Here is a 49,799-nt window from a genome sequence, read left to right as displayed (position 1 = left end):
CTTTGGAACCAGATCATCATAGCTGGGGGGAATAAGACTTAACTGATTTTGATGATAAGTCTTAAAAACTACTTTTCTGCTCATAACCTAAAAATAAGCAGCTATAACTTTTTATACAAAAAAAGGCTGCCTTTTCAGACAGCCTCTTTTTGTTGGATTAGTTTTTGACATCTACTCAGTAAAGAAACTTTAAAGAAAAAAACAGGTAGTAGGTTTTGCCTGGACAGTTAAGTTTCTTACCTGGACTTGTTACCCTCCAATTTTATCACCTCTTTTTAAAGTTATTTCAAACACTGTGCCCTCTCCAGGGACGCTGGAAACTGAAATTCTTCCGCCCATGGTTTCTACCTGATTTTTTGTAATAAAAAGGCCTATGCCTCTTGCGTCCTCATTTCCGTGAAAGGTTTTGTACATCCCAAAAATTTTATCGCCGAATTTATTCATGTCTATTCCTACACCATTGTCTTCAACTTTTATAACCACTTTTTCAGGATCCTGTAAGGCAGAAAAATTGATATAAGATTTTCTTCCGGTTTCTCTGTACTTAATGGCATTTGTAGTCAGGTTGAGAATTATACTGTCGAGATAAGCAGGTAAAGCCATTACTTCAAGATCTTTGGGGATGTTATTGAAAACAACTGTTTCTGTATCGGCAAGAAGTGGATGAACAGATTTTATAGCTTTTTCAACTGCATTATTGAGATTGAGACACTCCAGATCTTCATGCGTGGACTTATTTGAAGTAACTATCTTCTCTAGATCATAAATCGTATCTTCTAATTGACCAGATGCCATTAGCAGCATCTGTACAATCTCATTTTCGCCATGTTGCGGAATTTCTTCAAGATATAAGTTCAGCAAATTTTTAAAGTTTGCTGAATGGTTCCTCAGGTTGTGAGAAACAATATTGGCGAAATTTTTTAATCGGCTATTCTGTTCTTGCGTAATATGAAGAATGGAAGAGATTTCTTTTTGAGCTCTTTTTAGCTCCTTAATATCTGTGGCAACAGAAAGGTAGCCGGTTATTTGATGATTTTTTTCTACAGGAGTAATAGTCACCTGTACTGGCATTTCTTTTCCGCCCTTAGCCTTAAAACTCCACTCTCTCGTGTGAGGTAGCCCATGATCTGCGAGGAACTTCAGGATATCTGTAAGTCCGGGATTTTCATCAGGGAAATTTAGCAGTTCATTTCTCCTTTCCTGAATTTCCTGCTCAAGGTGTAATGCGGCATAAGGTAATTTCCCTATTACCTCTTCTCTTGTAAACTTTAATAAATTTTCTGCGCCCTTGTTGAAGGAAGATATAATACCGTTTCTGTCAAATCCAATAATACTTACCTGTGAACTTGCTTCCAGTATATTCTCTAAGTCACTTAAGGCTTTTCCCAATTCTTTTTGGGTTTCTTTTAGCGCTGTGGCGTCGGTTATTTGTGAAATAAAGTATAGTGGTTGTCCCGTGGAATCACGTACAAGAGAAACAGAAAGGATGATATAAACGAGATTGCCATTTTTATGGAAGTACCTTTTTTCCATCTGGTAAAATTCCCGTTTTCCTTCTACAAGCTCGTTTAGAAGAGACAGGTCAGCTTCTAGATCATCGGGATGGGTAATATCCTGGAAAGTTAGCTGTTGAAGCTCTTCAGGACTATAACCTACTATCTGGCAAAGCCTTTCGTTGACCTCAATCCACCGTCCTGTGGGATCTAGTAAGGCCATTCCAATAGCAGCATTTTTGAAACTACCTTCAAAAACCTGCCTGTTTATTCGATCATTTTCACCTCTTTCTTTTATCAGCTGTAATTCGGAAATTTCTTCGGAAGAAAAATTCTTTCTGCGGAATGCAACTAAAACTAAGTCTTCACCTTTTTCATCTTTGGTTAGATAAGAAAAAAAGTCCATTGTTAGAATGTACCCCTTGAAGTGTCTCAATCTTAAGACTCCTTTAAATTCACCCTTTGCGTAATTCTGAAGATCCTGAAGTTCACTAAAGATATTCAAATCTTCAGGGGCAATAGTTTTATTCCATTTAAGGATCTCATCTGGTTTGTCGCGCAGATCTAATGTTTGCAATAATTTGGGGCTAATCCATTTTTCTTCTGGAGCAGAGGGGTGAAAAAGAATATAACCTTGTAGGGCGTTATTTTGAACGGCATCAAACAAGTCTTCGTTCTGTAGAAGAATCTTGTAGACATTCCATTTTTCTTTTTTTAGTGGGGGTGTAGGGTTCAAGGGCAACTTTTAATATCCGGGGTCTTTCTTACTAATTATTCAAATTCCAGATTTGCTTTATCTCTCATTTTTTTATGAATTCATCCTCTTTATCAATTTGGAGCTTTTTATATCATACAGATATGTACTACAAAAATAAGTTAAAAACTTACAATAGAGGGATGTCATCGGGTTTATAGTACCTGATATCGATTTTTCATGTACTGGTTAGGGGTTTAAATTGTTGGTTTACAGGTTGATGAATTTATTTGTAAAAGTTATACTGATTAAGATTATTTCTGTATAAAATGATTCCTTCAATGTTCTTCAGACTTAACAAATTCCTACACTTCCAAAAAAGGGTTTTGTCTCTGGGTTTCTAATTATTGTTTAAACAGAACATTAAGATCTTAAGCCGAAATTTTTACTACATTTAGTCAAAACATTTTATTTGATGCTGGTAAAGGTTTACGGTAGTGCAGTTTTTGGCGTTGAAGCCACGACCATCACGGTCGAGGTAAATGTTGATACCGGCATTGGATATCACCTCGTAGGCCTTCCCGATATTGCTGTAAAAGAAAGCAGTTTCAGGATTGCAGCCGCTCTAAAAAATGTAGGGTACAGCCTTCCGGGGAAAAAGATAACCGTAAACATGGCACCTGCCGATCTTCGGAAAGAAGGTTCGGCTTATGACCTCACCTTCGCGATGGGGATACTTATGGCTTCAGGCCAAATTAAAGCCACCAACATAGGAGATTATGTCATCATGGGAGAACTTTCTCTCGACGGAAGTCTGCAGCCTATAAAAGGTGCTTTGCCTATAGCTATAAAGGCTAAGGAAGAAGGTTTTAAAGGCTTTATTCTTCCGAAGCAAAACGTGAAGGAAGCGGCTATTGTAAGTGGACTGGAAGTGTATGGTATTGAAAATATTGATGAAATAATCCGCTTCTTTGATAAAGGCCAGGCTTTAGAAAGAACCGAAATCGACACCAGGAAAGAATTCTTCCAGGAATTGGAAAATCCGGAGCACGATTTCGCCGATGTTAAGGGGCAGGAATCCATAAAACGCTGCATGGAGATTGCTGCGGCTGGCGGTCACAATATTATTCTAATCGGTCCGCCGGGAGCGGGTAAAACCATGCTCGCAAAACGCCTGCCGAGTATCTTGCCGCCCATGACCTTACACGAAGCTTTAGAAACTACAAAGATTCACAGCGTTGTGGGGCGCGTAAAGGAAAATGTGGGGCTTATGTCTCACCGGCCTTTTAGGAGTCCGCACCACACGATTAGCGACGTCGCTTTAGTCGGCGGCGGGGCATATCCGCAGCCGGGGGAGATCTCCATGTCTCATAATGGGGTTTTGTTCCTCGATGAACTTCCTGAGTTTAAAAGAAGTGTTCTGGAGGTGATGCGACAACCGCTGGAAGACCGGGAAGTGACTATTTCCCGGGCAAAATTTACTGTCACTTATCCATCGAGCTTTATGCTTGTGGCCAGTATGAATCCGAGTCCCAGCGGGTTCTTCAATGATCCCGGTTCTCCTGCTACATCTTCTCCCGCCGAGATGCAAAGGTATATGAGCAAGATAAGCGGACCTTTACTCGACAGGATTGACATACATATTGAAGTAACTCCCGTTCCTTTTGAGAAGCTAAGTGACGACAGGCGGGGAGAAAGCAGCCTGGAAATAAGAAAAAGAGTAACTGCTGCCAGACAAAAACAAACGGATAGGTTTGCAGATAATGACAAGGTGCATTACAATGCGCAAATGAATGTAAAACAAATTAGGGAGCACTGCGCGCTCGACCCAGATTCCATGAACCTGCTTAAGGTGGCCATGGAGCGGCTTAACTTATCTGCCCGGGCTTATGATCGCATTCTAAAGGTTTCCCGTACTATTGCAGATTTAGAAGATTCAGATAAAATAAAAGGAGCTCACATAAGTGAAGCTATACAATACCGCAGCCTCGACAGGGAAGGCTGGTTAGGATAATTTAAACTATGAAAAAGAAATTTTTAGTGATCGCTGCGCTTGCAGTAATAGCCTGTAAAGGCAATGATGAAGCGCCGGTAACCGAAGGTATGGAAACAGATTCTACCCTCGTAGATGAAGCTGTAGCTATGTTAGAACCCACACAAGCTGTTGTGCTTACTGTAGAGGAAGCTAATAAACTGGCCGAACTGCCTCTTAATTGTATCAATGTTGAATATCCCAATAAGCTCAATCAAACCCTCTCGGGTGCCGGAGATATTGGCGAACCCAAAGAGTTGCACCCCGCATTTTACGGCTGTTTTGACTGGCATTCTTCGGTACATGCCCATTGGTCTCTCGTAAGTTTGCTCAAGAAATTCCCTGAAATGAAAAAAGCCGATGAGATTCGGGAGACTCTAAAGAATTCTCTTACTACCGAAAATATCCGGCAGGAGGTGAAATATTTCAGCCGGGAGCAGGAGGGTAGTTTTGAACGCACCTACGGCTGGGCGTGGATTTTAAAACTGGCCGAAGAGCTGCACACCTGGGAAGATCCCTTAGCAGTAGAGCTGCGTGAGAATCTGCAGCCTCTTACAGATCTTATGGTGCAGAAGTTTAAGGAATTTCTTCCGAAGCTTAATTACTCCATAAGAGTTGGCGAGCACACCAATACAGCCTTTGCTCTTACACTGGCACATGATTATGCCGCTACCACGGAAGCAGAAGATTTGCGGTTGTTGATCGAGAAAAGAGCAAAAGATTACTATTTGAACGATGACAATTGCCCTATTGAATGGGAACCGGGAGGATTCGATTTCTTGTCGCCCTGCCTGGCCGAGGTCGATATTATGCGCCGTGTTCTTCCTAAAAAAACCTTCAATTTGTGGATGAAGGATTTTCTTCCGCAGTTGCAGAGCAAAGATTTTGCCATGGAAGTAGCCGAAGTGAGTGACAGGACCGACGGAAAATTGGTTCACCTTGACGGACTCAATTTTATCCGGGCCTGGGTGTTTTACGGCCTTGCCAATCAATATCCCGAACAATACGGGCATCTTCGCACGCTGGCCAATGAGCACGTGGCGTATTCATTTCCCAACCTCGTGGGCGATAGCTATGAAGGAGGGCACTGGCTTGGGAGTTTCGCTTTGTATGCTATACAGGAAAGTAATAAAAAGATGTAAAAGCCTTGATCGAGAATTCTGCTCCCGGAAGATCTTAACCCATTATTCCGGGTGAGAAGCTATTACTAAAAATTGGAGAGCTACAACTATGAAAAAAATACATATCAATTGCGATCTTGGAGAAGGAGGGGAGCATGACGGGCAGCTTATGCCCCTTATTTCGGCGTGTAATATTGCCTGTGGCGGGCATGCAGGCACGTTAGAAACCATGCAGCACACCGTAGATCTCGCTATGGAAAACGGGGTAGAGATAGGAGCTCATCCGTCGTATCCCGATAAAGAAAACTTCGGAAGGATCTCCATTCCTATGGAAAGTGAGGAGCTTAAAACAAGCCTGGTTGCGCAAATTATGAGCTTAAAGCAAATTGCAGAAGCTGAAGGGGCGGTGCTCACTCATGTAAAGCCTCATGGCGCTCTTTATAATGATGCTTTTAATAATGCTGAAGTTGCCAAACTTATTATCGATTCTGTTCTTGAATTCGGAAATGACCTGGTGCTTTATGTGGCCGAAGGTTCTGTAATAAGTGAGTTGGCGAAAGGTAAATTAGAGATGAGATATGAAGCCTTTGCCGATAGAAATTACAACCCAAATGGCACCCTTGTAAACCGGAAGGAAACGGGTGCCGTGATCACCAAAAAAGAAGAGGTTTTTAACCATCTTTTATCCATGATTTCTGAGCAAAAAATTACCCCTCAAAAAGGCCAGAAATTTGACACTTTTGCCACCACTTTTTGCCTGCATGGAGACACACCAAATTCGGTAGAAATTCTTGAATATTTACACCGGGAATTACCTGCTAAAAATATCGAAATCTTTAAAGCTTAATGGAAGTATTTCCGAAGATAAAACGGATGGGCGAGGGGGCAATCCTTGTCGAATTTGAACCTGGAATAACTCCTGAAACTCTTGCAAAGGTTTTAAAACTGAAGAAATTCCTTCAGAAAAAATTAGCTAAACAAAAGGTTGAAGTAATAAACACATATAACTCATTATTAATTAATTACATTGCGAATATAGAGAGTGCTTATAGTGAGGTTTATGACCTTTTGGGTGAGTTTTTAGGTGCTAATATAGATGAAATTATTGAATCTAAATTATTTCACATTCCTGTGTGTTACGATGATGTTTTTGGCCTTGATCTCGAGGAGATTTCACGGGTGAAAAAGTTGCCTAAAGAGGAAATGATCCGGTTGCATTCTTCGGTAGATTACCTGGTGTATTTCACCGGATTTTTACCCGGATTTTTATACCTGGGTGGGCTGCCTCAAAAACTACATTTTTCACGTCGTTCTCATCCGCGACAAAAGGTCCCAAAAGGGGCTGTGGGGATTGGTGAAAAACAGACCGGAATTTACCCTCAATCGAGCCCCGGTGGATGGAATATAATTGGCAATTCTCCGGTAAAATTATTTGATCCGGCAGCAGATAAACCATGCCCAATTTCGGCTGGTGACAGGTTGAGGTTTTATCAGGTAGATTTAGAAGAGCACCAAAGAATTTCTGAGCTGGTGGAAAGAGGGGAATTCAGAATAAAATCTGAAAAACTATGATGGCGCAGGCGGAAATTCTACAGCCGGGATTGTACAGCAGCATACAGGATCTGGGTCGGTACGGCTATCGTGAATTTGGCGTACCCACATCTGGGGCGATGGACAGGCAGGCGGCGAAGGTGGCTAATCTTCTCCTGAAGAATGAGCCTGATGCCGCAGTGATGGAAATAACGCTACAGGGGCCAAAAATGGCATTTTCGGGGGCTGTTCAAATTGTGATCACGGGGGCGCAACTGTCTCCGGAACTTGACGGCGAGGCGTTGCAGAACAATCAGGTGGTACAGGTCGCTGCGGGGCAGGTGCTTAGCTTCGGGAGAAGAAAATACGGCTATAGAGCCTATCTGGCCATTAAAGGTGGCTTCCAGACCGATGCTGTTTTGGATAGCAGAAGCTGGTGTGATGGGGTGACACCTCACAGCCGACTGGAAAGAGGTATGAAATTACCCTTTTTGGAGAGTAAGCGCGAACCTGTTTCAAAATTTTCTTCGGTTAAGGTAGATGAGCATATCACTTCAGAAGTAGTGGAGGCTTTTCGGGGGCCGGAGTTTGATCTTCTGCAGCCTTCAGAAAAAGAAGCGCTTCAAAAATGGCATTTTTCAGCAGCAAAAGAAAGCAATCGCATGGGAATTCAACTTCAGGAAAAACTGGAGAATAATCTAAAGCCAATCCTTACAGGTCCGGTGCTTCCCGGTACGGTGCAGCTCACGCCATCGGGAACTTTGATCGCTTTAATGAGAGATGGTCAAACTACGGGTGGATATCCCAGTATTCTTCAGTTCACCGAAACAGGTATAAATACTTTGGTTCAAAAATTGCCGGGAGAAAAGCTGCGAATAAAGCTGGTGGACTATAGCTAATTCAGAAAAAAAGAAGGTGCCATTTTCATGAAACTGCTTAAATCCCCTACTATTTAAGCATTCCGAAAAATGACACCATTTCTTATTTTAAGTGCTATAAATTTAATCAAAGTTGACGTAAAAAGGGTAAAATCCTACAATGATTTACTGTTTTGAATTAAGAATTTTACTAATTGTGTTAGAGACTGCTAAGTATTTGAGGCTTAATAAATTTCTCTGTTGCCTAATATTTTCAAAGCAGCCGTGAAAGGAATATCTTTGTAAAAAAATTGTAAGTGATAGATTCTGCTAAAATTGAGTTACGAAACCTGAGTGTTAAGGATTATAAGGAGTTAAAGATCTCTATGATTGAGAGCTATGATGCCATGCCAAATGAGTATTGGAGCGAAAAGGAGATCAAAAACCTGATTAAGAAATTTCCCGACGGGCAATTTTGTATAGTGATCAATGAGAAAATTGCAGGTTGTGCCCTGTCAATCATGGTAGACTATAACAAGTTTGACGACAGTCATACCTATGAGGAGATTACCGGGGGAGAAAATTTTTCCACCCACACAAAGTCTGGCGATGTGCTTTACGGTATTGATGTTTTCATTCATCCGGAATATCGCGGGATGCGCCTTGGGCGAAGACTTTACGAGGCAAGGAAGGAGCTATGTGAACAATTGAACCTAAAATCTATCATTTTTGGAGGGCGAATCCCCAACTATGCCGAATACGCCGAAGAGTTTACCCCAAAACAGTATATAGAAAAAGTAAAGGTTAAGGAGATACACGATCCTGTGCTGTCTTTTCAGCTCTCTAACGATTTTCACGTAAAAAAGGTGATCAAGGGTTATTTGCCCGGGGATCATGAGAGCAAGGAATTTGCCACCCTCATGGAGTGGAATAATATTTACTACACCAAGCCCGACAAGCTCATCAATACTGCCAAAACCGTGGTGCGACTGGGATTGGTGCAGTGGCAAATGCGCCTTTTTAAAGATTTTGATGCCCTTGTATCTCAGATAGAATTTTTTGTGGATGCTGTAAGTGATTATCAAAGTGACTTTATCCTTTTTCCGGAGCTCTTCAATGCGCCTTTAATGGCCGAGTACAATCACCTTAATGAAGCTGAAGCTATACGTTCCCTGGCCTCTTATACCGATAAGTTGCTGGAGACGTTTGTAGATTTTGCCATCACCTACAACATCAATATCATTACTGGCAGCATGCCCCAAATTATTGGGGAGCACATGTATAACGTGGGCTATTTGTGCCGTCGCGACGGTAGTTATGAGCGGTACGAGAAACTGCATATCACGCCGGCCGAAGGTTCTGCCTGGGGTATGAAAGGTGGCAGCCAGTTAAAAACCCTTGATACCGATTGTGGAAAGATTGGCGTGCTTATTTGTTATGATGTGGAATTTCCGGAGTTAGGAAGATTACTGGCCGAGCAGGGCATGAACATATTATTTGTGCCTTTTATGACCGATACCCAAAACGGGTATTCGAGGGTTAGGTTATGTGCAATGAGCCGGGCTATAGAAAATGAATGTTACGTGGCAATTGCGGGTTCTGTGGGTAACCTTCCAAAGGTGAACAATATGGATATACAGTACGCGCAGAGTGCAGTGTTCACGCCGTCTGACTTCTCATTTCCTGTAAACGGAATTAAGGCTGAAGCCACTCCAAACACAGAGAGTACCCTGCTTGTAGATGTAGATCTTGACCTGCTTAAGGAGCTGCACACTTTTGGAAGCGTTAGAAACCTGAAAGACCGCCGTAAAGATTTATATTCCCTTAAGCTGAAGAAGTAATTACAAGCGTTTCATTACTTTCTTTATAAGCGGAAGTTTGCCTGCATAGGGAGCATATCGCAGAGGGATATCTATCCAGGTAGCCCTCTTGCTGATGCTTTTTTTATGGGTAAAAGTATCAAAGGAAAATTTGCCGTGGTAGCCGCCATAGCCGCTGCTGCCCACTCCGCCAAACGGCAGGTTCTTATTTGCAATATGTATTACAACGTCATTGGTAGCCCCCCCTCCAAAATGGTATTTTTGAAGGATCTTTTCTGAAAAATCCTTGTCTTCAGCAAAGACGTAAAGCGCAAGAGGATCTGGATAATGGCTGATGATCTTTTCGATTTCCGTTTCATCGGAATAAGTGAGAACCGGAAGGATTGGACCAAAGATCTCATCCTGCATCACTGCAGATTCTAGCGAAGGTTCGTTTAGTAGGGTAGGCGCGATATAATTATCGCCTGGAGCGGTTTCGCCTCCTGTGATAATGGTTTGGCCCTCAAGCATCGCCTGCAGCCTTTCAAAATTTTTCTTATTGATGATCCTGGCATAATCTGGCGACTTTTTTATTTCCTCGCCAAAGGCAGCTTTTATTTCCTTTTTTAATGCCTCGGTAAATTCAGTTTTTTTTCGTTTGTCGATCAGGATGTAATCGGGAGAAATACAGGTTTGTCCGGCATTTATGAATTTTCCCCAAACAATTCTTTTCGCTGCCAAACTAATTTTAGCCGAATCATGGATGATACATGGATTTTTTCCGCCGAGTTCGAGAGTTGAGGGAGTAAGATTGGGGGCTATGGCTTTAGCTACAATTCTTCCTACCGGAACGCTTCCGGTAAAAAAGACGTAATCCCATTTCTGTTTCAGGAGTTCTTCTGAAGTTTCCACGCCACCCAGGATCAAGGCACAATGTTCTTCAGGATAAACTTCAGCAAATATTTCTTTGGTGAGTTGAGAAGTTGCGGGAGCGTATTCGCTGGGTTTGATCACAACAGTGTTTCCCGCTGCCAATGCGCCTATTGCCGGGGAAACACTTAACTGAAAAGGATAATTCCACGGTGCCAGTACCAGGACTTTTCCGTAGGGCTGGGAATAGATATAATCTTTTGATGGGAAATTGAGAAAAGTGCTTTTTACCTTTTGAGGTTTTGCCCACTTTTTTAGCTTCCTGATGGTGTACTTGAGCTCACTGAGGATAAGCGCTGTTTCGGTGGCATAGGTTTCAAATTCGGGCTTTCTGAAATCGGCAAAAAGGGCGGCAGCTATTTCTTTCTCTCTGCTTTCAATGACTTTTTTAAGGGTTTTTAATTTAGATATCCTTTCGGCAACATCAAGAGTTTTACCGGTCTCAAAAAAGGCATTTTGAGAGCTTAGTAGTTGAGGGATGTCTACTGCTGCTATATTTTCGATTTCTTCAGCCATAATTTTTCATTGTAATTTACAAAAATTATGACTGAAGCTAAAGCCGGATTATTTTACGAAGCTCATAGGTAATCTGAACCTTGTAGATACCGGTTCTCCAAAGCGCTGGGCGAGTTCCCATCTTGGCATGTTGCTCAATACCTGCACGGCTACCGCGTTGTACCAGCGTGGAGCACCTTCAACTACCTGTACTTCGCTAATTATTCCTTCTTCATTGATGGTGAAAATAAGTAGGACCTTAACCGTAGTGCCTTTCTTTTGTTTTTCAGGCACCGGCAGGGTATTTTTTAAGTATTTTTGGAGGGCATCATTTCCGCCGGGATAGGAAGTTGAGACCCAATAAGGGAAATGCTCAATTTTTTCACCTTTTTCATTCCATACCGTTCCCGATTTGAATTTGTCTTTTTTAAAGAAATCGTGCCGCTTTTTATTACCGTTTGGCCACCAGGCGACGAGCTCTCCATGTCGGTCTCCATTTTTGTAATCAATTTCGTACCATGGCTCTCCTGTTTTGTACCAGAATTTATGTCGGCCTTCATTCACCTGTTTTCCATCTTTAATAGACAGATACTGTTCTGCAGAAAGATCACCGTTTATTCTATAGGTTAACCTATGAAATTCAGCATCTCCTTCATCAGTTTTTTCCTCTATCTTATAAAAAGTAGCTTCGGCAGGATTGGTCACTACTTCATACTTTTCATTCATGTAGATTTTTTCCTGGGCAGAAAGTATTGCGGTAAACAGGAGGAGGAGGGTGAGAATTGTGTTTTTCATTATTATAAGTCTTGATCAGTAGAAGACTGAATTAGAGAATAGTTTTATGCAGATTAAAATTTTGGGGAAAATACTTTAAATTATCAAAAGGTGAAAAAGGAAAACCGTAAAAGAATAAGCTGAAAACGGGCGTGCAGCGCCTGAATACACATAGCTGTTGATTGATGGTGCATATTTTTTGTTTAATTGTTTTGGTTTTTAAAAAATAAACTTACTTTTACGGTGTGATTTTAGAGTCTCAAATAATAATAAGGCCCATGTTGCGCCGCCGGATGTAGTCCATCTGTCAGCGCACCTCTCTTTTTGTCTTAATTTTTATTTAGTTTTTTTATTTTGAATCACATTTTTCCACAATACATTTCCCATTTACTTTTTAGGCTTTCTCCTGAGAATTCTTTCAGGCGCCGCCGTAGTTTCCGCCGCACGTTTGTGCGTGCTTAATTATTATGGAACCCAGGTGAGTCCGGTTCTTTCCCCGAAAACCCTTTCTTGATTTTTTAACCTTTAATTCTTTAGCATATGAAAATTGTCATTGCTAATGCTTCTCATGAAAAGTATGCACAGGTAATTTGTGATACTATTGAAGAATCTGCCAAAATTCGCGGCACAGGTATAGCCCGCCGTACACCCGAGTATATTCTTACCAAGATGCAGAATGGAAACGCCGTAATTGCCCTGGAGGGCGATAGATTTGCCGGTTTTTGTTATATCGAAGTGTGGAGTCACGAGAAGTTTGTAGCCAATTCAGGACTTATAGTTCATCCCGATTTCAGGAATCGAGGCCTGGCAAAGGATATCAAAAAAGCCATTTTTGAGCTCTCCCGTAAAAAATATCCTCAAGCCAAGATCTTTGGGATCACCACAGGACTTGCCGTTATGAAGATCAATTACGAATTGGGCTACCAGCCTGTGACCTTTAGTGAACTCACAGATGATGAGAGTTTCTGGAAAGGCTGTCAAACCTGCAAAAATTACGATATTCTTACCCGTACCGAAAGAAAGATGTGTCTTTGCACAGGGATGTTGTATGATCCTGTTAAAAAGGAGAAATCTAAAGAAAAATCAAGACTGAACGACAAGGCGTTCACCCGATTAAAAAGTATTAAACAAACCCTTTTCTATAAAAAAGAGAAAGTGGTTGAAAATATTGAAAATAAAACAAAATGAAAAAAGTAGTAATTGCTTATAGTGGAGGATTAGATACCTCTTATTGCGCGAAATATTTATCAAAAGAAGAAAACTTTGAAGTTCATGCAGTGAGCGTGAATACAGGAGGATTTAGTCAGGAAGAGATTGAGCGCATTGGTAACACTGCCAAAGCCATTGGTGCCACTACCTATACCAACCTTGATGCTGTTTCTTCCTTTTACCAAAAGGTAGTAAAATATCTCATTTTTGGAAACGTACTAAAGAACAATACTTATCCACTTTCTGTAAGTGCAGAACGTATTATTCAGGCAATCGAAATTGTAAACCACGCCAGGAAAATAGGGGCAGGTTATATTGCCCACGGTAGTACAGGCGCAGGAAATGATCAGGTGAGGTTTGATATGATCTTCCAGATCCTGGCTCCCGAAATTGAAATTATTACGCCAATCCGCGATAAGAAATTAACCCGGCAGGAAGAGATCGACTACCTGCAATCTCAGGGAGTAGATATGAACTGGGAAAAAGCAAAATACTCTATAAATAAAGGTTTGTGGGGAACCAGCGTTGGTGGTGCTGAGACCCTGACTTCAGGGAAACCTTTGCCAGAGGCAGCTTTCCCTTCCCAGCTTCAGGAAAAGGAAGCTTCACGGGTAACGCTTACCTTTGAAAAAGGGGAACTTACAGCCGTGAATGGAGAAGAAAATTCTCCCGAGAAGAATATAGAAAAACTGGAAGAACTGGCTTCAGCATATGCTATTGGCCGTGATATCCACGTAGGGGACACGATTATTGGAATTAAAGGAAGGGTTGGTTTTGAAGCAGCTGCGGCCTTAATAACCATTAAGGCACACCACCTTTTGGAAAAACACACCCTGAGTAAGTGGCAGTTACAACATAAAGAAAATGTTGCAAGTTGGTACGGAATGCACCTTCATGAAGGCCAATACCTGGATCCTGTGATGCGTGATTTTGAAGCTTTTTTACAGAACTCCCAGCAACAGGTAAGCGGGGAAGTATATATTAGCCTGCACCCATATAGATTTGTTCTGGAAGGGATCTCTTCTCCTTTTGATCTTATGAACAGCGGCTTCGGAAAGTATGGAGAAGAAAACAATGCCTGGACAGCACAGGATGCCAAAGGTTTTATTAAGATCCTTAGTAATTCAGGAAAGATCTATAACCAGGTAAAACAGAAATCATGATCAAAGCAGGAATAATCGGGGGAGCCGGATATACGGCCGGGGAATTAACCCGGATTCTGGTAAACCATCCGCAGGTAGAGCTGGATTTTATTTACAGCACCTCAAGTGCAGGAAAACCTGTATATGCCATTCACCAGGACCTTGTTGGGGAAACCGAAATTACTTTCAGCAGTAAAGTAAACACTAATGTAGATGTGGTTTTTCTCTGCCTTGGCCATGGAAATTCAAAAAAGTTTCTGGAAGAGACAGAATTTTCAAAAAGCACCAAAATCATTGATCTAAGTACCGATTTCAGGAAAACAGAACCTTCACATTCATTTATTTACGGCCTGCCTGAATTAGACAGGAGAAAGATTGAAAGTGCAGAATTTATTGCAAATCCCGGTTGTTTTGCAACGGCAATCAACCTGGCACTTTTACCTCTTGCATATGCAGGATTACTAAAAGAAGATGTGCATGTGAATGCCGTCACCGGTGCTACCGGCGCCGGAACCTCTTTTTCGGGCTCTACACATTTCGCCTGGAGAGATAATAACTTTTCTTCTTACAAGGCTTTTGAACATCAACATCTTTCAGAAATTGGGCAGAGTGTGCTGCAGCTCCAGGAAAATTTTGATCACAAGATCAATTTTATTCCCAACCGGGGCAATTTCTCCCGCGGTATTCACTGTACAACATATACCTCTTTTGAAGGGGAACTGGAAGACGCTGTTGGAATATATAAGATGTTCTATGCAAATGCGGCTTTTACACACGTGGTAGAAGAAGAACTGCATCTAAAACAGGTAGTCAATACCAATAAATGCCTGGTAAGAGTGCAAAAGTTTGATGATAAGATATTGATCACCACTGTTCTTGACAACTTGCTAAAAGGTGCCAGTGGGCAGGCGGTTCAAAATATGAACCTTATGTTTGGCCTTGAAGAAAGCACGGGGCTGAAATTGAAAGCGAATTACTTCTAACTAAATAAGATCTCACAGGTTTTAAAAACCTGTGAGATCTCTAAACCTACCTGATATGAAAATCGCAATTCTTGGAGCGGGAAACCTGGGGCTCTCAATCGCCAAAGGACTCCTTGTGAGCAATGCTTACAACACACTTTATCTCACTAAAAGAAAAACAGAGGCTATACAGGAATATTCTGAATATGAGAACGTGGTGGTTACAAAGAGTAACCGCGAAGCTGTTCAAAATTCTGATATTCTCATTCTGGCAGTGCAACCCAAACAGATTGAAACCGTACTGGAGGAAATTAAAAACGACTTGCACGAGAGACATGTGATTATTTCGACCATTACGGGAGTTAGTATAAGCAGGATCGAAGATTTGGTGGGAGATCATATCATTATTCGGGCAATGCCTAACACTGCCATTGCCGTCAAGAAATCAATGACTTGTCTTTGCTGTAATGAGAAAGGACAAAAACAGCTTCAAGTAGCCGAGGCTATTTTCGATAAAATGGGAACAACAATGGTAATTCCCGAAAACAAAATGCAGGCCGCAACAGTAATATGTGCCAGCGGAATAGCTTTTTGGATGCGATTAATAAGAGCCACTACTCAAAGTGCAGTTCAGTTAGGTTTTGACGCTAAAGAGGCTCAGCAACTATCAATGCAAACCTGTCTTGGTGCAGCGAGTTTATTGATAGAATCGGGTAAACATCCCGAAGAAGAAATAGACAAAGTAACCACACCTATGGGCTGTACCATTGAAGGTCTTAACGAAATGGAACACCACGGCCTCAGTTCTTCACTAATACGGGGAATGCAGGCTTCATTCAAAAAAATCAATAATATTTCTAATTAGCCCCCATGAATTTATTTGACGTTTATCCACTATATGATATTACTCCTGTAAAAGGAGAAGGCTGTCATGTCTTTGATGACAATGGTAAAAAGTATCTCGATTTGTATGGCGGTCATGCCGTAATTTCGATAGGCCATTCGCATCCTTCTTATGTGAAAGCCGTACAGGAGCAGGTTCAAAAACTTGGATTTTACTCCAACTCCATAAAAAATCCGTTACAGGATGAACTTGCCGAAAAGCTTTTGCAGGCTTCGGGACTTGAAAACTATAAACTCTTCCTTTGTAATTCGGGTGCCGAGGCTAACGAAAATGCCCTTAAACTTGCTTCATTTCACACCGGCAAAAGCAGGGTGATCTACTTTAAAAATGCTTTCCACGGAAGAACTTCGGGTGCTGTGGCAGTGACCGATAATGAAGGTATAAAAGCTCCTTTTAACAAAGTTCATGAAACTACCTGCCTTGCTTTTGAAGATGTTGCAGGTCTGGAAAAAGAACTTTCTAAAGGGGATGTTGCCGGGGTCATTGTTGAAATTATCCAGGGAGTGGGAGGCCTTGATGAAGCATCTTCCGAATTTTATCAGGCTACGGCTAACCTTTGTTCAAAATATAACGCTGTTCTCATTGCCGATGAAGTGCAATCGGGCTATGGCAGGACCGGAGATTTCTTTGCCTTCCAAAAACATCAAATTTCACCCGATATTATTTCAGTAGCAAAAGGAATGGGCAACGGTTTTCCCATTGGTGGCATTCTCATTTCTGACAGGATAAAATCCAGCTACGGTTTATTGGGTACTACGTTTGGCGGCAATCACCTTGCGTGTGCAGCTGGTATCGCAGTACTGGACGTGTTAGAAAATGAGAACCTGACCCAAAACGTCACTGAACTCTATGATTATATCAAAGAAAAATCTGCGGAAATTCCGGAGATAAAGAAAGTGAAAGGAAGAGGCTTAATGCTGGGGCTGGAATTTGACTTTGAAGTAGCCGGCCGTCGAAAAGATCTCCTGTTTAAACATCAGATTTTTACAGGTGCAGCTTCCAATAAAAAGTTACTGCGAATACTACCGCCTCTAAGTATCCAAAAAGGGCATTTTGAGCAGTTCTTTTCGGCGTTGAAGTCAGAACTTAAAAATCAATAATATCTCGCAGATTAAATAAGGCTTCACAGTTCCCGATAACTATCGTGACTGTGAGGTCTCAATAAACATATTTTAAAAATGAAGAATTATATCAGTTTATCAGATATAGAAAATTTAGATCTGGCTATAGCAGAAGGGCTTCAGCTTAAGAACAATAATACGGCAGCAAACCTGGGAAAGGGAAAAACTCTTGGAATGTTGTTCTTTAATCCAAGTCTACGCACGCGCCTTAGTACCGAAAAAGCTGCAAAGCTCCTCGGGATGGAGGTGATGGTGATGAATGCCGATAAAGATGGCTGGGCTTTGGAGTTTGAAGATGGAGCAATAATGAATTCCAATAAAGCAGAACATATCAAGGAAGCGGCTGCCGTGCTCTCACAGTATTGTGATATTATTGCGGTGCGGGCATTTCCCGGTCTTGAAGATAAAGTAAAAGATGAAGAAGACCTGGTGATAAAAAGCTTTGAAAAATATGCTACAGTGCCGGTGGTAAATCTTGAGAGTGCTACAGGGCATCCGCTTCAGGCCCTAACTGATGCCATGACGATTACAGAGCTGCAAAAGACAAAAAAGCCAAAGGTTGTACTCACCTGGGCACCGCACCCACGGGCCCTGCCTCAAAGTGTCCCCAACTCTTTCGTTGAGGTGATGCAGCGTATGGATGTTAAATTTGTAATTGCAAATCCTCCGGGTTACGATTTGAACCCTCAGGTAAAAAAAGACACACAGGTGTTTCACAACCAGGATGAGGCACTCAAAGATGCCGATTTTGTTTACGTGAAGAACTGGAGCAGCTATGAGAGCTACGGAAAGATCTTAACTGAAGACAGTTCCTGGACCTTTAGTGAACAAAAAGTACAGTTTACAAACGATGCAAAAGTGATGCATTGTCTGCCAGTAAGGCGAAATGTGGTTATTGACGATGCCGTACTGGATAGTCCTAATTCCGTAGTAATTCAACAAGCGGGAAACAGGACCTATGCCGCCCAGGTGGTGCTGAAGAGGTTGCTCGAAAACCTGGAAAAAGGCTAAGAAAATCAGCCATAAGGCACAGCTGAAGGAAATAGTTCAATAAATCTGGCTTGGTTCAAAAAAGCCTGTAAAATGTCAACATGAGAAAACAAGATCTTACTATTGTAAAAATAGGAGGAAAGCTAATTGAAAACGAGGAGCGGCTTTCATCTTTCCTCAATGATTTTTCTGCTCTTAAAGGTCCAAAGATCCTCATTCACGGAGGTGGAAATATGGCAACCGAAATTGCCTCAAAATTAGGTTTCCCCACAAAGATGATCGACGGCCGCCGAATTACAGATGCCAATTCACTCAAAGTGATCGTGATGACCTACGGCGGACTCCTAAATAAAACCATTGTTGCTAAGTTACAGGCACTCCAGGCCAACGCCGTGGGTCTTTGCGGGGCAGATGGCAATAGTATTGTTTCCAAAAAGCGTGCAGTTAAAGAAATTGATTACGGGTTTGTGGGAGATATAGAAACTGTAAATACCAGGTTTATAAACTCTTTGCTGGAGCAGGACTGCGTTCCTGTTTTTTCGGCTATTTCAGCTACCCGAGAGGGACAACTTTTAAATACCAACGGGGACTCTGTTGCTGCTGAAATTGCAAAAGCAATGAGCAGTATTTATAACACCCAATTGTATTTTTGCTTTGAGAAGAAGGGCGTTTTGGCCAATCCGCAAGACGAAAATTCGGTTATTTCTGAAATTGATCATACAAAATATCAGCAGCTTCTTGAAGAAAAAGTGATAAGTGAAGGAATGCTTCCGAAGCTTCACAATTGTTTTGAAGCTTTAGATCATGGGGTGAACGAAATTTTTCTTGGAAATGCTGATGTTCTTAAAATGGGAAATTCCTGTACAAAAATCATAAAATGACACACTTATCTAAATTGCAGACCGAAGCCCTGGAACTTCTCAAAAAGTTGATTTCCACACAGTCTTTTTCAGGAGAAGAAGAAGGTACAGCCGCATTGCTTGAGCAGTGGTTCAAAGACCATGAGATTCCCTTTCAACGCCACCTGAACAACGTGTGGGCAGTGAATAAGAACTTTGAAGATACAAAACCCACTTTGCTGCTTAATTCCCATCACGATACTGTTAAACCTAATTCGGCTTACACGAAGGATCCTTTTAATGCTGAAATTTCTGAAGGGAAATTGTTCGGCCTTGGGAGCAATGATGCAGGCGGATGTTTGGTATCCCTGCTGGCCACTTTTACCTATTTTTACAATGCTGAAGGTTTATCACATAACCTGATTTTTGCCGGAACAGCTGAAGAGGAAATCAATGGGAAGAATGGTATTGCCTGCCTTTTGCCTTTGCTGCCTAAAGTAGATGTTGCCATTGTTGGAGAACCTACGCTTATGGATATGGCAATAGCCGAAAAAGGCCTGGTAGTATTTGATGCTTTAGTAAAAGGAACACCTTCACACGCGGCACATCCCAATGATAATAATGCTATTTATAAATCGGCAAAAGTCTTGCAGTGGTTTGAAGCCTGTAAATTTGAAAAAGTTTCAGAAGCTTTAGGAGAAGTGAAGCTTACAGTTACCCAAATTAAAGCAGGAAGCCAGCACAACGTAGTGCCGGCACAGGTAGAGCTGGTGGTAGATGTGAGAGTTAACGACCAGTACAGCAATGCCGAAATTGCAGCTATTTTGGCAGAACAAGCTCCGGTAGATGAGATCAAGCCACGTTCTTTAAGGCTGAATTCTTCATCCATTCCTTTGGAGCACCCATTAATAGAGGCAGGTATTTCTTTAGGAATGAAAACTTATGGTTCGCCTACCCTTAGTGATCAGGCTATGCTTAGCTGCCCTTCTTTAAAATTAGGTCCTGGAGACTCTACCAGGTCACATTCGGCAGATGAGTTTATCTTTGTGAAAGAGATAGAAGAAGGTATAGAGAAATATATTAAGTTGCTGGAAAAGGCATTGGTATAAAAATAAATTTAAGACCTCACAGGTTTTTGAAACCTGTGAGGTCGATTAAATCGGAAATATGAAACTTTGGGATAAAGGAATATCAATAGACAAAAAGATCGAGAATTTTACTGTGGGCAATGACAGGGAACTGGATATGTTCCTTGCCGCGCATGATCTGCAGGCTTCGGCGGCACATGCTAAAATGCTGGGAAAGGTTGGCCTAATTGGAGAGGATGAAGTAAATCAATTAGTAGAGGAACTTCAGCGTCTTCAGCAACAGGTAAAGAACGGAACTTTTGTGATTGAAGAAGATTTTGAGGATGTGCACTCCAAAATAGAGTTTGAGCTAACCAATAAATTGGGAGACACCGGGAAGAAAATCCATACCGCCCGCTCACGGAATGATCAGGTTTTGGTGGCACTGCAGCTTTATTTCAAGGAAAACCTTCAGGAGATCATCAGTCGGGTTAACGATTTGATAGATGTACTTCTAAAGCTTGCTGAAGAGCATCAAAACAGCCTCTTGCCGGGTTACACACATATACAGGTTGCCATGCCTTCCTCTTTTGGGTTGTGGTTTTCGGCATATGCAGAGATTTTAATTGACGACCTTTACCAACTTAAGGCAGCACTAAAAATAGTAGACCAAAACCCACTGGGTTCTGCCGCAGGCTACGGTTCCTCATTTCCCATAGATCGGGAATTCACCACAAAGGAGCTCGGGTTTTCAACCTTAAAATATAACGTGGTGGCCGCCCAGATGAGCAGGGGGAAAAGTGAAAGGGCAGTAACTTCGGCAATAGCCTCGGTGGCCAATACACTTTCCCGTTTCTCTATGGATATCTGTCTTTATATGAGCCAGAATTTCTCTTTTATCAGCTTTCCGGAGGCACTTACTACCGGTTCCAGTATTATGCCTCATAAAAAGAACCCCGACGTCTTTGAACTCGTAAGGGGTAAAAGCAACAAACTCCAATCTATAGCCGGTGAAATGGTACTGGTGACCAACAATTTGCCGAGTGGTTATCACAGAGATTTTCAGGTGATCAAAGAGAACAGTATATATTCTGTAGAAGGTTTGAAAGAGATTCTCGATGTCTTTACGCACTCCATTTCGCAGATTATTGTGAAGGAGGTAAACCTACAGGATGAAAAATACAAATACCTTTTTACTGTAGACAGCATTAACGACCTTGTGATGGAAGGAAAATCTTTCAGGGAAGCCTACCAGATCATTGGCGAACAGGTTCAACAAGGCTCTTATGAACCTGTAGGTAACAAACATCATTCTCACAGCGGAAGTAAAGACAATCTTTCTCTTGACGAAATAAGGAAAAAGCAAAGATCTGTAGATTAATTTCCTGTTATTCTTACCTCTCAAAAAAGCCGTTTTTTAACGGCTTTTTTTATTCCCGATTTTCTGCTGAAAATATCTTTTGGAATTTAGCTGTCGTAAATAATTAAGGTTTAAGTATTTGTTTATCAGTCAGTTAAAACTATTTTGTTGCTTCTGAAAATAATATGAAGCCAACAACTTCAGGTTTGTGCAAGATTTATGGGCCTAATTTTAGAAAAAAATGACGAAAGCCCGTAATGAACAATAAGTACAGTAAAATTTTAACACAAAACGAATCTCAACCGGCCTCTCAGGCCATGTTACATGCAATAGGTCTTACAAAAGAAGATTTTAAGAAGCCATTCGTGGGTATAGCAAGTACAGGCTATGAAGGGAATCCCTGTAATATGCATCTTAATGAGCTTGCCACCCTGGTGAAAAAAGGTTGTAATGAAAATGATCTTGTAGGCTTAATTTTTAATACCATAGGCGTAAGTGACGGAATTTCTATGGGTACACCGGGAATGCGCTATTCCCTTCCTTCCAGGGACATCATTGCAGATTCTGTTGAGACGGTCATCCATGCCATGTCGTATGATGCACTTGTTACGGTTGTGGGGTGTGATAAGAATATGCCCGGCGCGCTTATGGCGATGTTAAGGATCAACAGGCCGTCTATTTTAGTGTATGGAGGAACAATAGCTTCGGGCTGCCACAATGGGAAAAAACTGGATGTGGTTTCGGTTTTTGAAGCCTGGGGCTCTAAGGTGTCTGGTGATATTAGTGACGAAGATTACAATAGCGTCATCGAAAAAGCCTGTCCGGGGGCAGGCGCATGTGGCGGAATGTATACTGCAAACACCATGGCTTCAGCTATTGAAGCTTTGGGGATGGCACTGCCTTACAATTCGTCAAACCCTGCAGCAGGAGCCGAAAAAAGAGCAGACTGCGAAGCCGCTGGAAAAGCTATTCAGTTGCTTGTAGAAAAAGACATAAAACCCAAAGATATTGTTACGCGCAAAGCTCTCGAAAATGCCGTGAGGTTGATTACAGTGCTTGGAGGGTCTACTAATGCGGTACTTCACTTTTTGGCAATAGCAAAAGCTGCCGAAGTAGAATTTACCCTGGCCGATTTTGAAAAGATAAGTGACACTACTCCTTTCCTCGCCGATCTTAAGCCCAGCGGAAGATTTGCGATGGAAGATGTTCACAGTATAGGAGGCATTCCTGCCGTTTTAAAATATATGCTGAAGCATGATATGCTTCATGGTGACTGCCTCACTGTTACCGGTAAAACTTTAGCTGAAAATCTCGCTGATGTGCCCGATTTAACTGAAGGGCAGCAAGTGATAAGAGCAATTGAGAATCCTATTAAGACATCAGGACATTTAAGGATCCTGTACGGCAATCTGGCCGAAGGTGGATCGGTTGCCAAGATCACCGGGAAAGAAGGTTTGTTGTTTAAAGGTAAAGCCCGTGTGTTCAATAGTGAATATGAAGCGAATAGTGGCATTTCTGAAGGGAAAGTGAAGAAAGGCGATGTGGTAGTTATAAGATATGAAGGCCCTAAAGGTGGCCCAGGAATGCCGGAAATGCTGAAGCCTACGGCAGCGATTATGGGAGCTAATCTAGGTAAAGATGTGGCCCTGATTACCGACGGAAGATTTTCGGGAGGGACCCACGGTTTTGTGGTAGGCCATATTACCCCTGAAGCACAGGAAGGCGGACTAATTGCCCTCATTGAAGACGGAGATGAGATCACCATTGATGCCGAAGGGAATACAATTTCGGTGGATTTGAGTCCGGTGGAGATTCAGGAGCGAAGAAATAAATGGAAAGCTCCTAACCTTAAATTCAGCAAAGGTGTGCTTTATAAATATGCAAGAACAGTTTCTTCAGCCTCAGAAGGCTGTGTTACAGATGAATTCTAATAAGTAGAACTATGGAAGTTAAAACAGCTGGTTTTAAAGAAGTTTCCACTACGGAAACATTGAAAGTTTCGGGAGCAGAGGCCGTGATAAAGAGCCTATTGGCCGAAGGAGTGGAGGTAATGTATGGATATCCCGGAGGCGCTATTATGCCCGTTTACGATGAAATATATAAATACAGGGATCTAATTGAACATGTGCTCACCCGACATGAACAGGGGGCAGCACATGCAGCGCAGGGATACGCCCGTGTAACCGGGAAAGTGGGAGTGGCTATTGCAACTTCGGGTCCTGGAGCTACCAACCTCATAACGGGAATTGCCGATGCTCACATAGATTCTACCCCAATGGTATGCATTACCGGGCAGGTGGGGTCGCATCTTCTGGGCAGTGATGCTTTTCAGGAAATAGATATTGTGGGGCTTTCAACTCCCATTACAAAATGGAATTACCAGGTGACCAAAGCTTCCGAAATTCCTGAAGTTCTTGCCAGGGCATTTTACATTGCCCGAAGTGGAAGACCAGGCCCCGTTCTTATTGACATCACCAAAGATGCCCAGTTTGAAAGCCTGGACTTCAGTTACAAAAAATGTTCTGGAATAAGAAGCTATACGCCTTTTCCCGAAGTGAACCTACTTCAAGTGGAAAGAGCTGCCCAGGCCATTAACAATGCCAAAAAACCTATGATCGTTTTTGGGCAGGGAGTTATTTTGGGTAGTGCAGAGAAACTTTTAAAAGAGGTGGTTGAAAAGACCGGAATACCTGCAGCATGGACAATTCTTGGGCTTTCGGCCCTGGAGACAGATCATCCGTTAAATGTGGGGATGGTAGGGATGCACGGCAATTATGCCCCCAATATTTTGACCAACGAGTGTGATGTGCTTATTGCCATAGGAATGCGTTTTGACGACCGGGTAACCGGCGACCTCAACACTTATGCAAAACAAGCTACAATTATTCATTTTGAAATTGATCCTGCTGAGGTAAACAAGAATGTACATGCTCATATCCCGGTATTGGGAGATGTGAAACAGACTTTAAAGCTGCTTCTCGAGTTTCTTCAACCAAAGAATCATGATCAGTGGCATAATAAGTTTCGGGAGCTTTATAGCACTGAATACGAAAAGATCATCAAAAATGATCTTTCAGCAAGCGAAGGAAAAATAAAGATGGCCGAAGTTCTCGATGAAATAAACACAGTTTCAAAAGGAGATGCTATCATAGTTTCAGATGTGGGCCAGCATCAAATGGTGGCCTGTAGATATGCGAAATTCAATTCCTCTCGCAGTAATGTAACATCGGGTGGATTGGGTACCATGGGCTTTGCTTTGCCTGCAGCCATTGGTGCAAAAATGGGAAGCCCTAACCGCGAAGTTGTGGCAATTATTGGGGACGGAGGTTTCCAGATGACGCTGCAGGAACTGGCCACCATTTATCAAATGAACGTTCCTGTGAAAATTGTTGTTTTAAATAACAATTTCCTGGGAATGGTAAGGCAGTGGCAACAAATGTTCTTTGAAAAACGCTACGCTTCTACAGAAATGGTGAACCCCGATTTTACTGGTATCGCCAAAGCCTATCATTTAGCAACCAGGAAAATTTCAGAAAGATCTAACCTTCAGGAGGCAGTACAGGAAATGCTGGCCTCAGAAAAACCTTTCTTTCTTGAAGTAGAAGTAGAAAAGGAAGAGTGCGTTTTCCCAATGATCACAACAGGAGCATCAGTTTCAGATATACGTTTAGAGTAATGGAAAAGAAAAATTATACAGTATCGGTTTACACAGAAAATAACCTGGGGTTGCTCAGTAGAATAGCTGCCATTTTTCTGAAGAGACACATAAATATTGAAAGTATTACGGTTTCTCAAAGTGAGGTGCATGAGGTGATGCGATTTATCATTATCGTAGAAGTGACTGAAGAGCAGGTCAAAAAGATCGTGGGACAAATTGAGAAACAAATAGAAGTAATTAAAGCTTTTTATCACAAAGATGAGGAGCTTATTTACCAGGAGACTGCCTTATATAAGGTGCGATCTTCAGATTTTGTAGAAGACTTTGACATCCAGAGTTTTATTAAAAAGACCAATGCCCGCATTGTCACTGTTTCTCCCAAATTCTTTGTTATTGAAAAAACAGGGGAGCGGCACGAGACTGAAAGCCTCTATGAAAAATTGAAACCTTACGGGCTTATGCAGTTCGTAAGATCGGGAACCATTGCAGTTTCCAAAAATGAAATGCCAATATCAGAACTATTAGAAAAATTCAATACTTCAAATACAATACAATGAGTAACTATTTTAACAGTCTTTCAAGAGGCGAACAATTAGCTCAATTACAAACCTGCAGGTTCATGTCTAACGAAGAGTTTAATGACGGCACCTCAGCTTTAATCGGTAAAAAAATAGTAATCGTGGGCTGTGGGGCGCAGGGATTGAACCAGGGGCTCAACATGAGAGACAGTGGTCTTGATATTTCTTATGCTTTAAGAGAAGGGGCAATTAAAAACAAGAGACAATCTTACCTCAATGCTACAGAAAATGGATTTGAAGTAGGGAGTTTTCAGGAATTGATCCCACAGGCCGATTTGGTTATAAACCTTACCCCAGATAAGCAGCATTCTTCTGTGATAGAAGCTATTCAGCCTTTGATCAAAAAAGATGCAGTTCTTTCCTATTCTCACGGTTTCAATATTGTGGAGGAAGGAATGAAGATAAGAGTAGATATTACTGTAATTATGGTTGCACCTAAATGTCCGGGGAGCGAGGTGCGTGAAGAGTACAAACGCGGTTTTGGCGTGCCTACGTTAATTGCTGTACATCACGAGAACGATCCGCATGGAATAGGTTTAGAGTGGGCAAAGGCTTATGCTTATGCTACAGGTGGCCACCGGGCAGGAGTTTTGGAATCGTCTTTTGTGGCCGAAGTAAAATCTGATCTTATGGGCGAACAGACCATCCTGTGCGGCGTACTGCAAACCGGATCTATTTTAAGTTTCAATAAAATGGTTGCTGAAGGAGTAGAGCCGGGATATGCTGCAAAACTCATTCAGTATGGCTGGGAAACCATTACTGAAGCTCTAAAACATGGAGGAATTACTCAAATGATGGACAGGCTTTCAGATCCTGCAAAGGTGAGGGCGTATGATATTTCCGAAGAATTGAAGGAAACGTTGAGACCCTTGTTCAGAAAACATATGGATGATATTATTACCGGTGCCTTTAGTACAAGAATGATGAAGGATTGGGAGAATGATGATAAAGAACTGTTGGAGTGGAGAGCAGCTACAGAGAATACTGCTTTTGAACAAACTGATGCCACTTCAGAAAAGATAAGTGAACAGGAATACTTTGACAAAGGAGTGCTCTTGGTGGCCTTTGTAAAATCTGGCGTAGAGCTGGCTTTCGAAACCATGGTAGAAGCCGGAATTATAGAAGAATCGGCTTATTATGAATCCCTTCATGAAGCGCCACTTATTGCCAATACCATTGCAAGAAAGAAATTATATGAAATGAACAGGATTATCTCGGATACAGCTGAATATGGTTGTTATCTTTTTGACCACTCCTGCAAACCTTTGATAAAAGATTATATCAATAACCTGGAGCCAGATGTGATTGGAAGGGAGTACACTGGTAGTGCTCAGGATGAAAATAAAATAGCACAAATAAATGAATCTGTAAGACAGCATTCTGTTGAAAAGGTTGGTGCAAAACTTAGAAAGGCGATGACCGCAATGAAAAAACTCGAAGTATAATGGATGAGCTAACTACTGCTACACAACAATACCGCCCGCAACTTGAGGCTGTAAGAGAGGCTAAAGAAAGGATCTCAAAAGTGACACTTTTGACACCTCTGGCTTCCTCATTTACATATAGCAGGAAGTTTAATGCCAATATTTTTCTGAAAAGGGAAGATCTTCAACAGGTGAGGTCTTACAAAATTCGCGGTGCCTATAATAAGATCTCAAGTTTAACTAAAGACCAGTTGAACAAGGGCGTTATTTGTGCCAGTGCCGGCAATCATGCCCAGGGAGTAGCCTTTGCATGTAATAAATTACAAACCAAAGGGGTTATTTATATGCCGGTAACTACCCCGCGCCAAAAAGTGGAACAAACCCAGATGTTTGGCGGGGAATGGGTAGAAGTTGTCCTGAAAGGTGACACTTTTGACGATTCTTACAAACAGGCTGTAGTTCACGGCCTGGAGAAATCGTTGGTCTTTATTCACCCTTTTGATGACCCCAAGGTAATTGAAGGACAGGCTACTATTGCTCTCGAAATCCTGGAACAGGCCGGGGCTCCTATAGATTACGTTTTTGCACCATTGGGTGGCGGCGGACTCTTAGCAGGATTGTCATCGATATTTAAACAACTTTCACCGCAAACTAAAGTCATTGGGGTAGAGCCGGAAGGCGCTGCTTCTATGACCGCTTCCCTGCAGGAAGGGAAAGTAGTGGAGCTGCGATCTATTGAACGATTTGTTGACGGTGCAGCGGTACAGAAGGTGGGAGCAATCAATTTTGATCTCTGCCGGGACAACCTACACCAGATGCTTAGCATTCCCGAAGGAAAAATTTGTCAAACAATTCTGGATCTTTACAATCAGGATGCTATAGTTGCTGAACCTGCAGGTGCCATGGCGCTTGCGGCGCTTGATTTCTTTTCGGAAGAAATTAAAGGCAAGAATGTGGTTTGCATTTTAAGTGGTGGCAATAATGACATCACCAGAACCGCCGAAATTAAAGAAAGGGCGTTGCTGTATTCAGGCCTTAAACATTATTTCATTGTGCGCTTTCCACAGCGGGCCGGGGCTTTAAAAGAGTTTGTTGAAACTGTGTTAGGTCCAAATGACGATATTACCCATTTTGAATACTCTAAAAAGCACCATAGGGAGAATGGTCCGGCTGTGGTAGGAATTGAGTTAAAGGATGCTGAAGATTTTGCGCCTTTAGTGCAACGAATGAAGGATTACAATTTCTACGGGCAGTATCTTAATGACAGCCCCGATCTATTTCAGTTCCTGGTATAAAAAAAGAAGCTGTCTAGAAATATTGATAGTGGTAGAATTAATTGATCAGGTTATCGGGTTGTGCAAACACCGATAGCCTGATCAATCTGTTTCTGAAATAAATTCAGAAGTACACTTTCAATAAATTTAAGACAGCCTCTTCAGGCAATAGACAACCATTCTAAATTATTGTCATTTGGCCAATAGTGAGGTTATTATCATTGATGTGATGATGTTCAGACTCACTTATTCTTCCTTCAAGGAAATCACCCACTTTTTCTGTGGAGTAATGATTGTTTTTGTTTAAATCTTGCGTACAAACATTCAGTTTGATGCTTTCTTCAACAGCTTTTCTAATCACATCGGCTTCCCGGTTTAGATTGAAATGATCGAGTAGAAGTGCTGCAGATAAAATTGAAGCTACAGGGTTGGCAATTCCTTTCCCGGTGGCCTGCGGGAATGATCCATGAATAGGCTCAAAAAGGGCATTTTCAAGACCCACTGAAGCTGAAGCCAGCAAGCCTATACTACCACCAATAACACTGGCCTCGTCAGATATAATATCTCCAAACATATTATCTGTAACTATCACATCAAATTGTTTTGGATTAAGCACCATTTGCATGGCCGCATTGTCTATAAAGAGGAAGTCAAGGCTTACATCTGGATATTCCTTGGCCATATTTGTTACTGTTTTTCTCCATAAGCGCGAAGTTTCCAGCACGTTTGCTTTATCTATAAGAGTAAGTTTCTTTCTCCTCTTTTGCGCTGCCTTAAAAGCCAGGTGGGCCAGTCTTTCAATTTCGTATGTGCTGTAGGTGCAAAGATCGTTTGCAGTTTGACCATCTTCGCTGGTGCTTTTTTCTCCAAAATAGATTCCGCCGGTGAGTTCTCTATAGATCACCATATCGGCTCCTGCGATACGTTCGGGGCGCAAAGGGGAATGCTCCAGCAGATTTTCGTAAGCTCTTACCGGTCTAATATTGGTATATAGCCCAAGTTCTTTTCTCAATTTTAGTAGCCCCTGTTCCGGCCTTACTTTAGCGGCAGGATCATTGTCATATTTTGGATGGCCAATCGCACCAAACAAAACTGCATCAGACTCTTTGCATAACTCTAAAGTAGTATGGGGGAGTGGATCTCCGGTGCGGTCTATGGCAATGGCGCCAACTATTGCTTCTTCAAATTCAAAATCGTGGTCAAAACGTTCAGCTATTGCCTTTAAAATTTTTACTGATTGTTTTGTTACCTCTGGCCCAATTCCATCTCCCGGTAACACTGCTATTTTCAACTTCATATCTGTAATTGTTTGTCTTCGTATTTCTTAATTGCGTCGCGCCTGCTTAATAGAAAATCTATATCATCATAGCCATTTAACATGCAGGTCTTTTTGTAAGGATCTATTTCAAAATTTTCGGATTCTCCCGAATCTTTTATGCTGATTTGTTGATTTTCCAGATCGACAATAATCTCTCCTGAAGGTTGTGAATTGAGATAATCAAATAGCTTTTCCAGGAATTCGGGAGACACCTGTACCGGAAGGAGTCCGTTATTCAGGGCATTTCCTTTAAAAATGTCTGCAAAGTAGCTTGAAACTACAACCTTAAATCCATAGGCTTTAAGAGCCCACGCGGCATGTTCCCTGCTTGAGCCACACCCAAAGTTGTCTCCGGCTACAAGAATAGGACCTGAGTAGGATGGGTTGTTAAGGCTGAAATCCGGGTTAAGATTTTCATCTTTTGTATATCTCCAGTCCCGGAAAAGATTTTCACCAAAACCGGCCTTGTCTGTCGCCTTTAAGAATCGGGCAGGAATGATCTGGTCTGTGTCTATGTTTTCAGTTTCGAGAGGTACAGCAGTGGCAGTAAGTTTTATAAATTTTTCCATTTAATTCAGGCTTTTGGTAAAGTCAACTAATTTTCCTGCTACAGCTGTGGCTGCTGCTGTTAACGGGCTGGCAAGAATAGTTCTTGCTCCCTGGCCCTGTCTACCTTCAAAGTTTCTGTTACTGGTAGAAACACAATATTCTCCTGCGGGAATCTTATCATCATTCATAGCAAGACAGGCCGAACAACCGGGCTGGCGCAAAGTAAAACCGGCATTTTCAAAAATCTCCTGAAGTCCTTCGGCTTTAATTTGGTCGGCCACCTGCCGGGAGCCGGGAACAATTAAAGCGTTAACGTTAGCAGCTTTTTGCTTCCCTTTAATGTAAGACGCTGCTACTCTAAAATCTTCTATTCGCGAATTGGTGCAGCTTCCAATAAAGATCCAGTTCACCGGTTTGTCCAAAAGAGATTCCCCCTGCACAAATCCCATATATTCCAAAGCTTTATCTGCGCTTTTACCTGCGCCCGTAGGGATAGAGCCTGTAAGTTTTATACCCATGCCGGGATTGGTGCCATAGGTAACCATAGGTTCAATATCTTCAGCCTCAAAACTTACTTCCTTGTCAAAAAAAGCATTTTCGTCAGTTTTAAGTGTTTTCCAGAACGTTTTTTGTTTCTCAAATTCATCTCCTTTAGGAGCAAATTCTTTTCCTTCAACATAATTGAAAGTAGTATCATCTGGAGCAATAAGGCCGCCACGGGCTCCCATTTCAATGCTCATATTACAAACCGTCATACGCCCTTCCATAGACATATTTTCGAATACATCTCCTGCATATTCACAGAAGTACCCTGTACCCGAATTTGTTCCCAGCTTGCTGATGATGTATAGAATAACATCTTTTGGGAGCACTCCTTTTCTCAACTTTCCATTGACATTCACCCTCATCTTTTTCGGTTTCTCTACCAAAAGACACTGGCTGGCAAAAACCTGGGCCACCTGGCTGGTTCCAATACCAAAGGCAATGGTTCCAAAGGCACCGTGCGTTGAGGTATGGCTATCTCCACATACTATGGTCATTCCCGGTTGGGTAATACCTAATTCGGGGGCCATAACATGCACAATTCCATTGTAAGGGTGTCCCAACCCGTAAAGCTGGATATTATTCTCTTCGCAGTTTTGCGTTAGCTCCGACAGTTGTTTTCTTGACAGGAGATCCTTTATAGGTAAATGTTGATTTAATGTAGGCGTATTATGATCGGCAGTGGCGACAATCTTGTCGGGCCTGTAAACCGAAATGCCCCGCTCCTTTAATTCATTAAAGGCCTGGGGGCTGGTAACTTCATGGATGAGGTGTTTATCAATATACAACACATCTGGCCCGTTAGGGATTGATTCCACAACATGCGAGTCCCAAATCTTATCAAATAACGTCTTCTTCATTAGGCAGAGGCTCGGTTTTTAAAACTTAAGTCCATAATTTCATGTAAGTCTGTATCTGCTACTTCTTTTTTAACATCGGCATAACTAAGGAAGGTGGCATAGACAATATCTAACTGCAATTTGGTTAGTTCATATCCCATAATTTTCGCTTTATAGGCAAGTGCAGCCCTGCCACTTCTTGCAGTGAGAATAATAGCCGATTCTGTGACTCCAACATCTGCAGGATCTATGATTTCGTAAGTTTCCCGGTTTTTAATGACCCCATCCTGATGAATACCCGAGCTATGCGCGAAGGCATTAGCCCCAACAATAGCTTTATTTGGTTGTACTACCATTCCCATTTCCCTCGAAACGAGGTTGCTTAATTCAAATAATAGTTTTGGGTTCAGGTTAGTAGTAAAGTTAAGGTCGGGGTGCTGCCTCAAAATCATAATTACTTCTTCAAGAGCTGTATTACCTGCACGTTCACCAATGCCATTTATGGTACATTCCACCTGGCGGGCGCCATTTCTAATTGCTGCAATGGCATTTGCGGTGGCAAGCCCAAGATCATTGTGACAATGGCAGGAAATTATTACATTCTCGATGTTTTTTACATTCTCTTTCAGGTATTTTATCTTTTGTCCGTATTCTTCAGGAAGACAATATCCCGTAGTATCGGGTATATTTAATACGGTGGCACCTGCTTCTACTGCGGCTGTACATACACGGGCCAGGAACTCATTTTCGGTTCGTCCGGCGTCCTCAGCATAAAATTCCACGTCATCTACAAAATTTTTGGCATAGGTAACTGCTTCCCTCGCCCTCACGATAATCTCTTCGCGGGTAGAATTAAATTTATACTTAATGTGAGAATCTGAAGTTCCAATCCCGGTGTGAATCCTTGGCCTTTTAGCAGGTTTTAACGCTTCGGCAGCAACTTCTATATCTTTCTTTACGGCGCGGGTGAGTCCGCAAACGCTAGTGTTTTTAACGAGTTTGGAGATTTCAGATACCGATTTAAAATCGCCGGGGCTTGAAACAGGAAATCCTGCCTCTATAACATCTACTCCCAGCGCTTCCAGCTTTTCAGCAATCTTCAGTTTTTGCCTGGTTTCAAGTTTACAACCCGGTACTTGCTCCCCATCTCTCAGGGTGGTGTCAAAAATTTGTACCCTTTCTTTACTCATATCAAATAAAATTTACTTTACAATAACTTTGACTAATTTAACCAGCTCATTTCCCTTCATAGGAAATAAATACCTGTTATTACGACAATTAAATATAAAATTAGAGTTTAAAGTATTTGATTTTCAATAAGTTGCACCTGATCTTGTTACAATGACCAATGAATTAACCGATAACCTGTTTTCTCTTATTAAGTCACTTTCACCTTCCGAAAAACGACAGTTTACCCTGTACGTTGGCCGAATTGGGGTTAATAGTGACAGTAAATTCCTCAACCTGTTCAAAGTAATGTCCAGGCAAAAGAAATATGATGAAGAATATATTCTAAAGAATACAGCGATAAGCAAACAGCAACTCTCCAACATCAAAGCTCATCTTTATAAGCAGTTGCTCATAAGTCTAAAATTAAATCCCGTACATCAAAGTGTACCTATTAATATTAGGGAGCAGATGGATTTTGCTTACATCTTATATCGAAAAGGACTTTATAAACAAAGCCTTAAGATCCTGGAGAAAGTGAAGGCTACAGCACTGCATTATGAAGAGAAAGTGCTGGCTTATGATATTCTTGAGTGGGAAAAGATCATCGAGTCTCAATACATCACCCGCAGTACGCATAACAGGGCAGAGACCCTGGTACAGGAAACTAAAGACCTTACCGAACTCAATCTCATTTCGGGCAAGCTTTCCAACCTTTCCCTTCAGCTTTATAATATTTTTTTAAAGATGGGCCACGCCCGTACTCAGGAAGAATCTGATACTATTCGGGATTATTTCAAACAAAATCTGCCCGAATTTGATATAGCAAAACTCGGTTTCCGGGAAAAGCTGTGGTTATATAAAGCCCATTTGTGGTATAGCTTTATTTCCCAGAATTTTATTTCCTGTTACCGGTATTCTTCCAAATGGATAGATCTTTTTAAGGAATATCCTCACCTCATTAGTGTGCACCCTGTTTCTTATTTAAAAGGGAATCACTATTTGCTGGAATCGTTGTTTTATCTTAATCATACTGCACTTTTTGAAAAGACGCTCAAACATCTAGAGGAAACTCTAAAAGATCCCAAAATTCCTGATGATGACAACATAGCTACCCTGTCTTTTCTCTACGTTTATTCAAATAAACTCAACCTCAGGTTTATGAAAGGAAACTTTGATAATGGTGATATGCTGGTAGAGAAAATTGAGAAGAAAATCAAGAAGTATGGCTCCAGGATAGACGGGCACCACATCATGATTTTCTACTATAAAATCGCCTCTTTATACTTCGGAAATGGAAATTACACAAAGTGTATAGACTTTCTGAAAAGGATCATTGACAGTAAATCTTTGGAAGTAAGGGAAGACCTTATGTGCTTCTCAAGGATTCTAAACCTTGTTGCCCATTATGAGGCAGGAAAGGATTATCATCTTGAAAGCCTGGTGAAGTCAACGTACAAGTTCCTTATTAAAATGAACGATATGCATAAAGTTCAAAAGGAAATGATAAGGTTTCTTCGGAATTTACCCGAAGTTTCTCCTCTGTACATTAAAGATGAATTCAGGAAGCTTCACAGTACGCTGAAGGTTTACGAAGATCATCCTTATGAGCGCCGGGCATTCCTATATCTGGATATCCTGTCCTGGCTAGAAAGCCGGATTGAAGACAGGCCTGTTGCCGAAATTATTGCCGAAAAGGTGAAACTGGTCTCCAGGTAAGAAAGATCAGGCCCTGGAGGCATCCCATATAGGATCATTTGGTGGCGGAGCAATGACTTCCAGTATTTCCTTTTTTACCGGATGGTTAAAAACCAGCTTTCGGGCATGTAAGTGAATGCTACCGTCTTTATTGCTGCGGTCAAAGCCGTACTTGAGATCACCTTTTATTGGGCAGCCTATTGAAGATAACTGGCTGCGGATCTGGTGATGCCTGCCAGTATGAAGATCTAATTCAAGGAGGAAATAATTATTCAGGTTCTTCACCAATCGGTACTCTAAAATGGCCTTTTTGGAGTCTGGCACTTCCTTAATGTGCGCGTAAGATTTATTCTGTTTTGGATTGCGCTTCATGTAATGTGCCAGCGTATCCTGTTGTTTTGGCGGTGCATTTTTTACAATAGCCCAATAAGTTTTTTTTGCGTCCTTTTCTTTAAATAACTTATTGAGGCGGGGTAGCGCTTTTGAAGTTTTAGCGAAAAGAACAATTCCGCTCGTAGGCCTGTCCAGGCGGTGCACCACTCCCAGATATACATTTCCGGGTTTATCGTACTTCATCTTGATGTATTCCTTCACTACCTCACTCAGCGGCACATCTCCTGTTTTATCTCCCTGGACAATATCCCCGGGACGTTTATTCACGATGATTAGGTGATTGTCTTCGTAAAGTACCTGTAGGTTTTGTGGTGTTGAGATTATCTTACTTTCCAAAAATGGCAAATTTTAAATGGGTTTTGTAGCATAGCCAACAAACGGATTTTGCTCCACCTCCAAAGAACCCAAAGTGCTTAAGAGTTTGTGCAACGAGTCGTTTTCTATGACTTCAGTATTGATGCTAAGCTTTTCTTCGGAAGTAAAAAGTTTTATCCTGCCGGGAAAAGACTGCACCTGCTCAATTTTATCAAGCTCAATTGATTTCTTTCGGAGAGAATTCTTTGTTAATAACCCTTTTTGAATACTCAGATACTGATGCTTTTTCTGAAAAAAGAAAGTGCCAACCAATAATATTCCGAGGAGAAGCTGAAAAGCAGTGAAATAGCTGGCGGTTCCTTCATATATTTTGAGACCGCCCAAAATGGCAAAGAGTCCTCCCAACACAAGGTTGGAATAAAGTCGCCTTTTTGAATACGCTATTTTCATTATTTACAATTACTTCTCAGAATCCACTCCTAACTCTGAACTCCTAACTCTGAACTCCTAACTCTGAACTCCTAACTCTGAACTCCTCTAATATTGTTCATCATCTGATGGGAAGTTCCTGCTCTTTACATCATCCCGGTATTGCTCGAATGCTTTTGTCATTTCTGAATACAGGTCTAAATATCTTCTCAAGAATCGGGGGTTAAACTCGTGGGTCATTCCAATCATGTCGTGAACTACCAGTACCTGTCCGTCAACCCCGTTTCCGGCGCCAATTCCAATTACAGGAATGGTTAAGCTTTCAGCAACTTCTCTAGCCAGTTTGGCAGGTACTTTTTCTAATACCAGTGCAAAACAACCGGCTTTTTCGAGCATAAGGGCATCTGTTTTCAGCTTTTCAGCTTCAGCTTCTTCTTTAGCACGTACCGTGTAGGTTCCGAATTTGTAGATGGACTGCGGAGTTAATCCGAGGTGGCCCATTACCGGAATTCCGGCGTTAAGAATACGTTTAACTGAATCTTTGATCTCTTTTCCACCTTCCAGCTTCACTGCATGTCCGCCGCTTTCTTTCATGATCCTTATCGCTGAACGCAAGGCTTCTTTGGGGTCACTTTGATAACTTCCGAAGGGAAGATCAACAACCACTAAGGCCCGTTCTACCGCCCGCACCACACTAACCGCATGATAGATCATCTGGTCAAGCGTAATAGGAAGTGTAGTTTCATGTCCCGCCATCACATTACTGGCCGAATCCCCAACCAGGATCACATCAATACCTGCACCGTCAACTATCTTTGCCATCGAAAAGTCATAGGAGGTAAGCATTGAAATTTTCTCTCCCTGGGCTTTCATTTCAACCAACGATTTGGTAGTGATTCTTTTATATTGCTTCTTGGCGACTGACATAGTTGTAAAATTAAAATTCAGGTAAAAGTACTAAATTACATTCAAAACTGAACATATGAAAAGACTTGTAACCACTGCTGTTTTTGTCATTTTTGGCACCCTTGCTTTCGCGCAGACCTCTTCGGAAGAAGAAAAGGTAAAAGAAGTGGTGCATACTTTTTTTGAAGGTTTCCATGCCCGGGATTCTGTGATAATGAAATCGGTTTTCCTTGAAGACCCCATTATTCATACCGCCGGAAAAGGTACAAACGGAGATACAGAATTAAGGAATGAAACGCTTGAAAAAGTACTGAAAGGAATCGTATCTATTCCTCTGAAGACCACTTTCAAGGAGGTTCTTCACGATAACGTGATCAAAATAGACGGCGATATGGCAAATGCCTGGATCCCATATTCTTTTTATCTCAATGATACTTTTAGCCACTGCGGCGTGAATAATTTTCAACTCTTGAAGCAGAAGGGCGAATGGAAGATCATCTATCTTATTGATACAAGAAGGAGGGAAGATTGTGAATATAAGAAACTCAAATAGCATGGAAACACAAAGATTAAAACAGGAATTTTCACAACTATATGATGGTGACCCCTGGATTGATGTCACTCTGAAGCAGACACTTCATGAAATTTCTGCGGAAAAAGCTTTTAAAGAAATTGCTGAAGGGCGTAATTCTATTTGGGAGATTGTGAATCACGTAACTGAGTGGAGGCGAATGCTTCTGAAGCGCATGTTGGGAAACATGATATCGGTTCCCGAAGATAATTTTATAAGAAAAATTGAAGATCCTTCTGAAGAGGCTTGGCAACGGACTTTGCAGGATCTGGAAGAGACCCAACAAGAATGGCTGTTATTTTTTGATAGCTTAAAAGATGAAGATCTGGAAAAAACTTATCCCGGGAACGGGCAGCGGTTTTATTATTTGATCCAGGGGATTATTCAGCACGATGCTTATCATTTGGGGCAGATTGTGTTGCTGTCGAAGTTGAAGTATTAGGGTTTGAAACAACTTCGTCCCGCTGCGCGGGTGTAGCACCTGACCACCCCCGTCAGGCTATCGCCTGCCACCCCTCCTTGAAAAAAGGAGGGGAGCTGTTGGAGACATTTCCGCTCCGCGGAAACCCTCCCCAAGTGGAGGAGTTGTTTTGAGGTTGTTCGCTTCGCGTTCCACTGCCTGCGGCAGGAAATGATATTTTTTTTAAAACCTCAACACCTGCCTTCAGGCAGGGAAGTCGCTTACGACTTCATAGTGTTCCCCTCCTTATTTTAAGGAGGGGTGCCCGGAGGGTGGGGTGGTAAAAATCTCACATCTCAAATCTAATATCTCAAATCTATATTAGCAGTCACTCAAACTCACCCTTACCGCCAGTCCACCTTCTGAGGTTTCCTTGTACTTCGAGTTCATGTCTTTTGCAGTTTCCCACATGGTTTCGATCACTTTGTCCAGTGGAACTTTGGCATGGATAGAATCTGCGTCCATAGCCATTTCGGCGGCATTGATGGCTTTTATGGCACCCATGGAATTTCTTTCAATGCACGGGATTTGCACTAATCCGGCGATAGGGTCACAGGTGAGGCCGAGGTGGTGTTCCATGGCAATTTCAGAAGCCATCATCACCTGCTCGGGAGTACCGCCCATGACTTCGGCTAAAGCCCCGGCGGCCATGGAGGAGGAAACCCCGATTTCTGCCTGGCAACCGCCCATAGCTGCCGATATGGTAGCCCCTTTTTTAAATAAACTTCCAATTTCACCGGCAACGAGTAGGAACTGCTTGATCTTTTCAAATCCGGCGTCGTGGTTTTCGATTGTGAGATAATACATGAGCACAGCAGGAATCACTCCGGCACTACCATTGGTTGGTGCGGTGACAACTCTACCAAGAGATGCGTTTACTTCATTTACTCCCAAAGCGAAACAGCTAACCCACTTGAGAATGGACCGGAATTTTACTTCGGTATTTCGAATGGCCTCGATCCATTCTTCCTTGGTGTCATACTTTGAATCTCCAATGAGCTTCTTGTGAGAATCGGGAGCACGGCGTCGAACATTAAGTCCGCCGGGGAGGGTGCCTTCGGTGTGGCAGCCCAGGTACATAGATTCCAGCATTACATCCCATACAGCTTTGAGTCCGCTGTCAATTTCTTCTTCAGTCCGGAGGGATTTTTCGTTCTCATAAACTATTTCGGAGATCTTCTTATTCTCCTGTTTGCAAAATGCCGCAAGATCGGTTCCTTTTACAATTGGAAAAGGGAATTCCTTGAATTTCTTCAGCTGCTTCTTGGCATTCTTTCGTTCTTCCTTTACTACAAATCCGCCGCCAATAGAGTAGAACGTGGAAGAGGTTGTTTTTCCGGAGGAAAGTCGGGCTGTGAATTTCATTCCGTTAGGATGAAATGGCAGGAACTTCTTGTTAAAAACGATATCGTTTTCGAGGCTAAAGTCAATGCTGCGCTCGCCGTTCAGATTAAGCCGGTTAAAAGTGCGGATGTTATTAATCTCGGGATCAATATTCTCTACGGGAACAGTGACAGGATCATAGCCTAAAAGTCCGAGGACAGAGGCAAGATCTGTAGCGTGGCCTTTTCCGGTAAGGGAAAGAGATCCGTACAGGTTGATGGTCACCTTTTCTACTTCATCAAATTTTCCGGCTTGCTTTAATTCCCCGATCCACCTTTCGGCTGCCCGCCATGGGCCAAGGGTGTGGGAGCTGGAAGGACCAACTCCTATTTTTAGCATGTCAAAAACGCTGATACTTTCGATTTTTTGCATTCAGGAATAAAAATTTGGGTAAAATTAAATCTTTCTTTTTGAATGACCGTATAAAATAATTAGGAAATAATCCATGTTATTATGGAATATTTCCTAATTTTGAATCATGCAAGTAAATACTTTTGGAAAGATACAGAAGCGAAAAGAAAGGCACGCTGCAGAAGTTTCAAAGCAAACAGGGTTTCCTAGTGCGGCTACTCATTATTACGAGGCACCAATAGATTTAAATAGTGAATTAATTTGCAATCAGGATGCGACATTTTTCATTAGAGTTGAAGGCAATAACTGGTCTAAATTTAATATTTGGGATAAAGATGTTCTTATTATAGACCGGTCTATGGAGCTTAAACCTGGTCGTATTGCACTTATAATAAAAGATGGGGAATTTGATATTGTGCAATTTTCAGGTAAATCTACGCAGTCTGAATTTCTGTTGTGGGGGGTGGTTACTTATATAATTCATGCTATGATATGATTGCAATGGTAGATTGTAATAGCTTTTATGCTTCCTGCGAACAAGTTTTTAGACCCGATCTTTTGGGGAAGCCGGTAGTAGTGTTAAGCAACAATGATGGCTGTGTAATTGCAGCAAATAAAGAGGCTAAATCTCTGGCACACATCCCCATGTTTGAGCCTGTCTTTAAGATTAAAGATATTCTGGTAAAAAATAATGTGACTTTCTTTTCTTCTAATTACACCTTATATGGAGAAATGTCCCAGCGGGTGATGAATATTTTAAAGACTTTTTCTCCAATGGTAGAAGTTTACAGTATTGATGAAGCTTTTGTAGAATTAACTGGCATAAATCATTTAGACCTTCCTAAGTACGGTAGCAATATTAAAGAACAGATTCTTCGGTATACGGGTTTACCGGTGGGGGTAGGTATTGCTCCTACAAAGGTTCTGGCTAAACTGGCAAACCGGATAGCTAAAAAAGAGGAAGTGCACGACCATGTATATATAATTGATTCTGAAGAAAAAAGAAAAGCAGCTTTAAAAAAAGTGAAAATTGGTGATGTATGGGGAATAGGAAGGCAACATGCCAGGCGGCTTCAGGAAAAGAAAGTGTTTACTGCGTTTGATTTTGCACACAACACGCCTCTTGCCTGGGTGCGTAAGGAGATGACTGTAGTTGGAGAACGTTTGTGGCGTGAATTGAGAGGGGAATCGTGTATAGAGTTTACTACTATCCCTAAACCTAAAAAAGGAATAGGTACAGCAAAGTCCTTCGGAAAGCGACTGGAAGATCTTGACATGATTGAAGAAGCATGTGCTTATTACATTAGCGAGGTAAGCGAGGTGATGCGGGCACAGGGTTCATGCGCTTCATATGTGCAGGTGTTTGTGCATACCAATTATCACAGTAAAATTGATAAACGATATTCTGAAAGTTGTACTGTGACTTTGCCTGTTCCTACCAATAATACATTTGTTTTGATCAGCGAGGCAAGAAAAGCCTTGCATAGAATATATAAACCAGGTTTTCGCTATAAGAAAGTAGGAGTTAATTTGAGCGGAATTATTCCACAGGAATATGTGCAGGCTAATTTATTTGAACAACCTTCCAAAATTTCTAATCCTGTGCTTATGAAAGTTTTTGATGGTATCAATAGCAAATATGGAAAGGCCACAGTCGCTTCAGCTATTACCGGTAGGCGAAAGCAGGAATGGGAGCTTATTAAAAAACATCGAAGCCCGTATTATACCACACAATGGCAGGAACTTCTTAAGGTAGGCAGTAGGTCTTAACTTGAAGGAGTCAGCTACCTGTCTTTCTTTTATGACATCCTGTCATATAATTTCGGGTGGCATAATGATTGACTTTAAGAGGTTGTTCAAAAAAATCAGAAATAATAAATAACAACCTATAGAATTATGAGTAAAATAATTGGAATCGACTTAGGTACTACCAACTCTTGTGTTGCCGTAATGGAAGGTAACGAGCCAACGGTAATACCTAATGCCGAAGGAAAAAGAACTACTCCTTCTGTAATTGCTTTTGTAGAAGGAGGCGAAATAAAAGTAGGGGATCCTGCAAAGCGCCAGGCTGTAACTAACCCACAAAAAACCATTTCCTCTATCAAGAGGTTTATGGGAAATAAATATTCTGAAGTTTCTAAAGAAGCCGGAAGGGTTCCTTATAAAGTAGTAAAAGGTGACAATGATACTCCACGTGTGGAGATTGACGGCCGTAAATACACTCCGCAGGAACTTTCTGCAATGGTGCTTCAAAAAATGAAGAAAACTGCCGAAGATTATCTTGGACAGGATGTGACCGAAGCCGTAATTACCGTTCCTGCATACTTTAATGACTCTCAGCGCCAGGCTACAAAAGAAGCCGGTGAGATCGCCGGTCTTAAAGTAAGAAGGATCATTAACGAGCCGACTGCAGCTGCACTGGCTTACGGACTTGACAAAAAATCTCAGGACCAGAAGATCGCTGTTTATGACCTTGGTGGTGGTACCTTTGATATCTCTATCCTTGAATTAGGAGACGGAGTATTTGAAGTACTTTCTACAAATGGTGATACACACCTTGGAGGTGATGATTTTGATGAGGTGATCATCGACTGGCTTGCAGATACATTCCAAAAAGCTGAAGACATCGACCTTAGAAAAGATCCTATGGCACTTCAGCGTTTGAAAGAAGCTGCAGAAAAAGCTAAAATCGAGCTTTCCTCTTCTTCTCAAACCGAAATTAACCTGCCTTACGTTACTGCTACTGCAAGTGGGCCTAAGCACCTTGTAGAGACACTTACAAGATCTAAATTCGAGCAACTTGCCGATACTTTGGTGAAACGTTCTATGGATCCTGTTCAAAAAGCGCTTAGCGATGCAGGTCTTTCAAAAAGTGATATCGACGAGGTAATTCTTGTTGGTGGATCAACCCGTATCCCTAAAATCCAACAGGAAGTTGAAAGCTTCTTCGGAAAGAAACCATCAAAAGGAGTGAATCCTGATGAGGTTGTAGCGATTGGTGCTGCGATCCAGGGTGGTGTATTGACAGGAGACGTAAAAGATGTATTGCTTCTTGATGTTACTCCGTTATCTCTTGGTATCGAAACTATGGGTGGTGTGATGACCAAATTGATCGAGTCTAACACAACTATTCCTACTAAGAAATCACAGGTATTCTCTACTGCGGCCGACAATCAGCCATCTGTTGAGATTCACGTGTTACAGGGAGAGCGTCCAATGGCAAATGATAATAAGACCATTGGTAGATTCCACCTTGATGGAATTCCACCGGCACGAAGAGGAACACCTCAAATTGAAGTGACTTTTGACATCGATGCCAACGGTATCATCAAAGTAAGCGCTACAGATAAAGCTACCGGTAAATCTCAGGATATTAGAATCGAGGCCTCTTCTGGTCTTACTGAAGAAGAGATCCAAAAGATGAAGCAGGAAGCTGAAGCGAATGCTGAAACTGATAAAAAAGCCAAAGAAAAAGTGGATAAGCTGAACGAAGCCGATGCTATGATCTTCCAAACTGAAAGTCAGTTGAAAGAATTTGGTGATAAACTTTCTGATGATAAGAAGAAGCCAATCGAAGACGCTTTGGAAGAGCTTAAGAAAGCTTATGAGACTAAAGAAGTAGAAACTATTCAGCCTGCATTAGACAAGATCAATGAGGCATGGAAAGTAGCTTCTGAAGAAATGTATAAAGCACAAGCCGAAGCTGGCGGACAACAAGGTGGACCTGGATCCGGAGCCCAGGGAGCAACTGGAGGGCAAGCCGAAGGTGACTCCAAGCAAGGTGACGATGTAGAAGACGTTGACTTTGAAGAAGTGAAGTAATCCTCCTAACCTCTCCTTATCAAGGGGAGGAACTTTGAGAGAATATGAAAGCGCTGCCATTTGGCAGCGTTTTTTTGTTTCTGATTTTCAAAACTCAATGTGAAAGATCTAAGGTAATTGTCTGGTCGAGCGAAGTCGAGACCTCCTTTATCAGAATAGGTTGCGAAGGCAATTAATTGTTAGTTATCTTCTTTGGAACTTCCCCTCCGCCGGAGGGGTGGCCAAAGGTGGGGGTGGGAATGGGAGATTCCGGCATGGATTGCAATTCTGCGCCAACTTTAATTTCGTTTTTTTTGTTTGTTACAAAAGAACCTTTGGACTCCGCTCGAGGAGACACAGGCTTATTCAAAAACAAATACTGTCAAGCTGAACTTGTTCAACTTCTCAGCTGGAACAGGTTTTCAAAGTAAAACTCTGTGAATTGCTTATACAAAAAGTTGGGATCTACATCAAGGAATAGAAAAACGTAGTTCCGATTAATTCGGGCTGTTTTTTGTTACAAGCACGCAACCTTTTAGGAATTTCCACACCATTATGAAAAAAATTTTATCCGTCGCATTAATTCTTTTAATCATCCTGGTTTCCTGTAGTGATCAAGATGATAAAGTGAATGCCAATTCAGTATTAAATTTACAAAATGCCTGTACTGCTGAGAATCCTATAGAACTTGAATGGATGAAGAATTTTATAGCAGAACTGGAGTGTGGCAAATATTCTTGCAGAGTTTCTATTTTAAAAACTACTTATGAGGGAGAAACTGTTTTCTACAAACAAATGACAGATCCGCTATGCAATGGCGTTGATGAAATAGATCTTTATAATTGTGAAGGAGAAATAATTAAAGAATTTGATCTCGAATCGAGCAGGGAATTTATAAATAACACGGGAAATGAGGCTGAGGAAATATTCTTCTGTAATGAGTAGCTTTATTTAAATTTAAAATTAATTGTACAGAAGGACCTCTCGACTCCGCTCGAGGTGACATGGCCGTATTTAATATAGAGTCGTGAAGCTGAATTTGTTTCAGCTTCTCCATGATCCTGAAACCAGTCCAGGATGACGTACAGTTTAAAAAGTCTTGTCTCTTGGCTCTTGGAGCGCAGCGGTCTCAAAAAAAACTATTCTCCCGCCAGTTTAACTATTACCTCCTTATTCACCTCATGTCCGCCGTTAAAAGGGACGAATTTTAGATTTTTCGGGAATAATTCTTTTATCCTTTTTTCCTCCGACTCCAAAAAGTCTTTGTCTATAAAAGGATCTTCAGTTCCATATACGAAATTCACCTGCCCCTCAAAAAAGGCAAAATCGGAAGGCTTTAATTCCGAAGGGATCCTGCCGGAATTTAGAATAAGCATAGACGGCTCTATTTGTCTCTGGGCCATCCAGCGGGTTACGATAGAGACACCCTGGGAATAACCGAAAAGAATCAGGTTTTTGGCATTTTTGAGACCTTCATTTTCATAAACTTCATCCAGGTATGCGAGTACATTTTGAATCTCCTGCTGCGTGTTTTCGCGCGTTGCCCAAGAGGCGCCAACGTGTTCATATTTGCCGTTGAGGTAGTACTTTGAGGGTGCCTGTGGTGCAATGATGTAGTTCTTTTCCTGGTTGAGGTGCCTAAAATACTTCAGGAAATATTTACTCAGGTACCCAATGCCGTGAAAGACCACCCAAAGATTTTCTGTCTTTTCGGTTTGCTCATTCAGGGTGCTGTAGGTGTTGACCGTTTGGTAAGAAACATTCTTTTCGTTCATCATTTTCCGGTGGTTTTGTACTTTTACAAAGAAACCAATCTATTTGCTATGACCAAAGAGGAAACTCACGCGCTGTTGAAAAAGATATGCAAAAATACCCTCATGGAAACTCTTGATATAGAGGTTTCTGAAGTAGGGGATGATTACCTGATCGCGAAAATGCCCGTGACTCCCAAAGTTCATCAACCCGACGGAGTGCTACATGGAGGCGCGACCGTTGCTCTGGCGGAGACTGTAGGTAGTATGGCCAGTTTCGTTTTTTTAAACACCGATGAGTATTACGTGCGCGGAATTGAAATTTCTGCCAACCATCTAAAAAGTATTTCTGAAGGTTACGTTTTTGCCAAGGCCACTTACCTGCACAAAGGCCGCACTACTCAACTTTGGAATATCAGGATCACAGATGAAGCTGAAAATCTCATTTCTGTAGTGAAACTTACCACCATCACTCTTCCGAAAAAGAAAGACAATGCCTGAAGCAGATTTCATTAAAAAGCTGGAGGCGCAATTAGAGGAGCAAAAGCCATTTGTCGCTTACCGGAAGCCCATTTTAACCGGAAAATCTGGTGAAGTGAAAGCTTTCCTGCAGCAGGACGATGAGTTGCATTATACCGAAGATTTCACTGAAAGCGGCTTTGTTTTTTCCCCTTTTGACACCTCGGAAAAAGCAACTCTTTTTCCTGAAAATGCTTCGGAAAAACTCATTTTTGAGCAGGTAATTTCTGAAGAAGATACAGCTTTACTAACCTCTCAAAAAGGGCAAATTTCAGAAGAAAAAAAGTCAGGCCATATTGAGTTGGTGAAGAAAGCAGTTTCTGTATTGAGGGCAGGAGAAATGGATAAAGTTGTGCTTTCACGAAAAGAAGAGGTGGAGCTGAATGATTCAAATCCGCTAAAGCTGTTCAAAGAACTGCTGAACGCCTATCCCACAGCTTTTGTGTACTGCTGGTATCATCCAAAAGTAGGCTGCTGGCTTGGTGCAACGCCCGAGACGCTGTTAAAAGTTGAAGGCAATCGGTTTAAAACCATGGCCCTGGCCGGCACTCAAAAATTTTTGGGAAGCATGGAGGTGGAGTGGGGCCAAAAAGAGCAACAGGAGCAGCAATTCGTTACCGACTCAATTGTAGAAAACCTTAAGAATTCCGGAGCGGAAAATCTGGATATTTCTGAACCTTACACATCAAAGGCGGGTAATTTGCTGCATTTGCAAACTGATATTAATGGAACACTTGCCAGTACAGACGTTCCGCGGAACGTCTCTACCGGATATGGAAATATTATCTCTGCCCTGCATCCAACCCCGGCAGTATGCGGCCTGCCAAAGGAAAAGGCTAAAGCCTTTATCCTTTCAGAAGAAAATTATAACCGGGATTTCTACACGGGATTCTTGGGAGAGCTGAACCTTCAGAAAAATGTACAGCGCTCTAGATCCAGAAGGAATGTAGAGAACCTGGCCTATCGTGCCGTGAAGAAAGAAACTAATCTCTATGTGAATTTGCGCTGCATGAAAATAGAAGATAATAAGGCTGTACTTTTTATTGGCGGTGGCATAACCAAAGACTCGGTGCCCGAAGATGAGTGGCAGGAGACGGTGAATAAGGCGGAGACCATGAAGAAAGTGTTGTTGAAATAAAAGAAAGTATTGATCAGACCTCACAGCCCCGATAGCTATCGGGACTGTGAGGTCTCCAAAAATTAGTAATGAAACATCCAAAAATACCGGTTGCAAGATCTATAGTTGCACTCTGCGAAGCCAAAGGAATCCATCATGTGGTGGTCTCTCCCGGCTCCCGAAATGCCCCGCTTACCACGGGCTTTGCCCATCACCCAAACATAAATACTTATAGCGTTGTAGATGAGCGCTGTGCTGCTTTTGTAGCTGTTGGCATGGCCCAGCAGCTGCAAAAACCTGTTGCTGTGGTTTGCACATCGGGTTCGGCTTTGCTAAATTATTATCCGGCGGTAGCTGAAGCCTTTTACAGCGACATTCCGTTGGTGGTGATCTCTGCCGACAGGCCTGTAGAGCGCATTGATATTGGCGACGGACAAACAATTCGACAAAAGAACGTTTTTGAGAACCATATCTTATATTCGGCTAATTTATATTCAGAATTAGTGTTGGAAAATGAGGCGAAGGATAAGAAACTTCAGCAGAAGCAATTTGAGAGTCGGAAGCACAACGAGCGGGAGATCAACCTGGCACTGAATAAAGCTATAGAAGAAAAGGGTCCGGTGCATATCAACGTTCCGTTTTATGAGCCGCTTTATGAGACGGTAGAAGACGTAGAGGTGAATCCAATCCAAATTCTACCGGAGATCATTGAAAGAACTTACTCCCAAAACCAGTTGCTGGCTTATGCCGATCTTTGGAATAAGGCAGCGAGAAAGATGGTCATTGTTGGAGTGTCTTCCCCAAATTTAGTAGATCAGAAATTTCTCGATGAGCTGGCAAATGATCCTTCAGTAATTGTATTTACTGAAACAACTTCAAACGTGCAGCAGGAGAAATTCTTCACGCGCATTGATACCATTATTGGTCCCATTGAAAAAGATGAAGACAGGGAACAGCTCTTTGACAACCTGCAACCTGAAATCCTGCTCACTTTCGGCGGAATGATCGTGTCAAAAAAGATCAAAGCTTTTCTGCGGAACTATCAGCCGAAACATCACTGGCATGTAGATCCAAAAAAGGCATATAACACCTTCTTTTGCCTGAATAAGCATTTCGAGACTTCAGTAAATTCATTTTTTAATCAGTTTTTTCCGCTCACAAAAATTTCTGAAAGCAATTATGCCGAATACTGGCAGGAGGTTCGAAGCAGAAGAAAGGTAAAACATGAAGATTATATGGGCAGGATCCCATATTCTGATCTAAAGGCCATGCAGCTTATTTGCCCTGCAGTGCCCGAAAATAACATTGTACAGCTGGCAAATAGCTCTACAATCAGGTATGCACAGCTCTTCAGGTGGAAAGAGAGCTTAAAAATATACTGTAACCGCGGAACCAGCGGGATTGACGGCAGTACTTCAACTGCGGTGGGAGCTGCAATAGTTTCAGAAGCACCGGTTTTGATGATCACAGGAGATCTCAGCTTTTTTTATGACAGCAATGCGCTGTGGAACAATTATATTCCGAAGAACTTTAGGATAATCATCTTAAATAACGGCGGAGGCGGGATCTTCAGGATACTTCCGGGAGATAAGAATACTGAGACCTTCGAAAAATATTTTGAAACCGTTCATCATCTCAATGCGAAACCTATTTGTGATCTCTACGGATTTGAATATTCAAAAGCCCAAACTTCCGAAGAAATAAAGGAGCGCTTAAATGCCTTTTTTGACACCTCAGACCAGCCGAAGGTCCTGGAAATTTTTACACCACGAAAGGTGAATGACGAAGTGTTGCTGGAATATTTTAGCTTCGTGAAATAGCCGTTTATTATAAGTAACTTTGCCAAAAATTATTTTATGCTTGCCATTGGAGAATACCACACCCTTAAGATAGATCGCGATACAGAACCTGGCCTTTTTTTAAAGGATGATGAAGGGAACGAGGTACTGTTGCCTAATAAGTACAAACCTGAAACTTTTGAAATAGGAGATGAAATCACCGTTTTTGTCTATCTGGATCATGAAGAAAGACCGGTGGCAACAACACTTAAGCCTTTTGTGAAGCTCGATGAATTCGGGTTTTTGAAATGTGTGGAGGTGAGCGAGATTGGAGCTTTTATGGATTGGGGCCTCGAAAAACATCTTTTTGTGCCTTTTAAAGAACAGGCAGTTAAAATGCGGCAGGGTGAGCGCTATCTCATTTTCTGCTATCTTGATGAGCTTACCGAAAGGTTGGCTGGGTCGAGTAAACTGGATGCCTTTTTAGACAATTCGGAACTCACGATAACACCTTTTGAAGAGGTGGAGCTCATTATCGCTAACCCTACTGAAATGGGATGGAATGTGATTGTGAACGAGATCCACAAGGGTTTGCTGTACAAGGATGAAGTTTTTCAGAAATTGCACGTTGGCGACAGGCTTAATGGATATGTGAAGAAGACACGACCAGACGGAAAGATAGATATTACTTTGCAGCGTCCCGGCTACCGCAGTATTGAACCTAATGCGCAGGAACTGCTAAACCTTATTGAAATAAAAGGTGGTTTTTTAGCATTGACCGACAAATCTTCGCCCACAGAGATTGAAAAAGAGGTGCAAATGAGCAAAAAAAGCTTTAAACGCGCCCTTGGTAATCTTTACAAGCAAAGGAAGGTTGATATTAAAGACAACGGGATCTACCTTAAAAAAGGAGAGTCATAATAAGGAGAGACATAAGCTCTTACGCCTGAACGGGATCGGTAAGGGCTTTGCAAAATTGGCGACCGCATTTCTTCATAAGCCGGGATTTTCTTTTGTCCGGTAAAAATATCATAATTAGAACTTCGGTCGTGTATCCTGATGTCATTGGTGACTTCTATAAGGGCCTTTTCGCCTTTGCCTATGGTAGGTGCCGGGGATTCCATTTCAACTAAAGCCGCTTCTTTGGCATAGCGTTCTTTTTCCATCATCGAGATAAGGTTCACCTGTCTCTTCTGTACTTTTTTATCAAAACTGATTTCCTTTAATGAAAATTGATTCTCAGGGAAATGGTTTACAGGAACAGAAAGCCCTGGCTGTATTCTTGTATAGCGGATAAATACTTCTTCCAGTGCAGGGAAATTAGCCTGATCAAATTCGGGAAAAGGATTAGTACCTGAAGAATTCAATTCCTGGGAATAGCCACTTACACCAAAAATAATCAAAGCAAGAAGGGTTAGGATTTTATTCATGTTACCTATTTGATACTAAGGAAGCAAAAATCGTACAAATTTTTCATTGTTCCGAAAGATAAAGCTTTTCTTGCGGCAGGTTTTATTCCCTAAGGAAAATATAAAAGCCTTATTTTTGAGTAAAATTAGATCACTATGACCAAACCAGATTATAAAACAGCAAAGGAATACGAAGATATCACCTACCAAAAGTGCAACGGCGTGGCACGTATTGCCTTTAACCGCCCC

At 41.8% G+C, this 49,799-nt stretch carries 45 protein-coding genes (1 of these 45 only partly in view); 32 read left to right on the top strand and 13 right to left on the bottom strand.

Annotated elements, in window-relative coordinates:
• Positions 1–249 precede the first annotated feature (249 nt).
• Complete coding sequence (locus tag ACQ93I_RS11180) at positions 250–2,229, bottom strand: PAS domain S-box protein (protein ID WP_431698607.1); 1,980 nt, start codon at positions 2,227–2,229, stop codon at positions 250–252.
• Positions 2,230–2,662: 433 nt separating this feature from the next.
• Here ACQ93I_RS11180 and ACQ93I_RS11175 point away from each other — a divergent pair, with 433 nt between their 5' ends.
• From ACQ93I_RS11175 to ACQ93I_RS11150, 6 genes are all read left to right on the top strand, one after another.
• Positions 2,663–4,201: a YifB family Mg chelatase-like AAA ATPase gene (locus tag ACQ93I_RS11175; protein ID WP_431698606.1), complete on the top strand. Its 1,539-nt coding sequence runs from the start codon at positions 2,663–2,665 to the stop codon at positions 4,199–4,201.
• Positions 4,202–4,209: 8 nt separating this feature from the next.
• The gene (locus ACQ93I_RS11170; RefSeq protein ID WP_431698605.1) at positions 4,210–5,361 is read left to right on the top strand and encodes a DUF2891 domain-containing protein; all 1,152 of its coding nucleotides are present in this window, start codon (positions 4,210–4,212) and stop codon (positions 5,359–5,361) included.
• A gap of 88 nt (positions 5,362–5,449) precedes the next feature.
• A complete protein-coding gene (gene pxpA, locus ACQ93I_RS11165) occupies positions 5,450–6,187 on the top strand; it encodes a 5-oxoprolinase subunit PxpA (protein WP_431698604.1) in 738 nt (245 codons plus the stop codon).
• A complete protein-coding gene (gene pxpB, locus ACQ93I_RS11160; protein WP_431698603.1) occupies positions 6,187–6,912 on the top strand; it encodes a 5-oxoprolinase subunit PxpB in 726 nt (241 codons plus the stop codon). The genes pxpA and pxpB overlap by 1 nt, the downstream gene beginning before the upstream one ends.
• Complete coding sequence (locus ACQ93I_RS11155) at positions 6,909–7,769, top strand: biotin-dependent carboxyltransferase family protein (RefSeq protein WP_431698602.1); 861 nt, start codon at positions 6,909–6,911, stop codon at positions 7,767–7,769. Before pxpB ends, ACQ93I_RS11155 begins: the two co-directional genes overlap by 4 nt.
• Before the next feature lie 275 nt (positions 7,770–8,044).
• The gene (locus ACQ93I_RS11150) at positions 8,045–9,568 is read left to right on the top strand and encodes a bifunctional GNAT family N-acetyltransferase/carbon-nitrogen hydrolase family protein (protein ID WP_431698601.1); all 1,524 of its coding nucleotides are present in this window, start codon (positions 8,045–8,047) and stop codon (positions 9,566–9,568) included.
• On the opposite strand, the gene ACQ93I_RS11145 is transcribed toward ACQ93I_RS11150, so the two are convergent.
• Positions 9,569–10,972, bottom strand: a complete 1,404-nt coding sequence (locus ACQ93I_RS11145) for an aldehyde dehydrogenase (RefSeq protein ID WP_431698600.1) — start codon at positions 10,970–10,972, stop codon at positions 9,569–9,571.
• Between the two features lie 48 nt (positions 10,973–11,020).
• A complete protein-coding gene (locus tag ACQ93I_RS11140; RefSeq protein ID WP_431698599.1) occupies positions 11,021–11,746 on the bottom strand; it encodes a hypothetical protein in 726 nt (241 codons plus the stop codon).
• Positions 11,747–12,265: 519 nt separating this feature from the next.
• Here ACQ93I_RS11140 and ACQ93I_RS11135 point away from each other — a divergent pair.
• The 14 genes from ACQ93I_RS11135 to ilvA all read left to right on the top strand — a co-directional run bounded on the left by ACQ93I_RS11135 (position 12,266) and on the right by ilvA (position 28,274).
• Entirely contained in the window at positions 12,266–12,913 is a 648-nt protein-coding gene (locus ACQ93I_RS11135) for a GNAT family N-acetyltransferase (protein WP_266071118.1), read from the top strand.
• Positions 12,910–14,097: an argininosuccinate synthase gene (locus ACQ93I_RS11130; RefSeq protein WP_431698598.1), complete on the top strand. Its 1,188-nt coding sequence runs from the start codon at positions 12,910–12,912 to the stop codon at positions 14,095–14,097. Before ACQ93I_RS11135 ends, ACQ93I_RS11130 begins: the two co-directional genes overlap by 4 nt.
• Positions 14,094–15,059, top strand: coding sequence for an N-acetyl-gamma-glutamyl-phosphate reductase (gene argC / locus ACQ93I_RS11125; protein ID WP_431698597.1), 966 nt, complete (start codon positions 14,094–14,096; stop codon positions 15,057–15,059). Before ACQ93I_RS11130 ends, argC begins: the two co-directional genes overlap by 4 nt.
• A gap of 55 nt (positions 15,060–15,114) precedes the next feature.
• Positions 15,115–15,903: a pyrroline-5-carboxylate reductase gene (gene proC, locus ACQ93I_RS11120; protein ID WP_431698596.1), complete on the top strand. Its 789-nt coding sequence runs from the start codon at positions 15,115–15,117 to the stop codon at positions 15,901–15,903.
• A gap of 5 nt (positions 15,904–15,908) precedes the next feature.
• A complete protein-coding gene (locus ACQ93I_RS11115) occupies positions 15,909–17,042 on the top strand; it encodes an aspartate aminotransferase family protein (RefSeq protein WP_431698595.1) in 1,134 nt (377 codons plus the stop codon).
• Between the two features lie 78 nt (positions 17,043–17,120).
• The gene (locus ACQ93I_RS11110) at positions 17,121–18,074 is read left to right on the top strand and encodes an N-acetylornithine carbamoyltransferase (RefSeq protein ID WP_431698594.1); all 954 of its coding nucleotides are present in this window, start codon (positions 17,121–17,123) and stop codon (positions 18,072–18,074) included.
• An 80-nt stretch (positions 18,075–18,154) separates the two neighbouring features.
• Positions 18,155–18,934 (top strand): acetylglutamate kinase, encoded by a 780-nt coding sequence (gene argB, locus ACQ93I_RS11105; RefSeq protein WP_431698593.1) that lies wholly within the window; start codon positions 18,155–18,157, stop codon positions 18,932–18,934.
• Positions 18,931–20,001: a M20 family metallo-hydrolase gene (locus ACQ93I_RS11100; protein WP_431698592.1), complete on the top strand. Its 1,071-nt coding sequence runs from the start codon at positions 18,931–18,933 to the stop codon at positions 19,999–20,001. Before argB ends, ACQ93I_RS11100 begins: the two co-directional genes overlap by 4 nt.
• A gap of 58 nt (positions 20,002–20,059) precedes the next feature.
• Entirely contained in the window at positions 20,060–21,340 is a 1,281-nt protein-coding gene (argH, locus tag ACQ93I_RS11095) for an argininosuccinate lyase (protein ID WP_431698591.1), read from the top strand.
• Positions 21,341–21,576: 236 nt separating this feature from the next.
• Positions 21,577–23,250, top strand: a complete 1,674-nt coding sequence (gene ilvD, locus ACQ93I_RS11090; protein WP_431698590.1) for a dihydroxy-acid dehydratase — start codon at positions 21,577–21,579, stop codon at positions 23,248–23,250.
• 11 nt (positions 23,251–23,261) lie between these two features.
• Entirely contained in the window at positions 23,262–24,995 is a 1,734-nt protein-coding gene (gene ilvB, locus ACQ93I_RS11085) for a biosynthetic-type acetolactate synthase large subunit (RefSeq protein ID WP_431698589.1), read from the top strand.
• A complete protein-coding gene (gene ilvN / locus ACQ93I_RS11080) occupies positions 24,995–25,534 on the top strand; it encodes an acetolactate synthase small subunit (protein ID WP_431698588.1) in 540 nt (179 codons plus the stop codon). Before ilvB ends, ilvN begins: the two co-directional genes overlap by 1 nt.
• Positions 25,531–27,000, top strand: a complete 1,470-nt coding sequence (ilvC, locus tag ACQ93I_RS11075) for a ketol-acid reductoisomerase (RefSeq protein ID WP_431698587.1) — start codon at positions 25,531–25,533, stop codon at positions 26,998–27,000. The genes ilvN and ilvC overlap by 4 nt, the downstream gene beginning before the upstream one ends.
• The gene (ilvA, locus tag ACQ93I_RS11070) at positions 27,000–28,274 is read left to right on the top strand and encodes a threonine ammonia-lyase IlvA (RefSeq protein ID WP_431698586.1); all 1,275 of its coding nucleotides are present in this window, start codon (positions 27,000–27,002) and stop codon (positions 28,272–28,274) included. Before ilvC ends, ilvA begins: the two co-directional genes overlap by 1 nt.
• 160 nt (positions 28,275–28,434) lie before the next feature.
• On the opposite strand, the gene leuB is transcribed toward ilvA, so the two are convergent.
• From leuB to ACQ93I_RS11050, 4 genes are read right to left on the bottom strand one after another with little or no spacing between them, the layout of a single operon-like run.
• On the bottom strand, positions 28,435–29,550 hold the full coding sequence (gene leuB, locus ACQ93I_RS11065) for a 3-isopropylmalate dehydrogenase (protein ID WP_431698585.1): 1,116 nt from the start codon (positions 29,548–29,550) through the stop codon (positions 28,435–28,437).
• Positions 29,547–30,140, bottom strand: a complete 594-nt coding sequence (gene leuD / locus ACQ93I_RS11060) for a 3-isopropylmalate dehydratase small subunit (protein ID WP_431698584.1) — start codon at positions 30,138–30,140, stop codon at positions 29,547–29,549. Before leuD ends, leuB begins: the two co-directional genes overlap by 4 nt.
• Positions 30,141–31,523, bottom strand: a complete 1,383-nt coding sequence (gene leuC / locus ACQ93I_RS11055) for a 3-isopropylmalate dehydratase large subunit (protein ID WP_345598781.1) — start codon at positions 31,521–31,523, stop codon at positions 30,141–30,143.
• Positions 31,523–32,692, bottom strand: coding sequence for a 2-isopropylmalate synthase (locus ACQ93I_RS11050; RefSeq protein WP_431698583.1), 1,170 nt, complete (start codon positions 32,690–32,692; stop codon positions 31,523–31,525). The genes leuC and ACQ93I_RS11050 overlap by 1 nt, the downstream gene beginning before the upstream one ends.
• Positions 32,693–32,843: 151 nt before the next feature.
• On the opposite strand from ACQ93I_RS11050, the gene ACQ93I_RS11045 reads away from it, so the two are divergent.
• Positions 32,844–34,388: a hypothetical protein gene (locus tag ACQ93I_RS11045; protein WP_431698582.1), complete on the top strand. Its 1,545-nt coding sequence runs from the start codon at positions 32,844–32,846 to the stop codon at positions 34,386–34,388.
• Between the two features lie 6 nt (positions 34,389–34,394).
• Here ACQ93I_RS11045 and ACQ93I_RS11040 read toward each other — a convergent pair whose 3' ends face one another.
• From ACQ93I_RS11040 to panB, 3 genes are all read right to left on the bottom strand, one after another.
• Complete coding sequence (locus ACQ93I_RS11040; RefSeq protein WP_431698581.1) at positions 34,395–35,096, bottom strand: RluA family pseudouridine synthase; 702 nt, start codon at positions 35,094–35,096, stop codon at positions 34,395–34,397.
• 12 nt (positions 35,097–35,108) lie between these two features.
• Positions 35,109–35,525, bottom strand: coding sequence for a hypothetical protein (locus ACQ93I_RS11035; protein ID WP_431698580.1), 417 nt, complete (start codon positions 35,523–35,525; stop codon positions 35,109–35,111).
• 87 nt (positions 35,526–35,612) lie between these two features.
• Positions 35,613–36,431 carry a 3-methyl-2-oxobutanoate hydroxymethyltransferase gene (gene panB, locus ACQ93I_RS11030; protein WP_431698579.1) on the bottom strand — a complete coding sequence of 273 codons (819 nt, stop codon included), beginning with the start codon at positions 36,429–36,431 and terminating at the stop codon, positions 35,613–35,615.
• A 55-nt stretch (positions 36,432–36,486) separates the two neighbouring features.
• Between panB and ACQ93I_RS11025 the strand changes: the two genes are divergently transcribed.
• Together ACQ93I_RS11025 and ACQ93I_RS11020 are read left to right on the top strand one after the other, a co-directional pair.
• On the top strand, positions 36,487–36,963 hold the full coding sequence (locus ACQ93I_RS11025) for a nuclear transport factor 2 family protein (RefSeq protein ID WP_431698578.1): 477 nt from the start codon (positions 36,487–36,489) through the stop codon (positions 36,961–36,963).
• Between the two features lies 1 nt (position 36,964).
• Positions 36,965–37,423, top strand: a complete 459-nt coding sequence (locus ACQ93I_RS11020) for a DinB family protein (RefSeq protein ID WP_431698577.1) — start codon at positions 36,965–36,967, stop codon at positions 37,421–37,423.
• A 339-nt stretch (positions 37,424–37,762) separates the two neighbouring features.
• Here the strand turns inward: ACQ93I_RS11020 and ACQ93I_RS11015 are convergent, their stop codons facing one another.
• Positions 37,763–39,196 (bottom strand): L-serine ammonia-lyase, encoded by a 1,434-nt coding sequence (locus ACQ93I_RS11015; RefSeq protein WP_423819165.1) that lies wholly within the window; start codon positions 39,194–39,196, stop codon positions 37,763–37,765.
• Positions 39,197–39,302: 106 nt separating this feature from the next.
• Between ACQ93I_RS11015 and ACQ93I_RS11010 the strand changes: the two genes are divergently transcribed.
• The 4 genes from ACQ93I_RS11010 to ACQ93I_RS10995 all read left to right on the top strand — a co-directional run bounded on the left by ACQ93I_RS11010 (position 39,303) and on the right by ACQ93I_RS10995 (position 43,921).
• Positions 39,303–39,671 carry a S24 family peptidase gene (locus tag ACQ93I_RS11010; protein WP_431698576.1) on the top strand — a complete coding sequence of 123 codons (369 nt, stop codon included), beginning with the start codon at positions 39,303–39,305 and terminating at the stop codon, positions 39,669–39,671.
• A complete protein-coding gene (locus ACQ93I_RS11005; RefSeq protein ID WP_431698575.1) occupies positions 39,668–40,945 on the top strand; it encodes a Y-family DNA polymerase in 1,278 nt (425 codons plus the stop codon). The genes ACQ93I_RS11010 and ACQ93I_RS11005 overlap by 4 nt, the downstream gene beginning before the upstream one ends.
• Before the next feature lie 126 nt (positions 40,946–41,071).
• Positions 41,072–42,997, top strand: coding sequence for a molecular chaperone DnaK (gene dnaK / locus ACQ93I_RS11000; protein ID WP_431698574.1), 1,926 nt, complete (start codon positions 41,072–41,074; stop codon positions 42,995–42,997).
• Positions 42,998–43,531: 534 nt separating this feature from the next.
• On the top strand, positions 43,532–43,921 hold the full coding sequence (locus ACQ93I_RS10995) for a hypothetical protein (RefSeq protein ID WP_431698573.1): 390 nt from the start codon (positions 43,532–43,534) through the stop codon (positions 43,919–43,921).
• A gap of 194 nt (positions 43,922–44,115) precedes the next feature.
• On the opposite strand, the gene ACQ93I_RS10990 is transcribed toward ACQ93I_RS10995, so the two are convergent.
• Positions 44,116–44,754, bottom strand: coding sequence for an alpha/beta hydrolase (locus ACQ93I_RS10990; protein ID WP_431698572.1), 639 nt, complete (start codon positions 44,752–44,754; stop codon positions 44,116–44,118).
• A 45-nt stretch (positions 44,755–44,799) separates the two neighbouring features.
• Between ACQ93I_RS10990 and ACQ93I_RS10985 the strand changes: the two genes are divergently transcribed.
• The 4 genes from ACQ93I_RS10985 to ACQ93I_RS10970 all read left to right on the top strand — a co-directional run bounded on the left by ACQ93I_RS10985 (position 44,800) and on the right by ACQ93I_RS10970 (position 49,062).
• Entirely contained in the window at positions 44,800–45,228 is a 429-nt protein-coding gene (locus tag ACQ93I_RS10985; protein WP_431698571.1) for a PaaI family thioesterase, read from the top strand.
• A complete protein-coding gene (locus ACQ93I_RS10980; protein WP_431698570.1) occupies positions 45,221–46,384 on the top strand; it encodes a chorismate-binding protein in 1,164 nt (387 codons plus the stop codon). Before ACQ93I_RS10985 ends, ACQ93I_RS10980 begins: the two co-directional genes overlap by 8 nt.
• A 68-nt stretch (positions 46,385–46,452) precedes the next feature.
• Positions 46,453–48,183, top strand: a complete 1,731-nt coding sequence (menD, locus tag ACQ93I_RS10975; RefSeq protein ID WP_431698569.1) for a 2-succinyl-5-enolpyruvyl-6-hydroxy-3-cyclohexene-1-carboxylic-acid synthase — start codon at positions 46,453–46,455, stop codon at positions 48,181–48,183.
• Positions 48,184–48,219: 36 nt separating this feature from the next.
• Positions 48,220–49,062: a CvfB family protein gene (locus ACQ93I_RS10970; protein WP_431698568.1), complete on the top strand. Its 843-nt coding sequence runs from the start codon at positions 48,220–48,222 to the stop codon at positions 49,060–49,062.
• Here ACQ93I_RS10970 and ACQ93I_RS10965 read toward each other — a convergent pair.
• Positions 49,038–49,571, bottom strand: coding sequence for a hypothetical protein (locus ACQ93I_RS10965; protein ID WP_431698567.1), 534 nt, complete (start codon positions 49,569–49,571; stop codon positions 49,038–49,040). The genes ACQ93I_RS10970 and ACQ93I_RS10965 overlap by 25 nt on opposite strands.
• A gap of 135 nt (positions 49,572–49,706) precedes the next feature.
• Here ACQ93I_RS10965 and ACQ93I_RS10960 point away from each other — a divergent pair, with 135 nt between their 5' ends.
• Positions 49,707–49,799, top strand: partial view of a 1,4-dihydroxy-2-naphthoyl-CoA synthase gene (locus tag ACQ93I_RS10960; protein ID WP_431698566.1) — the 5' portion only. Its footprint extends 747 nt past the window's final position; 93 of the gene's 840 nt are visible here — the first part of the coding sequence; the start codon lies at positions 49,707–49,709; its stop codon lies off the right edge, out of view.

This window comes from Salinimicrobium sp. WS361, from assembly GCF_050750585.1.
In the GTDB taxonomy this organism is placed as follows: domain Bacteria; phylum Bacteroidota; class Bacteroidia; order Flavobacteriales; family Flavobacteriaceae; genus Salinimicrobium.
Note: the sequence above shows the minus strand (reverse complement) of the source record. Positions and strands in the feature narration are given on the sequence as shown.

What these genes read in the sequence shown, in the direction of transcription:
- ACQ93I_RS11175 (WP_431698606.1), top strand. Translation starts at nt 2,663, where the DNA reads ATGCTGGTAAAGGTTTACGGTAGTGCAGTTTTTGGCGTTGAAGCCACG.
- ACQ93I_RS11170 (WP_431698605.1), top strand. Translation starts at nt 4,210, where the DNA reads ATGAAAAAGAAATTTTTAGTGATCGCTGCGCTTGCAGTAATAGCCTGT.
- pxpA (WP_431698604.1), top strand. Translation starts at nt 5,450, where the DNA reads ATGAAAAAAATACATATCAATTGCGATCTTGGAGAAGGAGGGGAGCAT.
- pxpB (WP_431698603.1), top strand. Translation starts at nt 6,187, where the DNA reads ATGGAAGTATTTCCGAAGATAAAACGGATGGGCGAGGGGGCAATCCTT.
- ACQ93I_RS11155 (WP_431698602.1), top strand. Translation starts at nt 6,909, where the DNA reads ATGATGGCGCAGGCGGAAATTCTACAGCCGGGATTGTACAGCAGCATA.
- ACQ93I_RS11145 (WP_431698600.1), bottom strand. Translation starts at nt 10,972, where the DNA reads ATGGCTGAAGAAATCGAAAATATAGCAGCAGTAGACATCCCTCAACTA.
- ACQ93I_RS11140 (WP_431698599.1), bottom strand. Translation starts at nt 11,746, where the DNA reads ATGAAAAACACAATTCTCACCCTCCTCCTCCTGTTTACCGCAATACTT.
- ACQ93I_RS11135 (WP_266071118.1), top strand. Translation starts at nt 12,266, where the DNA reads ATGAAAATTGTCATTGCTAATGCTTCTCATGAAAAGTATGCACAGGTA.
- ACQ93I_RS11130 (WP_431698598.1), top strand. Translation starts at nt 12,910, where the DNA reads ATGAAAAAAGTAGTAATTGCTTATAGTGGAGGATTAGATACCTCTTAT.
- argC (WP_431698597.1), top strand. Translation starts at nt 14,094, where the DNA reads ATGATCAAAGCAGGAATAATCGGGGGAGCCGGATATACGGCCGGGGAA.
- proC (WP_431698596.1), top strand. Translation starts at nt 15,115, where the DNA reads ATGAAAATCGCAATTCTTGGAGCGGGAAACCTGGGGCTCTCAATCGCC.
- ACQ93I_RS11115 (WP_431698595.1), top strand. Translation starts at nt 15,909, where the DNA reads ATGAATTTATTTGACGTTTATCCACTATATGATATTACTCCTGTAAAA.
- ACQ93I_RS11110 (WP_431698594.1), top strand. Translation starts at nt 17,121, where the DNA reads ATGAAGAATTATATCAGTTTATCAGATATAGAAAATTTAGATCTGGCT.
- argB (WP_431698593.1), top strand. Translation starts at nt 18,155, where the DNA reads ATGAGAAAACAAGATCTTACTATTGTAAAAATAGGAGGAAAGCTAATT.
- ACQ93I_RS11100 (WP_431698592.1), top strand. Translation starts at nt 18,931, where the DNA reads ATGACACACTTATCTAAATTGCAGACCGAAGCCCTGGAACTTCTCAAA.
- argH (WP_431698591.1), top strand. Translation starts at nt 20,060, where the DNA reads ATGAAACTTTGGGATAAAGGAATATCAATAGACAAAAAGATCGAGAAT.
- ilvD (WP_431698590.1), top strand. Translation starts at nt 21,577, where the DNA reads ATGAACAATAAGTACAGTAAAATTTTAACACAAAACGAATCTCAACCG.
- ilvB (WP_431698589.1), top strand. Translation starts at nt 23,262, where the DNA reads ATGGAAGTTAAAACAGCTGGTTTTAAAGAAGTTTCCACTACGGAAACA.
- ilvN (WP_431698588.1), top strand. Translation starts at nt 24,995, where the DNA reads ATGGAAAAGAAAAATTATACAGTATCGGTTTACACAGAAAATAACCTG.
- ilvC (WP_431698587.1), top strand. Translation starts at nt 25,531, where the DNA reads ATGAGTAACTATTTTAACAGTCTTTCAAGAGGCGAACAATTAGCTCAA.
- ilvA (WP_431698586.1), top strand. Translation starts at nt 27,000, where the DNA reads ATGGATGAGCTAACTACTGCTACACAACAATACCGCCCGCAACTTGAG.
- leuB (WP_431698585.1), bottom strand. Translation starts at nt 29,550, where the DNA reads ATGAAGTTGAAAATAGCAGTGTTACCGGGAGATGGAATTGGGCCAGAG.
- leuD (WP_431698584.1), bottom strand. Translation starts at nt 30,140, where the DNA reads ATGGAAAAATTTATAAAACTTACTGCCACTGCTGTACCTCTCGAAACT.
- leuC (WP_345598781.1), bottom strand. Translation starts at nt 31,523, where the DNA reads ATGAAGAAGACGTTATTTGATAAGATTTGGGACTCGCATGTTGTGGAA.
- ACQ93I_RS11050 (WP_431698583.1), bottom strand. Translation starts at nt 32,692, where the DNA reads ATGAGTAAAGAAAGGGTACAAATTTTTGACACCACCCTGAGAGATGGG.
- ACQ93I_RS11045 (WP_431698582.1), top strand. Translation starts at nt 32,844, where the DNA reads ATGACCAATGAATTAACCGATAACCTGTTTTCTCTTATTAAGTCACTT.
- ACQ93I_RS11035 (WP_431698580.1), bottom strand. Translation starts at nt 35,525, where the DNA reads ATGAAAATAGCGTATTCAAAAAGGCGACTTTATTCCAACCTTGTGTTG.
- panB (WP_431698579.1), bottom strand. Translation starts at nt 36,431, where the DNA reads ATGTCAGTCGCCAAGAAGCAATATAAAAGAATCACTACCAAATCGTTG.
- ACQ93I_RS11025 (WP_431698578.1), top strand. Translation starts at nt 36,487, where the DNA reads ATGAAAAGACTTGTAACCACTGCTGTTTTTGTCATTTTTGGCACCCTT.
- ACQ93I_RS11020 (WP_431698577.1), top strand. Translation starts at nt 36,965, where the DNA reads ATGGAAACACAAAGATTAAAACAGGAATTTTCACAACTATATGATGGT.
- ACQ93I_RS11015 (WP_423819165.1), bottom strand. Translation starts at nt 39,196, where the DNA reads ATGCAAAAAATCGAAAGTATCAGCGTTTTTGACATGCTAAAAATAGGA.
- ACQ93I_RS11010 (WP_431698576.1), top strand. Translation starts at nt 39,303, where the DNA reads ATGCAAGTAAATACTTTTGGAAAGATACAGAAGCGAAAAGAAAGGCAC.
- ACQ93I_RS11005 (WP_431698575.1), top strand. Translation starts at nt 39,668, where the DNA reads ATGATTGCAATGGTAGATTGTAATAGCTTTTATGCTTCCTGCGAACAA.
- dnaK (WP_431698574.1), top strand. Translation starts at nt 41,072, where the DNA reads ATGAGTAAAATAATTGGAATCGACTTAGGTACTACCAACTCTTGTGTT.
- ACQ93I_RS10995 (WP_431698573.1), top strand. Translation starts at nt 43,532, where the DNA reads ATGAAAAAAATTTTATCCGTCGCATTAATTCTTTTAATCATCCTGGTT.
- ACQ93I_RS10990 (WP_431698572.1), bottom strand. Translation starts at nt 44,754, where the DNA reads ATGATGAACGAAAAGAATGTTTCTTACCAAACGGTCAACACCTACAGC.
- ACQ93I_RS10985 (WP_431698571.1), top strand. Translation starts at nt 44,800, where the DNA reads ATGACCAAAGAGGAAACTCACGCGCTGTTGAAAAAGATATGCAAAAAT.
- ACQ93I_RS10980 (WP_431698570.1), top strand. Translation starts at nt 45,221, where the DNA reads ATGCCTGAAGCAGATTTCATTAAAAAGCTGGAGGCGCAATTAGAGGAG.
- menD (WP_431698569.1), top strand. Translation starts at nt 46,453, where the DNA reads ATGAAACATCCAAAAATACCGGTTGCAAGATCTATAGTTGCACTCTGC.
- ACQ93I_RS10970 (WP_431698568.1), top strand. Translation starts at nt 48,220, where the DNA reads ATGCTTGCCATTGGAGAATACCACACCCTTAAGATAGATCGCGATACA.
- ACQ93I_RS10965 (WP_431698567.1), bottom strand. Translation starts at nt 49,571, where the DNA reads ATGAATAAAATCCTAACCCTTCTTGCTTTGATTATTTTTGGTGTAAGT.